Annotated in this window: 58 protein-coding genes (1 of these 58 cut by a window edge); 27 read left to right on the top strand and 31 right to left on the bottom strand. The window is 66.1% G+C overall.

Annotated elements, in window-relative coordinates; translation table 11 throughout:
- The 3 genes from DNX69_RS23665 to DNX69_RS23655 all read left to right on the top strand — a co-directional run.
- On the top strand, positions 1 to 540 hold the 3' portion of the coding sequence (locus DNX69_RS23665; protein ID WP_110788452.1) for an alpha-hydroxy acid oxidase. It extends 600 nt beyond the left edge of the window; the window shows 540 of its 1140 coding nt (coding positions 601–1140); its start codon lies off the left edge, out of view; it ends in the stop codon at positions 538 to 540.
- 184 nt (positions 541 to 724) lie between these two features.
- Positions 725 to 1540: an enoyl-CoA hydratase/isomerase family protein gene (locus tag DNX69_RS23660; protein ID WP_110788451.1), complete on the top strand. Its 816-nt coding sequence runs from the start codon at positions 725 to 727 to the stop codon at positions 1538 to 1540.
- Positions 1541 to 1567: 27 nt separating this feature from the next.
- Entirely contained in the window at positions 1568 to 2197 is a 630-nt protein-coding gene (locus DNX69_RS23655; RefSeq protein ID WP_110788450.1) for a trimeric intracellular cation channel family protein, read from the top strand.
- A 33-nt stretch (positions 2198 to 2230) separates the two neighbouring features.
- On the opposite strand, the gene DNX69_RS23650 is transcribed toward DNX69_RS23655, so the two are convergent.
- From DNX69_RS23650 to DNX69_RS23620, 7 genes are all read right to left on the bottom strand, one after another.
- Positions 2231 to 3070 carry a shikimate dehydrogenase gene (locus tag DNX69_RS23650; RefSeq protein WP_110788449.1) on the bottom strand — a complete coding sequence of 280 codons (840 nt, stop codon included), beginning with the start codon at positions 3068 to 3070 and terminating at the stop codon, positions 2231 to 2233.
- Positions 3071 to 3174: 104 nt separating this feature from the next.
- Positions 3175 to 4926, bottom strand: a complete 1752-nt coding sequence (locus tag DNX69_RS23645; RefSeq protein WP_110788448.1) for a SulP family inorganic anion transporter — start codon at positions 4924 to 4926, stop codon at positions 3175 to 3177.
- Between the two features lie 40 nt (positions 4927 to 4966).
- Positions 4967 to 5236 (bottom strand): helix-turn-helix domain-containing protein, encoded by a 270-nt coding sequence (locus DNX69_RS23640; protein ID WP_110788447.1) that lies wholly within the window; start codon positions 5234 to 5236, stop codon positions 4967 to 4969.
- A gap of 167 nt (positions 5237 to 5403) precedes the next feature.
- Complete coding sequence (locus DNX69_RS23635; RefSeq protein WP_110788446.1) at positions 5404 to 7455, bottom strand: elongation factor G; 2052 nt, start codon at positions 7453 to 7455, stop codon at positions 5404 to 5406.
- Between the two features lie 210 nt (positions 7456 to 7665).
- On the bottom strand, positions 7666 to 8139 hold the full coding sequence (locus DNX69_RS23630) for a DUF992 domain-containing protein (protein WP_110788445.1): 474 nt from the start codon (positions 8137 to 8139) through the stop codon (positions 7666 to 7668).
- Between the two features lie 244 nt (positions 8140 to 8383).
- Positions 8384 to 8905: a DUF992 domain-containing protein gene (locus tag DNX69_RS23625; RefSeq protein ID WP_110788444.1), complete on the bottom strand. Its 522-nt coding sequence runs from the start codon at positions 8903 to 8905 to the stop codon at positions 8384 to 8386.
- A 126-nt stretch (positions 8906 to 9031) separates the two neighbouring features.
- On the bottom strand, positions 9032 to 10234 hold the full coding sequence (locus DNX69_RS23620; RefSeq protein WP_110788492.1) for a pyridoxal phosphate-dependent aminotransferase: 1203 nt from the start codon (positions 10232 to 10234) through the stop codon (positions 9032 to 9034).
- Positions 10235 to 10634: 400 nt separating this feature from the next.
- Here DNX69_RS23620 and DNX69_RS23615 point away from each other — a divergent pair, with 400 nt between their 5' ends.
- From DNX69_RS23615 to DNX69_RS23605, 3 genes are all read left to right on the top strand, one after another.
- Positions 10635 to 11288: a glutathione S-transferase family protein gene (locus DNX69_RS23615; RefSeq protein WP_110788491.1), complete on the top strand. Its 654-nt coding sequence runs from the start codon at positions 10635 to 10637 to the stop codon at positions 11286 to 11288.
- Between the two features lie 136 nt (positions 11289 to 11424).
- Positions 11425 to 11577: a hypothetical protein gene (locus DNX69_RS23610; protein WP_234827062.1), complete on the top strand. Its 153-nt coding sequence runs from the start codon at positions 11425 to 11427 to the stop codon at positions 11575 to 11577.
- Positions 11578 to 11685: 108 nt separating this feature from the next.
- Positions 11686 to 12849 carry a PQQ-dependent sugar dehydrogenase gene (locus tag DNX69_RS23605; RefSeq protein WP_110788443.1) on the top strand — a complete coding sequence of 388 codons (1164 nt, stop codon included), beginning with the start codon at positions 11686 to 11688 and terminating at the stop codon, positions 12847 to 12849.
- A 100-nt stretch (positions 12850 to 12949) separates the two neighbouring features.
- Here the strand turns inward: DNX69_RS23605 and DNX69_RS23600 are convergent, their stop codons facing one another.
- From DNX69_RS23600 to DNX69_RS23590, 3 genes are all read right to left on the bottom strand, one after another.
- Entirely contained in the window at positions 12950 to 14251 is a 1302-nt protein-coding gene (locus tag DNX69_RS23600; RefSeq protein WP_110788442.1) for an FAD-dependent oxidoreductase, read from the bottom strand.
- Positions 14248 to 14553, bottom strand: coding sequence for a ferredoxin family protein (locus DNX69_RS23595; protein ID WP_110788441.1), 306 nt, complete (start codon positions 14551 to 14553; stop codon positions 14248 to 14250). Before DNX69_RS23595 ends, DNX69_RS23600 begins: the two co-directional genes overlap by 4 nt.
- A 75-nt stretch (positions 14554 to 14628) precedes the next feature.
- The gene (locus DNX69_RS23590; protein ID WP_110788440.1) at positions 14629 to 16755 is read right to left on the bottom strand and encodes a molybdopterin-containing oxidoreductase family protein; all 2127 of its coding nucleotides are present in this window, start codon (positions 16753 to 16755) and stop codon (positions 14629 to 14631) included.
- 229 nt (positions 16756 to 16984) lie between these two features.
- On the opposite strand from DNX69_RS23590, the gene DNX69_RS23585 reads away from it, so the two are divergent.
- Positions 16985 to 17851, top strand: a complete 867-nt coding sequence (locus tag DNX69_RS23585; protein WP_234827061.1) for an AraC family transcriptional regulator — start codon at positions 16985 to 16987, stop codon at positions 17849 to 17851.
- Positions 17852 to 18047: 196 nt separating this feature from the next.
- The gene (locus DNX69_RS23580; RefSeq protein ID WP_110788438.1) at positions 18048 to 18884 is read left to right on the top strand and encodes a lysophospholipid acyltransferase family protein; all 837 of its coding nucleotides are present in this window, start codon (positions 18048 to 18050) and stop codon (positions 18882 to 18884) included.
- A 10-nt stretch (positions 18885 to 18894) separates the two neighbouring features.
- Here the strand turns inward: DNX69_RS23580 and DNX69_RS23575 are convergent, their stop codons facing one another.
- Positions 18895 to 19614 carry a DNA helicase gene (locus DNX69_RS23575; RefSeq protein ID WP_110788437.1) on the bottom strand — a complete coding sequence of 240 codons (720 nt, stop codon included), beginning with the start codon at positions 19612 to 19614 and terminating at the stop codon, positions 18895 to 18897.
- Positions 19615 to 19908: 294 nt separating this feature from the next.
- On the opposite strand from DNX69_RS23575, the gene DNX69_RS23570 reads away from it, so the two are divergent.
- Positions 19909 to 20850, top strand: a complete 942-nt coding sequence (locus DNX69_RS23570; protein ID WP_110788436.1) for an aldo/keto reductase — start codon at positions 19909 to 19911, stop codon at positions 20848 to 20850.
- A gap of 453 nt (positions 20851 to 21303) precedes the next feature.
- Positions 21304 to 22047, top strand: a complete 744-nt coding sequence (locus tag DNX69_RS23560; protein ID WP_207803184.1) for an HAD family hydrolase — start codon at positions 21304 to 21306, stop codon at positions 22045 to 22047.
- Here the strand turns inward: DNX69_RS23560 and DNX69_RS23555 are convergent.
- Entirely contained in the window at positions 21974 to 22645 is a 672-nt protein-coding gene (locus DNX69_RS23555) for a TetR/AcrR family transcriptional regulator (protein WP_110788490.1), read from the bottom strand. The genes DNX69_RS23560 and DNX69_RS23555 overlap by 74 nt on opposite strands.
- Positions 22646 to 22738: 93 nt before the next feature.
- On the opposite strand from DNX69_RS23555, the gene DNX69_RS23550 reads away from it, so the two are divergent.
- Positions 22739 to 23530, top strand: a complete 792-nt coding sequence (locus tag DNX69_RS23550) for a crotonase/enoyl-CoA hydratase family protein (protein WP_110788434.1) — start codon at positions 22739 to 22741, stop codon at positions 23528 to 23530.
- Here the strand turns inward: DNX69_RS23550 and DNX69_RS23545 are convergent.
- Together DNX69_RS23545 and DNX69_RS23540 are read right to left on the bottom strand one after the other, a co-directional pair.
- Positions 23518 to 24213, bottom strand: coding sequence for a glutathione S-transferase family protein (locus DNX69_RS23545; protein ID WP_110788488.1), 696 nt, complete (start codon positions 24211 to 24213; stop codon positions 23518 to 23520). The genes DNX69_RS23550 and DNX69_RS23545 overlap by 13 nt on opposite strands.
- 257 nt (positions 24214 to 24470) lie before the next feature.
- A complete protein-coding gene (locus tag DNX69_RS23540) occupies positions 24471 to 25178 on the bottom strand; it encodes a glutathione binding-like protein (protein WP_110788433.1) in 708 nt (235 codons plus the stop codon).
- Positions 25179 to 25417: 239 nt separating this feature from the next.
- Between DNX69_RS23540 and uvrB the strand changes: the two genes are divergently transcribed.
- From uvrB to DNX69_RS23525, 3 genes are read left to right on the top strand one after another with little or no spacing between them, the layout of a single operon-like run.
- The gene (gene uvrB / locus DNX69_RS23535) at positions 25418 to 28456 is read left to right on the top strand and encodes an excinuclease ABC subunit UvrB (RefSeq protein WP_110788432.1); all 3039 of its coding nucleotides are present in this window, start codon (positions 25418 to 25420) and stop codon (positions 28454 to 28456) included.
- Positions 28457 to 28511: 55 nt separating this feature from the next.
- Positions 28512 to 28817, top strand: coding sequence for a type II toxin-antitoxin system RelE/ParE family toxin (locus tag DNX69_RS23530; RefSeq protein ID WP_110788431.1), 306 nt, complete (start codon positions 28512 to 28514; stop codon positions 28815 to 28817).
- Positions 28811 to 29098 (top strand): addiction module antidote protein, encoded by a 288-nt coding sequence (locus tag DNX69_RS23525; protein WP_110788430.1) that lies wholly within the window; start codon positions 28811 to 28813, stop codon positions 29096 to 29098. Before DNX69_RS23530 ends, DNX69_RS23525 begins: the two co-directional genes overlap by 7 nt.
- Positions 29099 to 29136: 38 nt before the next feature.
- On the opposite strand, the gene DNX69_RS23520 is transcribed toward DNX69_RS23525, so the two are convergent.
- Both DNX69_RS23520 and DNX69_RS23515 read right to left on the bottom strand, forming a co-directional pair.
- Positions 29137 to 29463: a (2Fe-2S) ferredoxin domain-containing protein gene (locus DNX69_RS23520; RefSeq protein ID WP_110788429.1), complete on the bottom strand. Its 327-nt coding sequence runs from the start codon at positions 29461 to 29463 to the stop codon at positions 29137 to 29139.
- Positions 29464 to 29751: 288 nt separating this feature from the next.
- On the bottom strand, positions 29752 to 31005 hold the full coding sequence (locus DNX69_RS23515; RefSeq protein ID WP_110788428.1) for an acetyl-CoA C-acetyltransferase: 1254 nt from the start codon (positions 31003 to 31005) through the stop codon (positions 29752 to 29754).
- A 212-nt stretch (positions 31006 to 31217) separates the two neighbouring features.
- On the opposite strand from DNX69_RS23515, the gene DNX69_RS23510 reads away from it, so the two are divergent.
- A complete protein-coding gene (locus tag DNX69_RS23510) occupies positions 31218 to 31613 on the top strand; it encodes a hypothetical protein (protein ID WP_110788427.1) in 396 nt (131 codons plus the stop codon).
- Positions 31614 to 31803: 190 nt separating this feature from the next.
- On the opposite strand, the gene DNX69_RS23505 is transcribed toward DNX69_RS23510, so the two are convergent.
- On the bottom strand, positions 31804 to 32250 hold the full coding sequence (locus DNX69_RS23505; RefSeq protein ID WP_110788426.1) for a DUF1236 domain-containing protein: 447 nt from the start codon (positions 32248 to 32250) through the stop codon (positions 31804 to 31806).
- A gap of 407 nt (positions 32251 to 32657) precedes the next feature.
- Here DNX69_RS23505 and DNX69_RS23500 point away from each other — a divergent pair, with 407 nt between their 5' ends.
- Together DNX69_RS23500 and DNX69_RS23495 are read left to right on the top strand one after the other, a co-directional pair.
- Entirely contained in the window at positions 32658 to 33089 is a 432-nt protein-coding gene (locus DNX69_RS23500; RefSeq protein ID WP_110788425.1) for a nuclear transport factor 2 family protein, read from the top strand.
- 196 nt (positions 33090 to 33285) lie between these two features.
- A complete protein-coding gene (locus tag DNX69_RS23495; protein WP_110788424.1) occupies positions 33286 to 33729 on the top strand; it encodes a hypothetical protein in 444 nt (147 codons plus the stop codon).
- A gap of 198 nt (positions 33730 to 33927) precedes the next feature.
- On the opposite strand, the gene DNX69_RS26395 is transcribed toward DNX69_RS23495, so the two are convergent.
- The 3 genes from DNX69_RS26395 to DNX69_RS23485 form a co-directional block, all read right to left on the bottom strand.
- Positions 33928 to 34074: a hypothetical protein gene (locus DNX69_RS26395; RefSeq protein WP_165825314.1), complete on the bottom strand. Its 147-nt coding sequence runs from the start codon at positions 34072 to 34074 to the stop codon at positions 33928 to 33930.
- A 144-nt stretch (positions 34075 to 34218) separates the two neighbouring features.
- Positions 34219 to 34701, bottom strand: coding sequence for a MaoC family dehydratase (locus tag DNX69_RS23490; protein WP_110788423.1), 483 nt, complete (start codon positions 34699 to 34701; stop codon positions 34219 to 34221).
- Positions 34702 to 34709: 8 nt separating this feature from the next.
- Positions 34710 to 35189: a MaoC family dehydratase gene (locus DNX69_RS23485; protein ID WP_110788422.1), complete on the bottom strand. Its 480-nt coding sequence runs from the start codon at positions 35187 to 35189 to the stop codon at positions 34710 to 34712.
- An 85-nt stretch (positions 35190 to 35274) separates the two neighbouring features.
- On the opposite strand from DNX69_RS23485, the gene DNX69_RS23480 reads away from it, so the two are divergent.
- Entirely contained in the window at positions 35275 to 35568 is a 294-nt protein-coding gene (locus tag DNX69_RS23480) for a DUF4282 domain-containing protein (RefSeq protein ID WP_011159887.1), read from the top strand.
- Positions 35569 to 35777: 209 nt separating this feature from the next.
- Here DNX69_RS23480 and ychF read toward each other — a convergent pair whose 3' ends face one another.
- The 4 genes from ychF to DNX69_RS23460 all read right to left on the bottom strand — a co-directional run bounded on the left by ychF (position 35778) and on the right by DNX69_RS23460 (position 38936).
- On the bottom strand, positions 35778 to 36875 hold the full coding sequence (ychF, locus tag DNX69_RS23475; protein WP_110788421.1) for a redox-regulated ATPase YchF: 1098 nt from the start codon (positions 36873 to 36875) through the stop codon (positions 35778 to 35780).
- A 127-nt stretch (positions 36876 to 37002) separates the two neighbouring features.
- Entirely contained in the window at positions 37003 to 37623 is a 621-nt protein-coding gene (gene pth / locus DNX69_RS23470) for an aminoacyl-tRNA hydrolase (RefSeq protein ID WP_110788420.1), read from the bottom strand.
- 21 nt (positions 37624 to 37644) lie between these two features.
- Positions 37645 to 38334: a 50S ribosomal protein L25/general stress protein Ctc gene (locus DNX69_RS23465; RefSeq protein ID WP_110788419.1), complete on the bottom strand. Its 690-nt coding sequence runs from the start codon at positions 38332 to 38334 to the stop codon at positions 37645 to 37647.
- A 323-nt stretch (positions 38335 to 38657) separates the two neighbouring features.
- Positions 38658 to 38936 (bottom strand): accessory factor UbiK family protein, encoded by a 279-nt coding sequence (locus tag DNX69_RS23460; RefSeq protein WP_011159891.1) that lies wholly within the window; start codon positions 38934 to 38936, stop codon positions 38658 to 38660.
- A gap of 254 nt (positions 38937 to 39190) precedes the next feature.
- Here DNX69_RS23460 and lgt point away from each other — a divergent pair, with 254 nt between their 5' ends.
- From lgt to DNX69_RS23435, 5 genes are all read left to right on the top strand, one after another.
- Positions 39191 to 40054, top strand: a complete 864-nt coding sequence (gene lgt, locus DNX69_RS23455; protein WP_110788418.1) for a prolipoprotein diacylglyceryl transferase — start codon at positions 39191 to 39193, stop codon at positions 40052 to 40054.
- Complete coding sequence (locus DNX69_RS23450) at positions 40051 to 41190, top strand: class I SAM-dependent methyltransferase (protein ID WP_110788417.1); 1140 nt, start codon at positions 40051 to 40053, stop codon at positions 41188 to 41190. Before lgt ends, DNX69_RS23450 begins: the two co-directional genes overlap by 4 nt.
- Entirely contained in the window at positions 41187 to 41951 is a 765-nt protein-coding gene (gene pgeF / locus DNX69_RS23445; RefSeq protein WP_110788416.1) for a peptidoglycan editing factor PgeF, read from the top strand. Before DNX69_RS23450 ends, pgeF begins: the two co-directional genes overlap by 4 nt.
- A gap of 216 nt (positions 41952 to 42167) precedes the next feature.
- Positions 42168 to 42776, top strand: coding sequence for a hypothetical protein (locus tag DNX69_RS23440; protein ID WP_110788415.1), 609 nt, complete (start codon positions 42168 to 42170; stop codon positions 42774 to 42776).
- Positions 42777 to 42944: 168 nt separating this feature from the next.
- A complete protein-coding gene (locus DNX69_RS23435) occupies positions 42945 to 43898 on the top strand; it encodes a ribose-phosphate pyrophosphokinase (protein WP_110788414.1) in 954 nt (317 codons plus the stop codon).
- A gap of 13 nt (positions 43899 to 43911) precedes the next feature.
- Here DNX69_RS23435 and DNX69_RS23430 read toward each other — a convergent pair whose 3' ends face one another.
- Positions 43912 to 44238, bottom strand: a complete 327-nt coding sequence (locus DNX69_RS23430; protein WP_110788413.1) for a hypothetical protein — start codon at positions 44236 to 44238, stop codon at positions 43912 to 43914.
- Between the two features lie 64 nt (positions 44239 to 44302).
- Positions 44303 to 44833, bottom strand: a complete 531-nt coding sequence (locus DNX69_RS23425) for a 6,7-dimethyl-8-ribityllumazine synthase (protein ID WP_110788412.1) — start codon at positions 44831 to 44833, stop codon at positions 44303 to 44305.
- Between the two features lie 356 nt (positions 44834 to 45189).
- Here DNX69_RS23425 and DNX69_RS23420 point away from each other — a divergent pair, with 356 nt between their 5' ends.
- From DNX69_RS23420 to proC, 3 genes are all read left to right on the top strand, one after another.
- A complete protein-coding gene (locus tag DNX69_RS23420) occupies positions 45190 to 45690 on the top strand; it encodes a YbjN domain-containing protein (protein ID WP_110788411.1) in 501 nt (166 codons plus the stop codon).
- The gene (locus DNX69_RS23415; protein ID WP_110788410.1) at positions 45687 to 46115 is read left to right on the top strand and encodes a GNAT family N-acetyltransferase; all 429 of its coding nucleotides are present in this window, start codon (positions 45687 to 45689) and stop codon (positions 46113 to 46115) included. Before DNX69_RS23420 ends, DNX69_RS23415 begins: the two co-directional genes overlap by 4 nt.
- Before the next feature lie 94 nt (positions 46116 to 46209).
- Positions 46210 to 47052, top strand: a complete 843-nt coding sequence (gene proC / locus DNX69_RS23410; RefSeq protein ID WP_110788409.1) for a pyrroline-5-carboxylate reductase — start codon at positions 46210 to 46212, stop codon at positions 47050 to 47052.
- Positions 47053 to 47335: 283 nt separating this feature from the next.
- On the opposite strand, the gene DNX69_RS23405 is transcribed toward proC, so the two are convergent.
- The 3 genes from DNX69_RS23405 to DNX69_RS23395 all read right to left on the bottom strand — a co-directional run bounded on the left by DNX69_RS23405 (position 47336) and on the right by DNX69_RS23395 (position 50273).
- On the bottom strand, positions 47336 to 48724 hold the full coding sequence (locus DNX69_RS23405; RefSeq protein ID WP_110788408.1) for an ATP-binding protein: 1389 nt from the start codon (positions 48722 to 48724) through the stop codon (positions 47336 to 47338).
- 278 nt (positions 48725 to 49002) lie between these two features.
- Positions 49003 to 49725 (bottom strand): response regulator, encoded by a 723-nt coding sequence (locus DNX69_RS23400; RefSeq protein WP_110788407.1) that lies wholly within the window; start codon positions 49723 to 49725, stop codon positions 49003 to 49005.
- Positions 49722 to 50273 (bottom strand): MarR family winged helix-turn-helix transcriptional regulator, encoded by a 552-nt coding sequence (locus DNX69_RS23395; protein ID WP_110788406.1) that lies wholly within the window; start codon positions 50271 to 50273, stop codon positions 49722 to 49724. The genes DNX69_RS23400 and DNX69_RS23395 overlap by 4 nt, the downstream gene beginning before the upstream one ends.
- 284 nt (positions 50274 to 50557) lie before the next feature.
- On the opposite strand from DNX69_RS23395, the gene DNX69_RS23390 reads away from it, so the two are divergent.
- Positions 50558 to 51670, top strand: coding sequence for a branched-chain amino acid aminotransferase (locus DNX69_RS23390; protein ID WP_110788405.1), 1113 nt, complete (start codon positions 50558 to 50560; stop codon positions 51668 to 51670).
- A 193-nt stretch (positions 51671 to 51863) separates the two neighbouring features.
- Here DNX69_RS23390 and mutL read toward each other — a convergent pair whose 3' ends face one another.
- Positions 51864 to 53651, bottom strand: a complete 1788-nt coding sequence (mutL, locus tag DNX69_RS23385; protein ID WP_110788404.1) for a DNA mismatch repair endonuclease MutL — start codon at positions 53649 to 53651, stop codon at positions 51864 to 51866.
- A 234-nt stretch (positions 53652 to 53885) separates the two neighbouring features.
- Positions 53886 to 54305, bottom strand: a complete 420-nt coding sequence (gene arfB / locus DNX69_RS23380) for an alternative ribosome rescue aminoacyl-tRNA hydrolase ArfB (protein ID WP_110788403.1) — start codon at positions 54303 to 54305, stop codon at positions 53886 to 53888.
- Positions 54306 to 54383: the final 78 nt, after the last annotated feature.

Below are 54383 nucleotides of genomic sequence, written 5' to 3'. Positions count from 1 at the left end.
ACGTCCCGGCGCAATTTCGGCAACATCGCCGGCCACCTGCCCGGCTCCAAGGATCTGGAATCGGTGTCGGCCTGGGTGGCGTCGCAGTTCGACGCCTCGCTGAACTGGCGCGACATCGACTGGATCCGTTCGATCTGGCCCGGCAAGCTGATCATCAAGGGCATCCTCGACGTCGAGGACGCCCGCGAGGCGGTGAAGGTCGGCGCCGAGGCGCTGGTGGTGTCGAACCACGGCGGTCGCCAGCTCGACGGTGCACCGTCGTCGATCGAGGTGCTGCCGGAGATCGTCCACACCGTCGGCTCGCACATCGAGGTGATGTTCGACGGCGGCATCCGCTCCGGCCAGGACGTGATGCGCGCGCTCGCGCTCGGCGCCAAGAGCTGCATGATCGGCCGCGCCTACATCTACGGCCTTGGCGCCTATGGCGGCCCGGGTGTCGCCAAGGCGATCGACATCATCGGCAAGGAGCTGTCGACCACGATGGGCCTGTGCGGCGTCAATTCGATCCACGAGATCGACGAGAAGGTGCTGGCGGAGTAATTCCGCCCTGCCCTCTCCACGTCATTGCCAGCCAACGGGTCGGCACGAAGTGCCGCCCGATGACAGGCTCCGCGAAGCAATCCAGCCGAGTGCACGGCGCTGGATTGCTTCGTCGCTTCGCTCCTCGCACTGACGGGGAGAGGACAACTAACAACAACAAAAAGCAAAAATTAGGAGGAAACCGATGACCAACATGCACACGAGCGTACAGTCCGCTTCCAGCGAAGTGCTCTATGCGGTCGAGGATCACATCGCCACCATCACGCTGAACGCGCCGGAGCGGCTGAACACGATCTCCGGGCCGATGCTGAACACGCTGGCGGCGCTGCTGACCAAGGCCAACGAAGATCCGGACGTCCGCTGCGTCATCCTCACCGGCAATGGCCGCGCGTTCTGCGCCGGGCTGGATCTCAACAAGGAGCGCGGCGACGAAGGTCTCAGCGCGGCGTCGTCACCGACCACGCTCGACTTGCGCAACACGCCGCCGACCGTGCTGCAGGCGATGGACAAGCCGGTGATCTGTGCCGTCAACGGCGGCGCGGCCGGCTACGGCATGGACACCGCGCTCGGCTGCGACATCCGCATCATGGCGGAATCCGCCAAGCTGGCTGCCGCCTTCGTCAAGCGCGGCGTGGTGCCGGAGAGCGGCGGCACCTGGTTTCTGCCGCGAATGATCGGCTGGGCCAAGGCCGCCGAGCTGATCTTTACCGGGCGGACCTTGAGCGCACGCGAGAGCCTGGAATGGGGCCTCGCCAACGAAGTCGTGCCCGACGCCGAGCTGATGGGCCGCGCCCGCGCGGTCGCCAAGGAGATCGCCGGCAATGCGCCGCTGGCGGTGCAGGCGGCCAAGCGGATGATGCGGATGGGCCTGAACGAGACCTTCCCGGACCACGTCCATCACGTGTACTTGCAGCTGCTGCCGCTGTTCAAGACGCAGGACATGAAGGAAGGCATCGCGGCCTTCATGGAGAAGCGCGAGGCGAAGTTCGTCGGCCGTTGAGGACCGGCGACTGCTCGGAGACGCACGATGTTCGAGACCGTCACCACGCTGCTCGACTGGCTCGGCGTGGTGGTGTTCGCCGTCACCGGCGCGCTGGTGGCGTCGCGCAAGGAAATGGACATCGTCGGCTTCGCGCTGCTCGGCACCGCGACCGGCATCGGCGGCGGCACGCTGCGCGACGTGCTGCTCGACCAGCCGGTGTTCTGGATCCGCGAACCGGCCTATCTGGTCGCCTGCGTGCTGGTGTCCGGAGTCGTGTTCTTCACCGCGCACATTCCGCATTCGCGCTACAAGATGCTGTTGTGGCTCGACGCCATCGGCATGGCGCTGTTCGCGGTCAGTGGCGCCGAGCGCGCCGCGCTGGCGGGCGCCAACGGCATCGTCGCAGTTGCGATGGGCGTCGTCACCGCGACCTTCGGCGGCATCATCCGCGATCTGCTCGGCGGCGAGATTCCGGTCATCCTGCGCCGCGAGATCTACGTCACCGCCGCGCTGCTCGGTGCCGCGACCTATGAGACGTCGACGGCATTGGGGGCCAGCCGCGAATTCGGCACCGTCGCCGGCTTTGCGCTGGCGCTGCTGATCCGCGCCGCAGCGCTGCAACGCGGTTGGTCGCTGCCGCGCTATCGGCCCCGGCCCGGCGCCCGGGACGAATGACGGAACGTGCGCCGCCCCCGGCAGACGCCCGTCCTATTTGTGTCCAAGCAGATCGGCTTCGACCAGCGCGCGCAGCTCCGCGGTGACGTGCGGCCGCGCGCCGAACCAGAGATCGAAGCCGCGCACCGCCTGATGCAGCAGCATGCCGAGCCCGTCGGCAGTGCGCAGGCCGCGCGCCCTGGCAGCGGCGAGCAGATCGGTTTCCAGCGGCACATAGACCAGATCGGCCACCACCGCGTCCGCCAGCAGTACCGACAGGTCGATCGGGAGCGGCGGCTGTCCCTTCATCCCGAGCGACGTGGTGTTGACCAGAAGTCCGGCCCCCGGCAGCGCCACCGGGATATCGCTCCAGGCAATCGGCACAACGCGGTCGCCGAACAGATCGCGCAGCGCCTGGGCCCGTTCGATCGAGCGATTGGCGAGCGCGATCCGGCCGATGCCCCGTTCGAGCAGGCCGAACACCACCGCGCGCGACGAGCCGCCGGCGCCGAGCACCAGCGCATGCGCGGTGCGGTCCCAGCCCGGCGCCGACGCGTCGAGATTGCCGATGAAGCCTTCGACGTCGGTGTTGGTCGAGCGCAAAAGATCGCCGTCGTAGTACAGCGTATTGGCGGCGCCGACTGCGCGGGCGCGCGCGTCCGGCTCGGTGAGCTGCAGCGCGCGCTCCTTGTGCGGGATGGTGACGTTGGCGCCGACATAGCCGTGCGTTCTCAGGTTCAGCACGAATTCGGCGAAGCCTTCCGGCGGCACGGCTTCGATCGAATAGCCGCCCTCGATGCCGAGCTGGCGCAGCCAGTAATGATGGATCAGCGGTGAGCGCGAATGCGCCGCCGGCCAGCCGATCAGACACGCGGCGCGCTTGATCGCAGTCATTTCGCCCTCCCGCAGCGAGCCCCTTCCGAAACGCTTCCGTGAAAATCAGGCCGGCGCGCCAGCGTCAATCGCAAAACGCGCCGCCGCGACGGAAGTCGGTGGCCTCACGCCGTGGCGGGCTGCGGCGACGGCCCCTCCTCGGGAGCGACGGTCTTGCCCTTGATCTCGTCGACTGCGGTCGCAATGTCGGGCCGGTACTGCGCCAGCGGCGGCTTGACGCCGTGGGTCAGCAGCGCGCGCCGCACCGTCGGCGAGGCGCCGGTGACGATCAGCTTGATGCGTTTGCGCTGCGCCGACAACGCGACGCGGTAGATCGCATTGGCAGCGGTGGAATCCAGGAATGGCACCGCGGCGAAGTCGACCACGAAGACCTTGTGGCGATCGGCGATGTTGTTGAGCACCGAGGTGACGGTGGCAGCGGCGCCGAAGAAGAACGCGCCGGTGATGCGGTACACGACGACGTCCGGATCGGTGACCAGCGCCAGATCGGCGGCGGTGCCGCGGCGCTTGCCGTTCTCGTCGGCGCGGTCCTCCTGCGCCAGCCCGGAATAGGCTTCGACGCCGGTGACTTCGGACATGCGGTGGATGAACAGCACCGCGCCGAGCGCGAAGCCGACCACGATGCCTTCGGTGAGATCGCGGAACACGGTGAGCAGGAAGGTTGCGAGCAGCACCACCGCGTCACCGCGCGACGAGCGCAGCAGCGTGGCGAATTCGTGCTTCTCGGCCATGTTCCAGGCGACAATCGCCAGCACCGCGGCGAGCGTCGACAGCGGGATGTAGCTCGCCAGCGGGGCCGCAACCAGCATGAACAGCAGCAGGAACATCGAATGCAGCATGCCGGCGATCGGGGTGCGCGCGCCGGTGCGGATGTTGGTGGCGGTACGCGCGATCGCACCGGTGACGCAGATGCCGCCGAACAGCGCCGACCCCATATTGGCGAAGCCCTGCGCCACCAGTTCGCAATTCGAACGATGCCGCCGGCCGGTCATGCCGTCCGCCACCACGGCGGATAGCAGCGACTCGATCGAGCCGAGCAGCGCGAACGCGATCGCGTCGGGCAGCATCTCGATCACCTTGGCGGTCGAGAACGCCGGCCAGGACGGCAGCGGGAAACTCTCCGGAATGCCGCCGAACCTTGTGCCGATGGTCGCGACCGGCAGCGAGAAGCCCCACACCAGTGCAGCGGTGACCGCGACCGCGATCAATAGTCCCGGCCAGTTCGGCCGCAGCTTCTTCAGGCCGACGATCAGCACGATCGCGGTGAGCGCGATGCCGAGCGCATAGACGTTCATGGTCGGCAGCGCCTGCGCCAGCGCTTCCAATTTGGGGATGATCGGGCCCGGCTCCTTCGCCAGCTCGATGCCGAGCAGATCCTTGATCTGGCTGGCGAAGATGATCACCGCGATGCCGGCGGTGAAACCGACCGTGACCGGATAGGGAATGAATTTGACGTAGGTGCCGATCTGCAGAAAGCCGGCTACCACCAGGATCATCCCGGCCATGAAGGTCGCCAGCAGCACGCCGTCGATGCCGTGGCGCTGCACGCTGAGCATCACCAGCACGATGAAGGCGCCTGCCGGTCCGCCGATCTGGAAACGCGAACCGCCGAACGCGGAGACCAGGAAGCCGCCGACCACCGCGGCGTACAGGCCGCGATCCGGCGTGACGCCGGAGGCGATCGCGATCGCAGTCGACAGCGGCAGCGCCACGATCGCCACGGTGAGGCCGGCGATCAGATCGGCGCGGAAATCAGCGAGGCCGTAGCCTTCGCGCAGCGCGGTAATCAGCTTGGGCGTGAACAGCTCGCGGAAGCTGGGTTTGGTCGCAGCCATCAGTCGCCGGGAGGTATCCATACCGTTTCTCCTGGTCCGCCCCGCTGCTGCACCGAAACCGTCAGGCCTCGTTGCGGGGCGGCGCCGGCTCTTTGAACCGGACGCCGCGACCGCCGCCTTCGCTGCGGGAATTGTCTCCGATCAGAACCACGCCGCCGCGCTCGAGGGCTTCGATGACCTTGGTGAGGGATTCCACCACACCACGGACATTGCCTTCGCTCGCCTCCATCCGCTGGATGGTCGGCAGCGAAACGCCGGACAATTCGGCCAGCGTGCGCTGGTCGATGCCAAGCAGCGCACGGGCGGCGCGCAATTGGGCTGCGGTCATCATAGGTGAGGCATGACTTCTGATGTCTGAAGTCTGCAATATGATGCTTTAGACGAGATCAGGCAAACAGAAAGCGGCTGGAGTGATGTTTTAAACATCAGTCCAGCCGCTTTGGAGCAGTCATATTTTGGTGAGCGCCGGGCGAGAACCCGACCAGCGCTCTGTCGAACTCAGGCCGCCGCCTGCCGATGCGCCGCGACGATCTGGTCGGCGGTCCGTCCGGAGACCTCGGCCATGTGGTCGAAGCTCCGTGTGAAGCTGCCGGCACCGGCGGTGGCCGAGCGCAACTCGACGATCAGGTCGCTGATCTCGGCTTCGGGCATGGTGGCCCGCACCATGTCCCAGCCCGGCCAGCCCTCGCGGGTATCGAAGCCGAGGATCTGGCCTCGCCGCCCGGACAGGATGGCGTTGACCTTGGCGGTCGCCTCGGTCGGGCAAACGATCTCGACGGTGTGGATCGGCTCCAGCAGCACCGGCTGGCACTGCGGCAACGCTTCGGTGATGCCGATCCGCGCCGCAGTGCGGAACGCCATGTCGGACGAATCCACGCTGTGATACGAGCCGTCGGTCAGGGTGACGTGGACATCGACCACCGGGAAGCCCAGCGGACCGGCGCGCAGCGCGTCGACCACCCCCTCCTCGACCGCGCCCATGTAGTTGCGCGGCACGGCACCGCCGACCACGGTCTCGGCGAAGGCGAAGCCCTCGCCGCGCGGCAGCGGCTTGATGTCCAGCACCACGTCGCCGAACTGGCCGTGGCCGCCAGACTGTTTCTTGTGACGACCACGCTGGGTCACCGGTTTGCGGATGGTCTCGCGATAGCCGATGCCCGGGGCGTGCGACTTCACGGTGACGCCGTAGCGATCGCGCAGCCGCTCCAGCGCGACCCGAAGGTGCATCTCGCCCTGCCCCCACAGCACCATCTCGTGGCTCTGCGGATCGTGCACGATGGTGAGCGACGGATCCTCCTCGTTCAGCCGCTGCAGCGCCTGGCCGAGCTTGACGTCGTCCTTGCGATCGGCGGCGGCGAGCGCCATCGCCAGCACCGGCGGCGCGGCATTGACTGCGACCAATGCGGCCGGTGCAGTCTTGCCGTTGCCGAAGGTGTCGCCGGTCTTGATCGCATCGAGCTTGCCGAGCGCCACCACGTCGCCGGCCGTCGCCGACGAGCGCTTGCTGTCGGCACCGCCGCCGACGGTCTGGATGCCGGAGACGCGCGCGGCTTCACCGGACGATGACAGCACATTATCGCCATCAGCGAGCGTGCCGGCGAACAGCCGAGCCAGCGACAGCTTGCCGCCGTGCTGCAGATGCTGAGTCTTGAAGACGTAGCCGACCGCCTCCTTGCCGGCGGTGACGCCGAGGCGCGCCGCGGTTTCAGCCACGTCCGGCGCCTCGTGGCGCAGCGCCTTCAACAGACGGAGCACGCCGTTCTCGCGCAGCGCCGAGCCGAGCAGCACCGGACAGATCACGCCTTCTCGCAGCTCGCGGGCGAGATCGTCGAACACCGAGTCGCGCGGCGGCTGGATGTCGTCGAGCAGTTGCTCCATCAGCGCGTCGTCATGATCGGCGAGCTTCTCGAGCATCGAGAACCGCGCTTCCTTCTCGCGGTCGAGATCGCCGCCTGCGAGATCGATCACTTCGGAGGGCTTGTGCTCCCGATAGACGAAGGCGCGCTCCAGCGCGAGGTCGACATAACCGGCGATCAGGTCGCCGTTCCAGATCGGAATTTGGCGCAGCACCAGCGGGATGCGGGATGCCGGCTGCAGACTGTCGAGCACTTCGCGAATGCGTTTGTTGGCGCGATCGATCTTGTTCAGGAACAGGAATCTGGGAATGCCGAGATCTTCGAGTTCGCGCAGGATCAGCTGCAACTGCGGCAGCTTGCGCTCGTCGGCTTCGCACACCACCACGGCGGCGTCGACGGCGGGAAGCGCCGCGCGCATGTCGTGCGCGAATTCGACGGAGCCGGGACAATCGAGGAAGGTGTAGGTCTCACCCATGAACTGGGTGGTGACGGCGGTGAGGCTGAGGCCCATTTTGTGCTGGCGGGCCTCGGGGCTGGAATCGCCGTGCGAGGTGCCGGCATCGACCGAGCCGGCTCGTGGGATGGCGCCGGTACGCGCCAGGATCGCTTCAAGTAGTGTGGTTTTTCCGCTTTGGAATGGGCCCACCAGTGCAATGCACCGGGGACCACGGGGACTTCTGACGTCTTGTCCCATCGCCGCCTCCTGACTTTGGAGCTCGGCCCGTGATTGGGTCGGCAAGACGTGATGCTTTCGCAACACACGACACTTGGCAAGCGCGAAAAATTACGACGACACCATGTCGGTGTTGAGCAGGATCAAGGACACCAAAAAAAGCGCTGCGACGCGTTTGCATCGCAGCGCAATGTTGCATAGCTGGAATTGAACCGGAGCGGTCGCTGTTAGTTAGCGGCCCGGACGCAGCTCGAGTTCCTGCAGGCCGACCGCGACGTTGACGCCGGTCTGTCCCTGCAGGCTGACCGGCTGCAGCGCGATCGAATTCGCCGAGCCCCCGATCAACACGTTGGCGCCGACACCGACACCGACCGACGCAGAGCCCTGCGCCCCAGCGTAGTTACCAGCGAGGTCCCCAGGGCCGAAGCGCTCGACCGGCGCCAGCACGACCCAGCTCAGTGCGGTTTCCGGCGTGATCCCAAGGTCGAGACCGACCTTGCGGATGGTGGCGACATAGGGCGTGTCAGGGCGGCCGTCACTGCGCAGGACGCAGCCGAGATTGGTTACCGAACCGACGATGAATCCCATGCTGGCGCCGCCGCGGCATTCGAGCATGCCGACCCGCACCCGGTTCTGCTGCGCATTGGCGGCGGTGACGGTCAACGCGGCGGCGGCGAGTCCGACGAAAAGCGAGAGGCGGCGCATGGTGAAAATCTCCGACGTAGGAAGGTGATGCGGAAGACGACTCGATTCGTTCGAACCCGATCGAACAATCGCCGTCATCTAGTCACAGCAATGGCAAATCTTCAATGACAGCCGGGTCCGCGAAAGCGCGGCGATCTGTCCGAACGCGCGGCGTTCGATTGTAAAACGTATCGAAAATGCAAGAAGGGCCCGCGGATGCGGGCCCTTCTGCGAACGATGTCGAATGCGCCGGAGGCGCCGTCAATTAGTGATGACGATGATGACGGCGATGCTTGCGGTAGTGCTTCTTGGCGATCGGCGCCGGCAGGAGCTGCACGTCGACGATGCCCGCGGTGGCGTTCAGGCCGGTCTGGCCCTGCAGGCTGAGCGGCTGCAGTGCGAAGGCGTTGTTGGAGCCGCCGACCAGCAGGTTGCCGCCGACGCCGAAGCCGAACGACGCGTTGGCGCCGACGCCGCCGTAGCTGCCGCCGAGGTCACCGCGGCCGATGCGACGGGTCGGAGCGTACACCGCCCAAGCAAGACCGGTGGTCTGCGTGAAGCCGAGGTCGACGCCAATGCGCTGCACATGCGCGATGTACGGCTCGGGACGACGACCGTCGGTCCGGAACAGGCACTCGAGCTGAGTGGTCGAACCGACCACATAACCGACGTTCGGACCGCCGGCGCATTCGATCACGCCGACCTGCACGCGCTCCTGCGCGCTCGCACTCGCGACCGAGGCGATCAGCGCGACCGCAGCGATGCCGAACTGTCTAAGGGTAAACATAGAAGCACACTCCACATGTGGATTGAGATTGCGAGGGCGACAAAAAGGAAGCGTCTTGTCCAAAACAAGGCGCTTCCAAAGTTTTGGAACGAATCCTGTGAACCTTGCGGATTGTTAATGAAATATTTACCGCAAGTTTCCGCAAAACCGCTGGATGCGCTTGCAGGCGTCTTCCAGATCCGACGTCTTGGTGGCGTAGGAGATCCGGAATGCCGGACCGAGGCCGAACGCCGAGCCTTGCACTACCGCAACGCCTTCCGCCTCCAGCAGCTCGGTGACGAAGTCCTGGTCGGTCTCGATCTTTTTGCCCGACGGCGCGGTCTTGCCGATGGTGCCGGCACAAGACGGATAGACGTAGAACGCGCCTTCGGGCCGCGGGCAGTCGATCCCGGCCGCCTGGTTCAGCATCGACACCACCAGATCGCGGCGCTCCTTGAACACCTTGTTGTGCGCGTCGATGAAGTCTTGCGGACCGGTGAGCGCCTCGACGGCGGCCCACTGGGCGATCGAGCACGGGTTCGAGGTCGACTGCGACTGGATCGTCGACATCGCCTTGATCAGCTCGGCCGGGCCGCCGGCATAGCCGATCCGCCAGCCGGTCATGCAATACGACTTCGAGACGCCGTTCACCGTCAGGGTGCGATCGAACAGCTTCGGCTCGATCTGCGCCGGGGTGGTGAACTCGAAGTCGTCATAGACGAGGTGCTCGTACATGTCGTCGGTCATCACCCAGACATGCGGGTGCTTGACCAGAACGTCGGTGAGCGCCTTCAGCTCGGCACGGCTGTAGGCCGCGCCGGTCGGGTTCGACGGCGAGTTGAGAATGATCCACTTGGTCTTCGGCGTGATCGACGCTTCCAGCGCCGCCGGCTGCAGCTTGAAGCCGAACTCGGCGGTGCACACCACCGGCACGCTCTCGCCGCCGGCGAGCGCGACCATTTCCGGATAGCTGACCCAATACGGCGCCGGGATGATTACCTCGTCGCCCGGATTGATGGTCGCCATCAGTGCGTTGTACAGCACCTGCTTGCCGCCGGTGCCGACGATGATCTGGTTCGGCTTGTAGGTGAGGCCGTTCTCGCGCTGAAACTTGGCGATGATCGCCTGCTTCAGCTCCGGAATGCCGTCGACCGCGGTGTACTTGGTCTTGCCGGCCTCGACCGCATGGATCGCCGCCAGCTTGATGTTGGCGGGGGTGTCGAAATCCGGCTCGCCGGAGCCCAAGCCGATGACGTTGCGCCCGGCCGCTTTCAGCTCACGCGCTTTGTCCGTGACCGCGATGGTCGCGGACGGCTTGACACGATCGAGCGCGGTGGCGAGGAACGGCATCGTCTTCTCCTTGCAGCCGTCATGAGTCGGCATTTGGCACGACTCTTCCATCTCTGACGGGAATGCCTCCACACTAAGCGTCGGCACGTTGCATCGCAAGAAGCTTGCAGGAATGGTGGCATTGCCCGAATGCCGTACAACCGCTGCGGCGTAGGCTCCGGGAGCGCTGTTGCCAGTCATGCGCGGCAGACCACCCTCACCGCCGATTTCGCATAGCGAAAAGGCCAAATCGGTCGCCGCCGCGCGTTTTTCGAGCCCCGACCGCCGCCTTCGCAATGCGGCATGGGATTTCGATGCTTTCCAGCGCTTGGGGCTTGCGACGCCTGCCGGGGGGCATCATTGTTTAGCCGCGTTGGGCGCGGCAGATGCCGGCGGCAGGGAGAGCGAAGCGACCTTCAGGATGTACAAGCTCTATTCGATGCAGCGATCGGGAAACAGCTACAAGGTTCGCCTTGCGCTGGCGTTTCTCGATGCCCCCTACCGCGCGATCGAGGTCGATATCCTGCGCGGCGAAAGCCGCACGCCCGACTTCCTCGCCAAGAATCCGAGCGGCCAGGTGCCGCTGCTGGAAACCGCGCCAGGCCGCTACCTCGCCGAGTCCAACGCGATCCTGTGGTATCTCGCCGTCGGCACCTCGCTGGCGCCGGACACCCGGATGGACCGGGCCGAAGCGCTGCAGTGGATGTTCTTCGAGCAGCACGCGCTCGAGCCCAACATCGGTTCGGCGTATTTCTGGCTGTGTCTGGTGAAGGGCGGGCGCGATCTGCAGACCCACGCTCTGGAAGACTGGCTGGAGCGCGGCTACGCGGCGCTGCAGGTGATGGAAAACCACCTCAAGACCAACGATTACTTCGCGGCCGGCCAGCTCACCATCGCCGACATCGCGCTGTACGGCTACACGCATGTCGCCGACCAATGCGACTTCGACCTGTCGATGTTCCCGGCAGTCAACGCCTGGCTGCGCCGGGTCGAACAAACGCCGGGTTTCATTACCATGGACTGGACCCCGGAGGCGGCGGTCGCAGACGCCGCGAACTTCGCCGCCGAGGCTTGACGCCGGTCACCCCGCTCCAATTCCGCCACGATTTGGACATGTTTGGCGCGCCTCGGCGCCGCACAAGCGCCCGTGATTGCAGGACAATCGGCTGACGCCGGTGATTCGCCGGCGATTGGTTCGAGGATTTCGAGTCATGCTTCCGTCGCCCGGCTTCATCCGGCCCGTCGCGCACGTTACCTCCGCCCGCCTGCTGCGGGCCGTCGCCGCGTCGTTATTGCTCGCGGTCGCCTCGCTCGGCGCGATCCTGGCGCTGACGCTGCTGTCGCCGCACCTCGTTGCGGCATGACGACATCTTTCGCGCGGCAATCCTCTCAGTCACGATCTTTTTCCATCACGGTGCGTTGAACCGCGCCGGTCCGCAGCCGCGACGGCCATTCTGCGACGAGGCATTGCGATGAAGGCACCGATCGTCTGGGTTTCGGGCACGCTCACCGCGGCGACCGCGCTGGTCGCCTCTCTGGTCATCGTCACCGCCAGCCGCGGCGCCATCACGACCTTCGAATCGTCCGCCGGTCCGCTGAGCGTGCAGACGGTGGCGGAGGATCTGGTGCATCCCTGGGGGCTGGCGTTCCTGCCCGATGGCCGGATGCTGGTGACCGAGCGCCCCGGCCGGCTGCGACTGGTGACGCAGCAGGGCCAGGTATCCAAACCGCTGCAGGGCGTACCGGAGGTCTGGGCCTCGGGTCAGGGCGGACTGCTCGACGTCGCCGCCGACAAGGACATCGCCACCAACCGCACGCTCTACCTGTGCTACGCCGAACGCGACGGCCGCGGCGGCCGGACCGCGGTGGCGCGCGCTCGGCTGACCGAGGGCGATGCACCGCGGCTCGACGACGTCCAGGTGATTTTCCGCCAGCAGGGGCCGCTGTCGTCCGGCAATCACTACGGCTGCCGGATCGCACAGGACGGCGGCGGCGATCTGTTCGTCACTCTCGGCGAGCACTACGCCCATCGCGATCAGGCGCAGAATCTGTCCAATCATCTCGGCAAGATCGTCCGGATCGCGCCCGACGGCAGCGCGCCGAAGGACAATCCATTCGCCGGTCGCGACGGTGCCAAGCCGGAGGTCTGGAGCCTCGGCCACCGCAATCCGCAAGGCCTCGCTTTCAATCCCGCTGACGGCAGTCTGTGGGAAGTCGAGCATGGCCCGCGCGGCGGCGACGAGGTCAACCCGATCCGCAGGGGTGAGAATTACGGCTGGCCAGTGATCGGCTACGGCGTCGATTACAGCGGCGCTAAAATTCACGAGGCGACCACGAAGCCGGGCATGCAGCAGCCGGCCAAGTATTGGGTGCCGTCGATCTCGCCGAGCGGCATGGCGTTCTACACCGGCAAGCTGTTTCCGAACTGGAAAGGCAGCCTGTTCGTCGGCGCGCTGTCGGGACAGATGCTGGTGCGGCTGTCGCTACAGGGCGACAAGATCACCGGCGAAGAACGGCTGTTGCAAGCGTTGAGCGAACGGATCCGCGACGTCCGCCAAGGGCCCGATGGCGCGCTGTGGCTGCTCACCGACAGCGCCGCCGGGCGGATTCTGCGAGTGACGCCGGCAAGCGAGTGACGAGTCCGAGGATGGCGAGACAGGTCAGCCGCCGGTCACCCCGGCGACCGGCTCGGCATACTCGGACCGCGCCAGAAGTCCTGCCGAGTCGCGTCCGGATTCATGATGCTGCTTCCAATGCTGCGAGCATGTCGGAGATCGCGACGAACTTCTCCCGCGGCCGACCGTTTGCCGCGCCGTTGCGTTTCTCCACAGCGTCGATCGCCGCCCAGTCCTGATAGCTCACGAGCCGCGGCACGCGAGTCCACAACCGCGCCAGCAACGCCTCGGGCGCGCCGCGCGGCGGCGCACCCGCCGACAGATCGGCGATCACGGCCTCGGCCGTCGCCATGCCGCAGGATCGGTTCGTGCCGATCGTGCCGCTCGGGCCCCGTTTGCTCCAGCCGCAGACGTAGAGACCCGGGACGACGCCGTCTTGGTCCGTGACCCGGCCGCCGATATTGGCGTGAACGCCGCGCGCCGCATCGTAAGGAACGCCCGCGATCGGCGCGGTGCGACGGCCGATACTGCTGAAGATCGCCCCGCATGCGATGCGTTCGGCCGCCACGCCGTCCCGCGCCAAGGTGATCGCCTCGACCCTGTGCCGGCCCTCGATCGCGACCGGCGTCAGCTCGAAGCGGAAGATGCTCCGCCGCGACTTGGATGGCGTCTGCGCCGCGAAGGTGCGAAGCAGAGCGAGCTTCTCGTCGCGCTCGGGATCATCGGTCGCCTCGGGCACGGCGGCGAGGTCGCGCGGATCGACCCAGGCATCGCACGCGGTGAGGCTGAGGAAGTCGCGCAGCTCCTTGGCGCCGAATTTCGCCTGCAGCGGACCACCGCGACCGACGACATGCACCTCGCGCACCTGGCTTTCTGCCAGAACCTCAAGTGCGTGAGCGGCGATGTCCGTCTGCCGTAGTTCATCGGCGGTCTTCGACAGGATGCGCGCGACGTCGAGCGCGACGTTGCCGTGGCCGATGACGGTCGCCACCTCGTGGCTGAGATCGAAGCTTCGATCGCGATAATCGGGATGGCCGTTGTACCAGGCCACGAACTCGCCGGCCGAGTAACAGCCCGGCAGCGTTTCGCCGGGAATATCGAGCGACCGACTGAGATCGGCTCCAGTGGCGAGCACGACCGCATCGTAGGCCGCACGCAGTTCGTCGATCGTCACATCCTTGCCGACCGTGACGCCGCCGACAAAGCGAAAGCCGGACAGCGCCGCGATCTTGTCGAAGGTGATACTGACCAGCTTGAGCTTGGGATGATCGGGGGCGACGCCGAACCGCACCAGGCCGTAAGGCACCGGCAGCTGCTCGAACATATCCACGGCGACCGGCATGCCGGAGCGCAGCAGCGCTTCGGCGGCGTAGAATCCGGCCGGCCCGCTGCCGACGACGGCGACATGAAATGCAGACGTCATCGTCCCAGCGCGACCTTTCGTTTGTCGGCGCCGGGCAGCGGTGGCAGCCGCGCGGTGATCACCGGGGTTTCGGCCACGCGCTTGCGGTTGACGGCGATCCAGAACTTCTTGTCCGCCGCGAGCCGGTAGTCCGGCTCGATCGCACCGACCGGGCAGGCCGGCACGCAGCCACCGCAGTCGATGCAGTTCTCCGGATCGATATAGGTCATGGTGCCGTCGAGATGGAAACACTCGACCGGGCACACCGTCACGCATTCGGTGTAGCGGCAGCCCTTGCAATTATCAGTCACGACGTGTGTCATCGTCGGAACTCCGGTTTTGACGAGAGGAGAACGGCCGACGCCGCGCCGGCGCCGGCCTTGTGGATTGAGACGCGCTTACAGCCGTCCGACCTGTACCAGCACGTCGGAGAATGTCGGCGCGCGGCCGAGATCGGCGAAGGCCGGCGGCGTCAGCGCATGCACGGTGGCGCCCTTGCGGTTGGAGCGCTGCCAATAGCCGGACGGCGCCACCACGACGCCGGCCATCACGTCGGCAGACACCGTCGCATAGGCCTCGAACGAACCGCGATCGTTGAACACGCGGATCGGCGCGCCGGCCTCGATGCCGCGATGCGCGGCGTCGTCGGGATTGAGGATCACCGCCTGCTCCTCACCGGCCTGCGCGGTCTGCGCCGGCAGGTTGCCGTAGTTCGAATTGAGGAAGGCGTGGCTCTTCGGCGAGATCAGACTGAGCGGGTAACGCTCCGCCAGTTGCGGCGCCGTGCGGGCGCTCTCGTTCGGCGAGATGTAGTGCGGCAAGGGATCGATCGGGCTGCCGTCCTGATCGCCATTATAGCCCTGCCGGAACAGCGGCGCGACGAAGTTGCCGCCCTCCGCGATCGTCGACTTGAATTCGACTTTGCCGGTCGCGGTCGGGAAATTGCCGTCGCGATGCGGCGCCCAGTCGCCGGGCGCCGGCATGTTGAGCCGCGAATAGCCCTTGGCCTTGACGTCCTCCAGCGTGATCCCTTGCAGCACCGGATTGCTCCAATCCAGCGCGGCTTCGATCATCTCGTCGTCGCCGCGGAAGAAGCTCGGATCGGTGATGTCCATCGCCTTGGCGAGGCGGCGGAACAGCTCGGTGTTCGGCACCGCTTCGCCGAGCGGCTCGATCGCCTGATTGTTGTAGGACAGATACAGGTGTCCCCAGGAGAACATGATGTCCTTCTGCTCGAGCTGCGTGGTCGCGGGCAGCACGATGTCGGCATATTTAGCCGTGTCGGTCAGGAAGTGATCGCTGACGACGGTGAACAGGTCCTCGCGTTCGAGTCCTTTTTCGATCTTGTCCTGCTCGGTGACCATCGCCATCGGATTGGCGTTGTAGACGAACAGCGCCTTGATCGGCGGATCGAAGCCGAGTTCGCCGGTCAGCGCCGCGCCGAGCCGCCAGGAATTCAGCACGCGCATCTTTTCCGGCGCGAGCTCGGGCCGCATCAGCACCTCCCATTTCACCGGGAATGCCCAGATCGGCAGCTGCAACAGGCCGCCGCCGACGTGCTTCCAGGCGCCGATCAGTCCCGGCAGACAGGCGATCGCCCGCACGGTCTGGCCGCCGCCGGCGTGACGCTCCACGGCAACGCCGATCCGCACCACCGCAGGCGGCGTGGTGGCGTATTCGCGCGCAAGCTTGAGGATGTCCTCGACCGGGATGCCGGTTTCCTGCGCGGCGAATTCCGGCGTGTAGGTCGCAACGCGCTGAACCAGCTCGTCGTAGCCGACCGTGTGCTTGTCGATGTAGTCGCGATCGACCAGGTCTTCCTTGATGATCACGTGCATCATCGCCAGCGCCAATGCCGCATCGGTGCCGGGACGGATCGGGATGTGCCAGTCAGCGAGCCGCGCGGTGCGGGTCTTGACCGGGTCGATCACCACCAGCTTGGCGCCGTTCTTCTTGGCCTGCTCGATGAACGGCCAATGATGCGAGTTGGTGCTGAGTGTGTTGCACGCCCACAGAATGATGTACTTCGAATGCACGAAGCTTTCCGGATCGACGCCCGGCGTGTGGCCGATCGTCAGCAGATAGGCGGTGCAGGAGCCGGAATCGCAGAAGGTGCGTTCGAGCACGGTGGCGCCGAGTTTGTTGAACAGTGGGTCGCCGACGTTCAGGCCGTTGATGATGCCCTGGGTGCCCAGATAACTATAGGGCAGGATCGCCTGCGCGCCGTGCTCGGCGATGACCGTCTTCCAGCGCGACGCGATGGTGTCGATCGCCTCGTCCCAGGAGATGCGGGCAAACTGCTTGGTGCCCTTCGGCCCGACGCGCTTCATCGGATAAAGCACGCGCTTGTCGCTGTAGACGCGCTCCTCGTAGTTGTTGACCTTCACGCAGAGCCGGCCGCGCGTGAACGGATGATCGGGATTGCCGCGCACTGCAATCGCCTTGCCGTCCTCGACGGTGGTCAAAATCGAACAGGTGTCGGGGCAATCGTGGGGGCAGGCGCCTACGACGGTGGTCCGGGCCATGTGTCTCCTCCATGTGCACATTCAAAACATGCGCAAGGATGCGGCACCCGGGGCGGCGTGGCTTTTCCAATCCTGCTTGGTTGTTTTCCAAATCTGCCATGGACCAAAACCCGGTCTCGTGGCATGGTAATTGCTTACCCGGACTGTTCTTGCCTGCACTCGCGTCAATCTGTGGAGATTCACGATGGGGATGCTCGGCAATTCTGTCGATAAATATGTGACCGGCAGAATGCTCCAGACTTCGAACGACCGGCGCTGGTCTCACCTGCTCGCGGAGCGGTGGAGTCACGAGTCCGGCGACCTGCCGTCGCTGCTGCCGCGCGACACCGAGATCGCCGTGCTGCTCCGTGGCTCTTCGGTGGTCGACCGCGAAGGCGCCGGGATGCGGCAGCGGACCCATGGTCGGCGCGGAACGGTCTGGCTGTGTCCGGCCGGAATCCGCGAGGATTTCATCCGGGTCGAGAGCCAGATTCACGAATGCTTGCACATCTTCCTGCCCGGCCGTCCGTTCGAGGACGCGATGCTGCAGGACATGGACATCGATCCCACCGGCATCACGATCCGCTACGAGGCGATCGACCACGACATCTTCATCGAGCATGTCGCCGATCGCATCCTGCATGAACTTGCGCACGAATCCTCGACCGGGCGTCTGCTGGTCGAAAGCCTCGGCCGCGCGCTGTCTGCGCACTTGGTACACACCTACGCCGACACGGCCGTCCGTTTGAAGCAGGCGCAGGCGGCGAACCGGCCGCTCGACGCGCGGCGGCTGGCGCGCGTGACGGACTTTATTAGTTCGTCCGTCGAGCGCGATTTCACCGTCAACGATCTCGCCTCGATCGCCTGCATGAGTCCGGCTCACTTCTCGCGCAGCTTCAAGGCCGCGACGGGCTGCGCGCCGCACGAATATGTCAGCCGGCAGCGGCTCGATCTCGCCAAGCGGCTGTTGGCATCCGACGAGCTGTCGCTCGTCGACATCGCCTATGCGACCGGGTTTTCCTCACAGGCGAACTTCAACCGCGCATTCCGCAAGTCGGTCGGGACCACGCCCAGCCTCTATCGGGCCCAGCAGCGGGCGACGATCAGCAAGTGCTGAGGATCGTCTCTGCAGGTGTGCAGGTATGCCAGCGCGCCGCTTCTAATCGATACGTCACTGCCGTGTAACAAACTACCGTTACGGTTCGCTCGCGTCTGATCGAGGCCCCCGTCGCCGATCAACGTCCCCAGCGGTCCCCGTCAGTCGCCGCGTCTGACCGGGGCCGCACCTTTTTGAGCGGCACAAAGTTATTGCCATGCTGCGATTCATCCTCGTCATTGCCGCCGTCGTGCCGCTGACTCTGACACTTCTGCCGGTGCATCTGCTGGCGATCCGGTTCGGCTGGCGCGCGCAGCGCACGATTCCGCAACTGTATCATCGCATCGTCTGCGCGCTGATCGGCGTGCGCATCCATCAGGTCGGCCGCCGCTGCGACGGGCCAGCGCTGATCCTGTCCAATCACGTCTCCTGGCTCGACATCTGCGTGATTTCCGCGGTAGCGCCGGTGTCGTTCATCGCCAAGAGCGAAGTCGCAAGCTGGCCGGTGTTCGGCGCGCTGGCGCGCTGGCAGCGCACCGTGTTCATCGATCGTCAGGCCCGGCACCGCACCGGCGAGGCGACGCGCGAAATCGGCGCGCGGCTGCAGGACGGCGACGCCATGGTGCTGTTCGCCGAAGGCACCTCGTCCGACGGCAGCCGGGTGCTGCCGTTCCGCTCGGCGCTGGTCGGTGCCGTGCATCACGCGATCGGCGAACAGAGCGGCGACGGTGTCGCGGTGCAGCCGATGGCAGTGACCTATACGGGGCTCAGCGGCCTGCCGATCGGCCGCGAGCTACGCGAACGCGTCGCGTGGTACGGCGACGCCGAGCTGATTCCGCATTTCTTCGAGCTATTATCGGCCGGCGCGATCGACGTCACCGTGAGCTGGGGCGATGCGGTCGCGACCTCGATCGACGCCGACCGCAAGCAGATCACGCGCGACGCCGAGCAATCGGTGCGGCGGATGTGCGAAGCCGCCCGCCGCGCCGGCATGCGCGGCGCCATCGCGCCGCGGCCCGTCGCAGCTCCCGACGTGCAGCCGGAAGCCGCATAACCGACAAGCTTCACGCCACCGCGGACACCGGCGACCATTTGATCTCGCCCGAGCCGACGAAACAGGCGTGCGAGAACAGGCCGAGGTCCAGCTCGTTGATCAAACGGACGTCGCTCAGATCTGGGCAGCTCTTCTTGGCCGGATCGTAAGAGCGGTCGATCTGCGAGATGATCACCAGGATCACGCCGGCCGCGCGGGCGAACGAGCGCAGCGCGCGAATCTGCACGTTCAACTCCGGCGTGTCGCGGCGCCGATCGAGCAATTGCAGATAATCGACCACCACCAGTGCCCCGTTCGGCGCCGAGGCCGATTGGGCGATGATGTAGTCGGCGCAGATCGCATCCGACGTATCGAGCGTGAACTTGTCGGCCAACGACACCGGGTCGGCTCCGATCGCGCGAAGCCGCGCCAGCACTTCGACCTCGGTGTATTCGAGCGTGAAGAAGGCGCTGGTCCGCCCGGCCTTGATCGCCTCCACCGCGAGTTCGAGGCTGAGCAGCGTCTTGCCCTGCCCCGGCCGCGCCCCGAGCAGCACCAGATCGCCCGGGCCGAGCGCGGCGAACAGGCTCGCTGCAGGCGAAGCCGCCGCCGAATCGACCAACAGGCTCCAGCGCGCGAACCCTTCGGCCGCGGCGACTTGATCGAGCGCGGCGTGCAGCGGCAGGTTTTGGGAACGGGACAGCAATTTGGCTTTACGTTTCAGACGATAGACCGGCGCAGACAAGCGCATCTCGACAACCTCCTCGATCGAGCCGTTCCCGCAATCCCTCCTTATGCCGGTGCTCGAACAAGTGGTTCGACGGTCGTGCAGCCCGGTATGAAAGATACTTTCCCAACGGAGGGGGAGGCGCGGGCCACGCCAGAATCAAATTATAGCTCGCCTCGCCCGCGCCGAGAATGGCTTTCGCATCCGTGATGCCGTCACGACGCACCGCATGACGCGGCTGTGATCGGCGACGCGGGTTGCGGCGCTGGGGGGCGCGCGCCACAATGCGCGGCTTCACGCATCTCTCAAGGACAGTTCATGGACATTCGCAATCTCGGCGGCAGCGGCCTGCGGGTCTCGGTCGTCGGCCTCGGCTGCAACAATTTCGGCCAGCGCACCGATGCCGAAACCTCGAAGCAGGTGATCCACAAGGCGATCGACCTCGGCGTCACGCTGTTCGACACCGCCGACATCTATGCCGGCATGGGCGGCTCGGAGACCGTGCTCGGCAATGTGCTCGGCGACCGCCGCAAGGACATCGTGCTGGCGACCAAGTTCTGCAAGCCGATGGCGACCGACGCCACCAAGCAGGGCGCGTCGCGGCGCTACATCGTCGAGGCGGTGGAGGCCAGCCTGAAGCGGCTGAAGACCGACTGGATCGACCTGTATCAGCAGCACGATTACGATCCCCTGACGCCGATCGACGAGACGCTGCGTGCGCTCGACGACCTGATCCGCGCCGGCAAGGTGCGCTACATCGGCAATTCGAACTTCCCGGCGTGGCGGATCGCCGAAGCCGAGTACGTGGCGCGTGCGCTCGGAACGCATCGCTACGTGTCGTGCCAGGACGAATACAGCCTGGTGGTGCGCGACATCGAGAAGGACCTGCTGCCGGCCGCGCAGGAATACAAGCTCGGCCTGCTGCCGTTCTTCCCGCTGGCGAGCGGCCTTTTGACCGGCAAGTATCAGCGCGGCACCGAGGCGCCGGCGCACACCCGCTTCGCCAAGATGCCGGCGATCCGCGACCGCTACTTCACCGAGGTCAATCTCGACGTCGTCGATCAGCTCAAGGCGTTCGCCGAAGCGCGCGGCCACTCGCTGCTCGAACTGGCGTTCTCCTGGCTCGCCTGCCGCCCGCAGGTCTCCAGCGTGATCGCCGGCGCCACCACGCCGGACCAGATCGAACAGAACGTCAACGCGGCGAGCTGGAAGCTGACGGCGGAGGAGATGGCCGAAGTCGACGCGATCTCGAAGGGGTAGTTCGCGCCCACGCCTCCTCACACCGTCATTCCGGGACGCGCCCGCCAGGGCGCGAACCCGGAATCTCGTGGTGTTCTGCGTTGAGGCCCTTCACCCTGCACAGCGGGATTCCGGGTTCGCTCGCTGCGCGAGCGCCCCGGAATGACAAGTGGAGAGATCGCGCCCCTTCTCTCGATCCGGACTGCCGCTGCCCCTCCCCTCCGCGACCTTCCGCGTATTGCATCACGGCCCAGGCGGAGTACGCTGCGAGCGTGTTTCAACCTGCGTTCATCGACCAGCGAACATGCCGCTCCGTCCAACCAGTTCCGCCACGCCTGCGCCGCCGCCGCGACGGCTGATCTGCGCCGGCTGCGGTGCGGAGTTTTCGTGCACGATGGACAGCGGCTGCTGGTGTTCGGCGGAGCCGGCGCAACTGCCGCTGCCATCGGATGCAGTCGACTGCCTGTGCGCGGAATGTCTGCGCGAAGCCGCGAAGGCGAGCCGCAAATCGTGAACGCCGCGCAGGACTGGTTGATCGCAGCGGTGCTGCTCGATATGGACGGCACGCTGGTCGACACCGAACGGGTGTATCTGGAAAGCCTGACCGAGGTGCTGAACGGCTTCGGCCTGCCGGACGCGACAAAGACCTGCGAGTCGATGATCGGGCTGCCCGGGCCGGAGTGCCAGGCGCTGCTGGTCGCGCGCTACGGCGAGACGCTGCCGCTGTCCGCCATCAACCATGCCTTCGTCCAGAAGCGCGACGCCCGGTTCGCGACAGGATTGCCGGTGAAGCCCGGCACTTGCGAGTTGCTCGATGCGCTCGACGACGCGCGCTGCCCGGTGGCGGTGGTTACCTCGTCGTCGCGCAAGACCGCCGACCTGCATCTGACGCTCGCCGGCATCCGCGCGCGGTTTGGTACCATCCTCACTCGGGACGACGTCGCCCACGGCAAGCCGGCGCCGGATCTGTATCTGCTCGCCGCCGACCGGCTCGGCGTGCCGCCGGCGCAATGCATCGCGGTGGAGGATTCCAGCGTCGGCGTCACCGCGGCGGCCGCCGCAGGCGCCATCACCCTGATGGTGCCGGACCTGCTGCAACCCGACGCCACCACCCGCGGCAGATGTGCCGCGGTGCTGCCGGATCTCAACGCGGTGCGGAGTTTGCTTGAGATGCGCGGCCGGTTCGCGGCGTCGGACGCTTTGTCCGTGCCACGCTGACCGGGTGCGGCAAGGCTGCGGCCACCAGCCTGGCCGCCGCGGCACCGGCGGTCTCCATGTAGCTCGCATCGCGATGCAGTAGCACCACCGCGAACGAGCCGTCGAGCAGCAGCAGCATCTGCCGCGCCAGCTCGTCGGCGCCAGCGATGCCGGCTTCGGCGAACGTGTCGCGTAGCCAGCGCTCGAACTTCTTCTTGTGCGCGGCGCCGATCTTGATCGCCGGATGGCCCGGCAGATTGGCGAGCTCCGCCGAGGTGCGCAGGAAGCCGCAGCCCTTCCACTTCGGATGCCGCGCGGCGCGGGCGAGATTTAGAAAGATGCCCTCGACCTTCGCCGGCAGCGCGCCCGGCGTGCCCTCGAACCACTGCCGGAACAGCGCCAGATTCGGCTGGTCGCGCCCCTCGAGATAGGCGGCGACGAGATCGTCCTTGCTGCGGAAGTGATAATACAGCGTCCGCTTGGTGATGCCGGCCTTCTCGGCTACCGTATCGACGCCGACCGCGCGGATACCCTCGGCATAGAACAGCTTGGCGGCGGCGGCGACGATGCGCTCGCGCGTGGTATTGCCCTCGCGGGTCTTCGGAGACGGTGCTGACATTCGGGCGGCCATCCTTCCCATGTATACCGACCAGTAAATATACACAATTCGCCTGAAGCGGTAACGATCGGACGACCCGATGGAGACCTGGACATGACCGAGCTGGTGCCGATCGAGCTGCGCGACGGCGTCGCGCTGCTGACGCTGAACCGCCCCGACAAACTGAACGCGCTGAACTACGCGCTGATCGACCGGCTGATGCAGCGGCTCGACGCGATCGAGGTCGATGACGCGATCCGCGCCGTGATCCTCACCGGCGCCGGCGAGCGGGCGTTTTCCGCCGGCGCCGATATCGCCGAATTCTCCGGCAGCGTCGCGCGCGGCGCCGACCATGCGGTGCGCGATTTCGTCCGCCGCGGCCAGACCATGACGGCGCGGCTGGAGAGTTTTTCCAAGCCGGTGATCGCGGCGGTGAATGGCCTCGCTTATGGCGGCGGCTGCGAGATTACCGAGGCGGTGCATCTGGCGGTCGCCAGCGAGCGCGCCCGCTTCGCCAAGCCGGAGATCAAGCTGGCGATGCCGCCGACCTTCGGCGGCACCCAGCGGCTGCCGCGCCTCGCCGGCCGCAAGCGCGGCCTGGAGCTGTTACTCACCGGCGAGCCGTTTTCGCCCGACCATGCGCTGGCGATCGGCCTAGTCAACCGCGTGGTGCCGCACCACGAGCTGCTGGCCGCGGCGGATGCGCTGGCGCGGCAGATCATCCGGCATCCGCCGGGCGCGGTCGCGGCGGTAATCACCGCCGCGACGCGCGGGCTCAATCTGTCGATCGACGAGGGCCTATTGGTCGAGCGCGCGCAATTCGCCGCGCTGGCCGGCGGCGAGGAACTCGCGCGCGGCCTCGCCGACTGGCGCAACCGGCCGCGCGCGGCAGCTCAGACCGGATAGCCCGGCGTGGCGCGCGCCAGGCCGCCGAACGCATCGAGCAGCCGTTCGCGCCAAGCGTAGATCGGATCGTCGTTCTGCAGCAATTGGAAATCGCTGACGATGCGCGCCCATTGGAAGCCGCCGAACACGATGTAGTCGGCGTAGTTCGGCGCCGCCCCGCCGATGAAGGCTTGCGTCTTCAGCGTCAGCCGCAACGGATCGAGCGACCGGCGGAAACCTTCGACCGCGCGGTCGCGGGTCGCGGCGGCTTCTTCCAGCGACATCTTCAGCCGCGCCTCGCGCGACTGCCGGAAATAGGTTGCGTCCTCTGGATCCAGCCGTTGCACGATATCGGCGGCCACCATCGGGAAAATGCCGCCGACGACCGCGAGGTCTCCCCACCAGTTCAGCATCCGCGCCATCGCCCGGCCGCCGTCGCCGCCGAACAGCGACGGCCGGTCCGGATAGGCGTCCTCGAGATAGTTGGCGATCGCCCAGGAGTCGCAGACCGCCTTGTCGCCGTCGAGCAGCACCGGCACCTTCTCGGAACCGTGGCAGGCGATCGCCGCCTTGTCGGTGAAGCGCCACGGCATCGTCTCGGCGCTCAGCCCCTTGTGCGCCAGCGCCATCCGCGTCCGCCACACGAACGGCGAGAACGGCCGGCCGGCATCGGCCCCGACCAGTTCGAACAGTTTGAGAGTCATGTTGCGCGTCATCCCTCGTTGATGCGCCGCTGTGATCCGGCGCTTGCCCGACTACCGACGTCATCGCCGGACTTGATCCGGCGATCCATCGTTCGGGAGATGGATGCGCGGGTCAAGCCCGCGCATGACGGGTCGCTTAAGTTCGTCATTCCGGGGCGCTCACGAAGTGAGCGAACCCGGAATCCCGAGGTGATTTGAACATCGAGATTCCGGGTTCGCGAGCTGCGCTCGCGCCCCGGAATGACCGACAGGCTGAACTACTTCACCACCGCGGCGGTCTGGCCGAACAGCATCTTCTTTTCTTCCTCGGTGCGGATGGTCGGCTGACCGAAACTCGGATTGACCTCCTTGGCCTTGGCATAGGCGCGCTCGGTGGCGGGCCGCGCCGCGATGGTTTCCAGCCAGCGCTTCACATGCGGGAAATCATCAATGTTCTGGCCCTGGTTCTTGTACGGCACGATCCACGGATAGGACGCCATGTCGGCGATCGAATAGTCCCCGGCGAGGAATTCGCGATCCGCCAACCGCTTGTTGAGCACGCCGTACAGCCGGTTGGTCTCGTTGACATAGCGGTTGATGGCGTAGGGAATCTTCTCCGGCGCGTAGACGTTGAAATGATGGTTCTGTCCGGCCATCGGCCCGAGGCCGCCCATCTGCCAGAACAGCCATTGCAGCGCGTCGTTGCGGCCGTAGAGATCCTTCGGCAGGAACTGCCCGGTCTTGTCGGCGAGATACAGCAGGATCGCGCCGGATTCGAACACCGACAGCGGCTTGCCGCCGCCGGCAGGCTGATGATCGACGATCGCCGGCATCCGGTTGTTCGGCGCAATCGCCAGGAAGTCCGGCTTGAACTGATCGCCGGCGCCGATGTTCACAGGCACGATCTTGTAGTCCAGCCCGGCTTCTTCGAGAAACATCGTGATCTTGTGGCCGTTCGGCGTGGTCCAGTAGTAGAGATCGATCATGTGGTGGGTCCTGCTGCCATGGTCATGCCTGCTGCCCGACCGCGCCGAACGGAACGATCGTCGCAGATTAATGCAACTGCATCCAATCTGCCGGAACCGGTCGCGAAGTCAATGCCCGGCACCGATCAACAGCCCGTGTGACGCGCGGCAATGCAGCGACTTTGCCGCGGGGCAGGCGTGCACAGCTCGTGGCCGCGGCCGCCCTTTTCTCGCTAGGGCTTCGGGCCCATATTCGGCGCATGGCGAAATCCCCCGACTCTTCCGACAAGCCCGCGCGCGCACCGAGGGCCAAATCCGCTGCCGCGAAAACGCCGAAATCCAAGGCGCATCGGCCCGAGGTGCAGCCGATCGGCCCGGCGCTGGCCGAGCTTTTGAATCCGGCGCTGAATCGCGGCGACGCGGGCCTCGGCTCCGGCACCGGCCTGCAACCGCCGCCGGACAATTCCCACGACCGTCGCAGCGGCGGCGAAGCGGCGGTGCATCGCGGCCGCGCCTCGACTGCGAAAGCGGGCGACGGCGCGACGCCGCGGCCGACCGCGCTGCAGCCCTATCCGCAGCCGCCGGGCGCCAGCCGAGGCGGCCTCGATGAGGCGCCGCAGGCCAATTACGGCACCGCCGCCACGATTCCGACGCTCGATCCGGAACTGGCGCGCCAGCTCGGCCTGCCGACCGAGGAGGACGACGCCGAAGCGCTCGCGCGGCCGCCGCGCAGCAAGATGGAGGCGCTCGGCGTCAAGGCCACCGCCGATGCGCTGGAGAGCCTGATCCGCGACGGCCGCCCCGAATTCAAGGGCGAGGACGGCGGCGTCAAGCTGTGGGTGCCGCATCGGCCGCCGCGGCCGGAGAAGTCCGAAGGCGGCGTGCGCTTCGTGTTGAAATCCGACTACGAGCCGCGCGGCGACCAGCCGACCGCGATCAAGGAACTGGTCGAAGGCATCGACCGCAACGATCGAACCCAAGTGCTGCTCGGCGTCACCGGCTCGGGCAAGACCTACACCATGGCCAAGGTGATCGAGGCGACGCAGCGCCCGGCGATCATCCTGGCGCCGAACAAGACGCTGGCGGCGCAGCTCTACGGCGAGTTCAAGAACTTCTTCCCCGACAACGCCGTCGAATACTTCGTCTCGTATTACGACTACTACCAGCCCGAAGCCTACGTTCCCCGCACCGACACCTATATCGAGAAGGATTCGTCGATCAACGAGCAGATCGACCGGATGCGCCACGCCGCGACCCGCGCGCTGCTGGAACGCGACGACGTCATCATCGTCGCCTCGGTGTCGTGCATCTACGGTATCGGCTCGGTCGAGACCTATACGGCGATGACCTTCGCGCTGAAGCGCGGCGAGCGGATCGATCAGCGGCAGCTGATCGCCGATCTGGTGGCGCTGCAATACAAGCGCACCCAGGCCGACTTCACCCGCGGCACCTTCCGGGTGCGCGGCGACGTCATCGACATCTTCCCGGCGCACTACGAGGATCGCGCCTGGCGGGTGAAGATGTTCGGCGACGAGATCGAGGGCATCGAGGAATTCGACCCGCTCACCGGCCACAAGCAGGACGAGCTGGAATTCGTCAAAATCTACGCCAATTCGCACTACGTGACGCCGCGGCCGACGCTGATCCAGGCGATCTCCTCGATCAAGACCGAGCTGAAATGGCGGCTCGATCAGTTGCACGCCCAAGGCCGCCTGCTCGAAGCGCAGCGGCTCGAGCAGCGCACCACCTTCGACATCGAGATGATGGAGGCGACCGGCTCCTGCGCCGGCATCGAAAACTACTCGCGCTACCTCACCGGCCGCCGGCCGGGCGAGCCGCCGCCGACGCTGTTCGAATACGTGCCCGACAACGCGCTGGTGTTCGCCGACGAGAGCCACGTCTCGGTGCCGCAGATCGGCGCGATGTTCAAGGGCGACTTCCGCCGCAAGGCGACGCTGGCCGAATACGGCTTCCGGCTGCCGTCCTGCATGGACAACCGGCCGCTGCGCTTCGAAGAATGGGACATGATGCGGCCACAGACGGTCGCGGTGTCGGCGACGCCGGCGGCGTGGGAGTTGAACGAAAGCGGCGGCGTGTTCGTCGAGCAGGTCATTCGCCCGACCGGCCTGATCGATCCGCCGGTCGACATCCGCCCGGCCCGCACCCAGGTCGACGATCTCGTCGGCGAAGTCCGCGCTACCGCGGCGCGCGGCTATCGCACGCTGATCACCGTGCTGACCAAGCGGATGGCCGAGGACCTCACCGAGTTCCTGCACGAACAGGGCATCCGCGTCCGCTACATGCACAGCGACATCGACACCATCGAGCGCATCGAGATCATCCGCGATCTGCGGTTAGGGGCGTTCGACGCGCTGGTCGGCATCAACCTGCTGCGCGAAGGTCTCGACATTCCGGAATGCGCGCTGGTGGCGATCCTCGACGCGGATAAAGAGGGCTTCCTGCGCAGCGAGACCTCGCTGATCCAGACCATCGGCCGCGCCGCGCGTAACGTCGACGGCAAGGTCATCCTCTATGCCGATCAAATGACCGGCTCGATGCAGCGCTCGATCGACGAGACCAACCGGCGCCGCGAGAAGCAGATCGAATACAACACCGCGCACGGCATCACGCCGGAGAGCGTCAAGAAGTCGATCGGCGACATCCTCAACAGCGTGTACGAGCGCGACCATGTGCTGGTCGAGATCGGCGACGGCAAGGGCGCCGGCTTCACCGACGACGCCGCGGTGATCGGCCACAATTTCGAGGCGGTGCTGGCCGATCTCGAAACCAGGATGCGCGAAGCCGCCGCCGATCTGAACTTCGAAGAAGCCGCCCGTCTGCGCGACGAAGTGAAACGCCTCCGCGCCACCGAGCTCGCAGTGATCGACGACCCGACGGTGAAGCAGCGGGGCGTGGCGGCGAAAGCCGGCAGCTACGCGGGCAACAAGCGCTACGGCGCGGCTGCGAATTTGCCAGCGGAAGCGGGCAAAAGCGGGCGCGGCAAATCACCCTCCCCCTTGCGGGGAGGGTCGGCCGAAGGCCGGGGTGGGGGTGCCCTGAGCACGTCGTCCAAGGTCCACAAACCCGACCTCGACGAAATGGGCATCGCCGGCTTCCACGAATTCAAGAAAGTCCAGCGCCCCAAGCCACGCAAGCCGACGCTCGACGAGATGGGGCCCGGCACGGAGAGCAGGATCTTTCAGCCGACCTCCAGCCGCGACTCCGGCCCGGAATTCGGCCCCTCCCCGCGCTCGACCGGCGGCGCGCCGGGAAAGAGGGGCGGGTGGAAGAAGCGGTGACGCGCTGTTGCCAAACTCGATTGTAGCGCTTAAGCTACAATCGAGGGCGGCCCCGATGCCGACGATCCGAAAGACACACGAGTTCGAGCGTTGGCTCCGCAATCTGCGTGATCGAAGAGCCCGTATTCGAATCTTGTTGAGGCTCGATCGTCTGGAGTTGGGAAATCCCGGTGATGTCGCTCCTGTCGGAGAAGGCGTCAGCGAACTTCGCATCCACTACGGGCCGGGCTATCGCGTGTACTTCGTCGAGCGCGGCGCGACCGTTGTGGTGCTGCTTTGCGGAGGCGACAAGAGTTCACAGGCCGCGGACATCGCTGCAGCCAAGAGGCTGGCGCGGGACTTGGAGGATACGACATGGTGAGCACGACGCCGTTCGACGCTGCCGACTATCTCGACAGTCCGGAAATGATCGCGGACTATTTGACCGAAGCCTTCGAGTCCGAAGACCCTGCGCTCATTACCAAAGCCATCGGTGCGGTTGCGCGCGCCAAGGGCATGAGCGGCGTTGCCGAAGAAACCGGCCTTTCCCGCGAGAACCTCTACCGCGCCCTTGGCGGCGATGCCAAACCCGAATTCGCCACCGTGCTGAAGGTGCTGCACGCGCTCGGCATCAGTCTGGTGGCGCAGCCGAAGGCGGCCTGAACGAGGTCAGGCCATCGCACCACGCGACCAAGTAGCGGTCACGCACTCTCGCTTTTCATCAATGCCGTCACCGCAACTGCTGCCTTTTTCAAATCCTCCACCAGCACATATTCCCCGCGTCCCAGCGTCGCCGCGCTTGCGGTGACCGCCGCGCGCTTCGGGCAGATGCCGAGGCAGCTTGTGGTGACGAGCTTGGGCCGTTTGCCGCCGCGCCCCGCGGCCGCCTGCTTCAGTTCCGCCTTCAACGCCTGCTTCAGCTTCTTGCCGCCGTCGACGCGCGACAGGCACTTCCCGCAGATCAGCACAGGCGGCGGGCGTTTCGGGCGGGCGATGGTGGGGGAAGATTTGGCGGACATGATCGTCATATAGGGACGATCGTGGATCGTAGGATGGGCCGAACGCAGTGAAATCTGCGAGGTCCTTGCATCTCTCCGTCATGCCCGCGCTTGTCGCGGGCATCCACGTCTTCGGAGTGAGAACTTTCAGCAAGACGTGGATGGCCGGGTCGCGCCCGGCCATGACGATGTGGTGAGGAGCGGCCGAAACAAAAAAGGGCGACACCTGAGGCGTCGCCCTTTTCAGTTAGCCTGGTTCCTCAACGAGGCGGGGGCTGCTCGACGCTGCTACGCGTGGCGGTGCCTCGTCCCCTGCCCTCACACCCGCTCGATGATGATCGCCGGGGCCATGCCGCCGGCGGCGCACATGGTGACCAGGCCGCGCTTGAGGTTGCGGCGCTCCAGTTCGTCCAGGATGGTGCCGACCAGGATCGCGCCGGTGGCGCCGATCGGGTGGCCCAGCGCGATCGCGCCGCCGTTGACGTTGACCTTGGAGCGGTCGAGGTCGAGGTCGCGCATGAACTTCTCGGCGACCACGGCGAACGCTTCGTTGATCTCCCAGAGGTCGATATCGTCCTTGGTGAGACCGGCTTTCTGCAGCACCTTCTTGGCGGCCGGCACCGGCGCGTTCAGCATCAGCGTCGGATCGTCACCGATATTGGCCATCGCCACGATCCTGGCGCGCGGCTTGAGGCCGTGCTTCTCGGCGTATTCCTTCGAGGTGAGCAGAACCGCCGCGGCGCCGTCGACCACGCCCGAGGAGTTGCCGGCGTGATGAACGTGCTTGATGTCGACGTCCGGATACTTCTGGTTGATCAGCTTGCGATAGGTGGTGCCCTTGTCGTCGAGCGGATAGTCGGCCATCGCGGTGAAGGCCGGCTTCAGCGCGGCGAGGCCTTCGGCGGTGGTTTCGGGGCGCGGATACTCGTCCTTGCCCAGTACCACCTTGCCCTCGTCGTCGACCACCGGAACGATGCTCTTGTCGAAGCGGCCTTCCTTGATCGCGATCGCGGCGCGGCGCTGGCTTTCCAGGCCGAGCGCGTCGAGCGCCTCGCGGCTGATGCCTTCCATGCTGGCGATGGCGTCGCCGCAGATGCCCTGATGCGACTGCGGATGCACCTTGGCGAGGCGGGCGTTGCCCGAGCCCATGCCGAGCGGCGGCTTGCCGGCCGCCATATCCTCGGCGGCCATCGATGCGGTCAGCGACATCATCTCGGTGCCGCCGGCGATCACCACGTCTTCCATGCCGCTCATGATCTGCGCCGCGGCGAAGTTCACCGCGGTGATGCCGCCGCCGCAGAAGCGGTCGAGCGTGGTGCCGGAAGCCTTGATGTCGTAGCCGGCATCGAGCGCCGCCATGCGGCCGAGGTCGCCGCCCTGCTTGCCGCGCTGGGTCGAGGTCGACCAGATGATGTCGTCGACGTCGGCGGTGTTGAGCTTGTTACGTTCGGCGATCGCCTTCAGCACGGTGGCGGCGAGGTGCTGGGGATGCATGTCGGCCAGAGCGCCCTTTCCGACCTTGCCGATGCCGCGGGGGGTGCGGACTGCGTCGATGATATAGGCGTCTGCCATCTTGTTCTTCTCCCGATCTTGTTTGCGGTTTGTTGGGGCTTGGCGGCGAGATTGTCCGAGACGGCGACGAAGTCAAGCCGCAGCGGCGATGCAGCACCATGCAATCGCCGGCTCGCGTCGGCTTATGCCGCGCGGCGGAACTGACGAATTGCCAAGCGTGGTGCGGCTCTGCATAGTCGCGCGCAAATCGACACTTCTGGGGGACTACCAACATGGCCGAGGCCGATCTCGACGCGATCATCCGGCAGCTCGCAAAACAGCAGACCAAGGCGCTGACCGCCGCAGTGAAGAAGCGCCGAGCCGCCCTGCAGGCGCGCGCCGCCAAGGCCAAGGACGCGGCCGGCAAGGCACAGGCCAAGGCGCTCGCCACGGTCGCCTATGAGCTGGGACTGGCCGCGGCGAAGCGGCTGCAGATGGCCGCCGACAACGCCGCGGACTCTTATGCCCGAGCGATGCGCAAGGCGGCCGAGGACGCAGCCGCGGCGGCCAAGCCGAAGGACAAGCCGGTGAAGGAAGCCGCGCAAGACGCCACCGGGAAGACGGCTGCAAAGACGCCCCCGGCGAAAAAGCCGGCGAAGGCGAAGAAGAAAGCCAAATCGAAAGCCTGATCGGCCGGTCTTCCCGGCCGATCGAGGCACCTCGCGGGATGCGGCGGCGCTGGAGAGAACCGCCGCATCCGCGCGGCGCGACCGGTCGTCACGCGGAGCTTTTGATCATAATCGGATCAGCCCCGCCGACCGGCCGCCGATCGAAGCGGCCCGCGCCGCGGAACGCTTCGGCAGCTTATGCCCGCGAGGCTTATTGCTGGCGGATCACGCCAGCGACCTTGTTGGTGCGCGGGTTCACCAGCACGATGCGGTCGTTCAGCATCGCGTAGTTATAGTTGCGGATCACCGGGACCTCGTTGGTCGCCTGCGACGGCAGCGGCTTGGTGTTGACGTTGTTCGGCACCACCTCGCCGACATTGCCGCTGAAGCTGGCCGGCGGAGTCTGGCGCTGCGCGTTGCTGCTCAGGTCGCCCCACAGTTTCTGCTTCTGCGCGTCCGACAGCGTCAGCCTGCCTTGGGGCGCCGTCGAGCCAGTGGTGGCGTGCTCCATCCGGTCGTTGCGCTTCATCGCATTGGACGTGTCACCGCGCTCCATGCCGGTCGCGGCGTTGTTCTGGGACATGCTGCCCGCGAACGCAGCGGATGCGCCCGCAAACGTCAACGCGCTCGCCAGGATGATCGACAGATGCTGCTTCATGGACTCCTTCCTTTCGTTCGGTTCGGTTTTCACCCCCGAAAGCCGAGCGGTGTCGACGCTCGGACTTGACGGGCCAACGCGCCCCGACGCGCTAACGTTTCGTTAAACATCAGCCAGCTCGTCACGACGATGTGAGTCCGGCGCGCCTGCAAGAAACGCCGAGCACCGTCGGCGAGAACTCAAAATCAGCTGTGTGCCCAGGGATTTAGGCTGACCGATGCCGCTGGCGCAGGCACCATGGTCCGCCAAGCGCAATTTTGTGCAATGCACAATAATTCGATTGCATTTAACTCGCATTGTAACTAACTGGACCACATCCGCGCAGCAAATTGCGAAGGGCACGGCATCCTCGGCGATGCCCAGGTGCCGCTGCTTGCCTCGACATCAAATCTCGAATGGGATTGCCAATGACAGAGCATAGTCTCTGGCGGTTCTCGCGCGCATTGCATCGCGCCATCACCGACCGCCAGCAAGAAGACCTCGCCGCCATCATCGACGACAATATCGACTGGGCGATCTACGGTCCGATCGACATGTTTCCGTTCTTCGGCGCCCGCCACGGCAAGGCAGCCGTGCTCGAAGTGTGCCGCCAGATCGCTGATTGCGTCCAAGTCTATCGCTATCACCGCGAGTCGGTGATGCTCGGGCTCGATTCTGCCGCCTCGATGGTGCGCTATTCGCTGACCGCGACCGATACCAACCGGCCGATCAGCGTGCGGATGGCGCTGTTCACGCAGTTTCAGAACGGCCGGCTGATCAATCTGCGCATGGTGCTGGACACATTCGATCTGGTCGAACAGGCGCTCGGCCGCCCGATCCATCTGCCGAAAATCGCCTGATCCGCAACGCCCGGAGACCGCCACCCCAGGGCGCCGCGGAACCGCCGTTAATCCGACGTTGAGGATTGTCGCCGAAACACCGAGGCGGCGCCGCAGAACGGCCGCGATGCGGTCAAATTGCGCTGGAGTCATGCGGCGGCAGAATACGTGCGGGCGATCCCCGCGCGGCGTGACGCTCAAACAGGGGACCAACCGAATGAACGCCATTCCTTCCGAGAAGATCGAAACCGCCGAAGCCGACGAGAACCTCGCCGCCGTCTCCGAGGTGGAAGCGGGCATCCGCGACTTCGTCCGCAACGACATCGCCTATCTGCGCCGCCCCTCGGCGACCACCTCGACCACCGACACTGCCGCCGCTGCTCCGGCCTCGACGCTAGGCCTCGAAGGCGGCGCCGAAGCCGCGGTCAACAACGTCAACTCGCTGATCCAGCGCGTCGCCGGCACCTCGCTCGGCGAGATCGAGAACCTGATCGGCGAACTGGAGACGCTGCGCGACCTGCTGCACGCCGAGGGCCAGCGCGTTCAGCGCGAGATCTCCAGCTACGCCCAGCTCAGCCAGGCGGCGATGAAGTCCACTCGGATGATCGCCGAGAACGTCTCGCAGTGGAAGCGCACCGCCGAGACCCTGCGTCACGGCTGATTCGCCCAAGCGGCGGCTGCGGCCGGGATCGGCGGCAGCCAGACCGATGGGTGAAAACGACAGCTCGAGAAGACCACAGCTCAAAAACGACAAAAGCAGCCATCGCGAGGTGGCTGCTTTTTTGTCGTCGATCTCGAAAAACCACTCGGATCGAAGATGTCGAGGCCGGCTTAGTCACCGGCCGGCTGAGCGAAACGCTCAGCGATCGGACAGCGCGGCCGGCGCCTCGAGGCTATAGGAGCCCACGGCGTAGCCCTTCACGATCATTCCGGTGGTGATCATCACCGCCAGCGTCACGGTGGCGAAAATAACCCCCACCCATTTCAGTCCAGCTTGGTCAGCCATTGTCTTCAATTTCCCTCAGCCCTGCGTTCGTCGACCGTGGCGCCCGCAAGGTTCACAACTTCCTAATATCCCCGCCGTTCCGGCGCCGTCTCGCGGAAAAGCCCCGCATTTGGTTAAAATGCGGCCGGCTGTGTCCGCCGTGCCTCACTCGGCGTGCGGCCGTCGCGGCACGAACGCAGTGGCCAGGAAGGAGAACACCTCCTCACCGCGCTGATTGATCCCGGTGTTGCGCGCCTGCATGATTCCCCATTGCGGGCGCGAATCAGAGGGCCGCAGATTCTCGACCCGCTTGTAGTAGGTGATGGTGTCGCCGGCCAGTACCGGCTTGAGCCAACGCAGCTCGCGGAAGCCCGGGGACGGGCCGCCGCTCGCAACCGGCTCGCCGCGCTTGGCGGCCTCGGCCGCATCGCGCTGGGCGTCCGCCACCATCAGCTTCATACACACTGCGGCGATGTGCCAGCCGGAGGCCGCCAATCCGCCGAACAGCGAGGCCTTGCCGGCCTCTTCGTCGAGATGGAACGGTTGCGGATCGAACTGCGCCGCGAACGCCTTGATCGAGTCCGCCGTGAAGGTGAACGTGCCGATCTCGTGGCGTTGGCCGATCGTCATGTCTTCGAGAAAACGCATGGTGATCGCTATCCGTTGCCGCCGGCGGCCGGCGCGGCGGCCGCGTCCCGGCGCTTGAATATGATCGGCGAAACCATCTCGCTCAGCATCTGGCCGTGGCCGTTGCGGACGTAGCACTTGAAGGTGACGATCCCGGTCTCGGGCCGGCTCTTCGACACCCTCGCTTCGATCACTTCGACGTCGAGCATCAGATCGTCGCCGGGGCGCAGCGGCGACATCCAGCGCATCTCGTCGACGCCGGGCGATCCGAGCGAAGCGGCGTCCTTGATGAAGCCGTCGTACATCATCCGCATCATCAGCGACGACAGGTGCCAGCCGGAGCCCGACATGCCCTTGAGCATCGAAGCGTTGGCGGCGTGATCGTCCAGATGCATCGGCTGCGGATCGTATTCCGAAGCGAAAGCGATGATCTCCTCGCGCGTCACGCGGCGAGGTCCATAGCGGCCGAAATGGCCGGGCGCGAAATTTTCGAAGAACAGCGTCGTCATGGCATTTGCTGGTGGGAGGCCTGATTGTGGCCGCTATTGCGGTCGATCACAAGCCCATCATTCGGTTTGTTGGGGGAGACCACCGATGTTCAATTTTCGGGACCTGTTTCAATGGGACCGCTTCATCACGCCGACCATCATCAAGACCTTCTATTGGCTGGTGATCGCATTGACGGTGCTGTTCGGAATTTCCGGCGTGTTTTCCGGGCTGGCGGCGATGGCGGTGAGCCCGTTCGGCGGCTTCATCCTGGTGCTGTCCAGCCTCGCCTCGATCCTGGTCGGGATCGTGTTCTCGCGCATCGTCGCCGAGTTCGTACTGATCGTGTTCCGCATCAACGAACACCTCGGCGCGATCCGCGACCAGCAGGGGTTCAGGTGACCCTTGCTTCGCGCCGCTCTCGCCCTCTCGTTCGTCATTCCGGGGCGCGCGCAGCGCGAACCCGGAATCCATAACCCCTTGCCTGATTGCCCTGCATGAGGATCGTCAACTGCCGCCGTGCGTCACCGCACCGCTAGGACGTATGGATTCCGGGTTCGCTCACTTCGTGAGCGCCCCGGAATGACGAACTCAAAGGCTTTATCCAAGCCTCAGGTATTAAACCTGAAGTGCATGACGTCGCCGTCGGCGACGATGTATTCCTTGCCTTCCAGCCTGAGCTTGCCGCCGTCGCGGGCGCCGGCTTCGCCGCCGAGACGGATGTAATCGTCATAGGCGATGGTTTCGGCGCGGATGAAGCCTTTCTCGAAATCGGTGTGAATCACCGCTGCGGCCTGCGGCGCCTTGGTGCCCTTGGTGATGGTCCAGGCGCGCGCTTCCTTGGGGCCGACGGTGAAATACGTGATCAGGTGCAACAGCTCGTAGCCGGCGCGGATCAACCGGTCGAGACCGGCCTCGTGCAGGCCGAGCGTGTCGAGAAAATCGGTGCGCTCTTCCTTCGACAGCGTCGCAATCTCGGATTCGATCTTGGCCGAGATCACCACCGCGACCGCGCCCTCTTCCTTGGCGCGCGCCATCACGGCCTCCGAGAACGAATTGCCTTCGGCGGCGGAGCCTTCCTCGACGTTGCAGACGTACAGAACCGGCTTCGAGGTGAGCAGGCCGAGCATGCGGAACGCGCGCTCTTCCTCCGGCTTGCGCTCCAGGAAGCGCGCCGGCTTGCCGTCGCGCAGCAGCGTCAGCGCGCGCGTGACCAGCTCCAGTTGCTCCTTGGAATCCTTGTCGCCGCCCTTGGCCTTCTTGGTCAGGTTGTCGACGCGCTTTTCCAGACTGTCGAGATCGGCGAGCATCAGCTCGGTTTCGATCGTGTCGATGTCGGCGAGCGGAGCGACCCGGCCCTCGACATGGGTGATGTCGCCGTCTTCGAAGCAGCGCACCACATGCGCGATCGCGTCGACCTCGCGGATGGTGGCGAGGAACTGGTTGCCGAGACCTTCACCCTTGGAGGCGCCCTTCACCAGACCGGCGATGTCGACGAAGGTCAGCCGGGTCGGGATGATCTGCTGCGACTTGCCGACCTCGGCCAGCTTGTCGAGCCGCGGATCCGGAACCGCCACTTCGCCGACATTCGGCTCGATGGTGCAGAACGGATAGTTCGCCGCCTGCGCCGCCGCAGTCTCGGTCAGCGCATTGAACAGCGTCGACTTGCCGACATTCGGCAGCCCGACGATCCCGCATTTGAAGCCCATGGTGTGTCCCGCTGTTCGAGGCCGGCGCGCTCGCGTCTCGTTTCTGTGTCATGCGCGGGCTTGACCCGCGCATCCATCCTCTTCGCAAAGCGATGGATCGCCGGGTCGAGCCCGGCGATGACGCACGTTACTTCTCGCGCTCGCCGCCTTTGGCCTGTTTGTCGTTGTCGTAAAATCCCTTCGCCTGCATCGCCAGATGCACCTTGTTGGCGAAGGTCGAATCCTTACCCTTGGCGATCAGGCCGGCATTGTCGGCGGCGATCTCGCACAGAGCCTCGACCCAGGGCCGCTCGCTCTTGGCGAAGTCGCCGAGCACGTGATTGTGCACCAGCTCCTTTGCGCCCGGATGGCCGACGCCGAGTCGGACGCGAAGATAATCGTTGCCGACATGGGCCGAGATCGACCGCAGCCCGTTGTGCCCGGCGATGCCGCCACCGACCTTCACGCGAACCTTCGCCGGCGGCAGTTCGATCTCGTCGTGGAACACCGCGATCTCGTTCTGCCCGATCTTGTAGAAGCCGGCCGCTTCCTGCACGGCGCGCCCGGAGTCGTTCATGTAGGTCGTCGGCTTGAGCAGCGTGATCCGCATCCCGTCGAGCACGCCGTCCGCGGTCTCGCCCTGAAAACGACGGCGCCATGGCGAAAAGCCATGACGCCGCGCGATTTCGTCGATGACCATGAAGCCGATGTTGTGCCGGTTGCCCTGGTACTTCGCACCAGGATTGCCGAGCCCAACGAACAGCCGCATGACGCGGGACCCCGCGCCGGATTACTTCTTCTTGGCCGCCGGAGCCGCAGCAGCCGGAGCCTTGGCGGCAGCGGCCGGAGCCTTCGCCGCAGCAGCCGGCGCAGCGGCCGCAGGCGTGGCGCCCGCCGCAGCCTTGTCGTCGTTGTAGCCCGACGGCGGCACGATGGTGACCAGCGTGACGTCCTCACGCGACACCGACTTGACGCCCTTGGGCAGCGCGATGTCCGACAGATGCAGCGACACGCCGATGTCGAGGGTCGACACGTCGGCTTCGATGAACTGCGGGATGTTGTCGGCCGGCGCTTCCAGGTCGACGGTGTGGGTGACGATGTTGAAGGTGCCGCCGCGCTTCACGCCCGGAGCGACTTCGAGACCCTTCAGGTGCAGCGGCACGCTGATGCGGATGGTCGCACCGGCACCGAGCCGCAGGAAGTCGACGTGCAGCGGGAAGTCCTTCACCGGATCGAGGTGATAGTCGCGCGGGATGACGCGATGCTTCTGGCCGTCGAGGACGACGTCGAAAATCGTGGTCAGGAACCGGCCGGCCAGAATCCGCAGGCGAAGCTCTTTCTCGTCGACCGAGATCGGCAGCGGGGGCTGGTTGTCACCATAGATCACTCCGGGCACGCGGCCGGCGCGACGCTCGGCCCGGGCGGCCCCCTTGCCGCTCTTCGGACGCTCGGTCGCCTTCAGTTCCAAGACGCTCGTCATCTGCTTAAGTCCTTGATCTGTAAAAAGTTAAAGGCCGCAAAGCGGCCCATTGCACACGCCGCGGCAAGCCTCCAGGGGTGCGGGGGCCGCAGACGTGGCGGGGTTCTAGCCGCAAAGGCCGCAAATGACAAGGAAATCAAGTCTTCCCGAGCACGGCCTCATCCTGAGGAGCCCGCGCCGCCCGCAAGGCGGCGGCGGGCGTCTTGAAGGATGCGCCCGGGTGCAGGCTGAGCCTCATCGGCCTTCAGGTTCGAGACGGCCGCTTCGCGGCCTCCTCACCATGAGGGACTCGAGCAGGGCAAACTGGCGCCTGTTCGCCGTCCTCACGCCAGCGCGGTCGGGGGCTCGGAGCCGCCGCCCTGGCGGGCTTCGAGCGCGGCGATCCGGGCTTTCAGGGCTTCATTCTCTTCGCGGGTGAGGCGAACCATTTCCTTGAACGCCTCGAACTCCTCGCGCTTCACCAGATCGAGATCGCGCAGGATCTTCTCGGCCTGGCTGCGCACCACGCCGTCGATCTCGCGCTTGACGCCCTGCGCCGCGCCGGCGGCGTCGTTCATCAGGCGGCCGATCTCGTCGAAAAGCCGATTGTTGGTCTGGGTCATGGTCGAGATCTCCGTCGCGCGTCGTGCGCGGTTGCAAGCCACACGGGCATTGGCGGTGACAATGGCGATGGAACGGGCTTCCTTCAAGACCGCGAGGCCGCGGCCCGAGCCGCCCCGCCCCGATTTGCCTCTCCTTGCGACGTTCGCACCCACGTCGCAAGGTCGATTTAAGCATCAGTCGACAGGTCCGGCGGCGCAGATCGCGGCAATTGGCGCTGTACCGTTGCGGGCTTTGGAGCTAAGCCAAACGAACAATGCCATTCTTCGCCGTTGCCTTTCCCGTGTTCGATCCGGTGGCCGTCGCGATCGGTCCGTTCGCGATCCGCTGGTACGCGCTGGCCTATATCGCCGGCATCGTCATCGGCTGGCTGTATGCCCGGATGCTGCTGCAACGCCAGCGGCTGTGGGGCGGCCCGTCGCCGATCTCGCTTCAAGCGTTCGACGATTTCATCCTCTGGATCACCATCGGCATCATCCTCGGCGGCCGCACCGGCTACGTGCTGTTCTACAATCTCGACTTCTTCATCCGGCATCCGGCGGAGATCTTCGAATTGTGGAAGGGCGGGATGTCGTTCCACGGCGGCTTCATGGGCTGCGTGCTGGCGGTCGTGCTGTTCGGCTGGAAGCGCAAGGTCCCGATCCTGTCGCTCGGCGACATCACCTGCGCGGTCGGCCCGATCGGGCTGTTCCTCGGCCGCATCGCCAACTTCATCAACGGCGAATTGTGGGGCCGGCCGGCCGACGCCTCGGTGCCGTGGGCGATGGTGTTTCCCCACGCCGGACCGCTGCCGCGGCATCCGAGCCAGCTCTATGAAGCCGGCCTCGAAGGCATCGCGCTGTTCGTGATCCTGGCGCTGATGATCCGCGCCGGTGCGTTGAAGCGGCCGGGCCTGATCATCGGCGCGTTCCTCACCTTCTACGGCCTCGCCCGCATTACCGGCGAATTCTTCCGCGAACCCGATCCGCAGCTCGGCTTCCTGTGGGGCGGGCTGACGATGGGGATGCTGCTGTCGGTGCCGATGGTGATCGTCGGCATCGGGGTGATGATCACGACCTGGCGCCGCGGACAAGCGGCCCAACCTGCGGCCGCAGCCCATCCGAGCGAGTCCGCCTCATGATCGACCAGACCGCGCTCGCCACCGAGATCAAGCGGCTGATCAAGGCCGCCGGCCCGATGCCGGTGTGGCGCTACATGGAATTGTGTCTCGGCCACCCCGAGCACGGCTACTACGTCACCCGCGATCCGCTGGGGCGCGAGGGCGACTTCACCACCTCGCCCGAGATCAGCCAGATGTTCGGCGAACTGCTCGGGCTGTGGTCGGCCTCGGTGTGGAAGGCTGCCGACGAACCGCAAGCGCTGCGGCTGATCGAGATCGGCCCCGGCCGCGGCACCATGATGGCCGACGCGCTGCGGGCGCTGCGGGTGCTGCCGATCCTGTACCAGTCGCTCAGCGTGCATCTGGTCGAGATCAACCCGGTGCTGCGCCAGAAGCAGGAAACCACGCTCGCCGGCATCCGCAACATCCATTGGCACGACAGTTTCGACGACGTGCCGGAAGGTCCCGCCGTCATTCTCGCCAACGAGTATTTCGACGTGCTGCCGATCCATCAGGCGATCAAGCGCGAGACCGGCTGGCACGAGCGGGTGATCGAGATCGGCGAGGCAGGTGACCTGATGTTCGGCGTCGCCGCCGACCCGATCCCGGGCTTCGAAGCGCTGCTGCCGCCACTGGTTCGGCTGGCGCCGCCCGGCGCGGTGTTCGAATGGCGGCCCGACACCGAGATTCTGAAGATCGCCAGCCGGGTGCGCGACCAGGGCGGCGCGGCGCTGATCATCGACTACGGCCATCTGCGCAGCGACGTCGGCGACACCTTCCAGGCGATCGCCAGCCACAGTTACGCCGACCCGCTGCAACATCCCGGCCGCGCCGACCTCACCGCCCATGTCGATTTCGACGCGCTCGGCCGCGCCGCCGAAAGCATCGGCGCCCGCGCCCACGGTCCGGTGACGCAAGGCGCCTTCCTCAAGCGGCTCGGCATCGAAACCCGCGCGCTGTCGCTGATGGCGAAAGCGACCGCGCAGGTGTCGGAAGACATCGCCGGCGCGCTGCAGCGGCTGACCGGCGAGGGCCGCGGTGCGATGGGCTCGATGTTCAAGGTGATCGGCGTGTCCGATCCGAAGATCGAGACGCTGGTCGCACTCAGCGACGACACCGACCGCGCCGTCGAACGCCGGCAAGGGACCAACGGATGATCATCACCTCGCCGCTGCTCGGGGCCGCGCCGGGCCTGCGCCATGCGTTCTTCACCCGCGAGGGCGGCGTGTCCGAGGGCATCTATGCCGGGCTGAACGCCGGCGTCGGCTCGAGCGACGACCCCGCCAAGGTCGCCGAAAACCGGCGGCGGATGGCAGAGGCGCTCGGCGTCACGCCGGAGCGTTTCCTCACCGTCCATCAGGTGCACTCGCCGGACGTCGCGGTGGCCGAGACGCCGTGGGATCCGGCAAACCGGCCGAAGGCCGACGCCATCGTCACCCGCACGCCGGGCCTCGCGATCGGCGCCTCTGCGGCCGATTGCGGTCCGATCCTGCTTGCCGATCCGGCCGCGCGGGTGATCGGCGCCGCCCATGCCGGCTGGAAAGGCGCGCTGGCTGGCGTACTGGAATCCACGCTTCAAGCGATGGAGCGGCTCGGCGCAGACCGCAGCCGCGTGATCGCGGCGATCGGCCCGCTGATCCGGCAACCGTCCTACGAGGTCGGCGACGAGTTCGTCGCTCGCTTCACTGAAGCCGATCCGGCCTACGCGGCCTTCTTCGCCGAAGCCGGCCGACCGGGTCACGCGCAGTTCGACCTCGGCGGCTTCATCCGGATGCGGCTGGAAACCGCCGGCGTCGGCATGATCGACGATCTCGGCCTCGACACCTATCCGGACGAGCGGTTCTTCTCCTACCGGCGCACCACCCACCGTGGCGAGCCCGATTACGGCCGCCACGTCCACGCGATCGTTCTGGAGTAAGGCCACGAGGACAAAGGTAAACGTGGATTAACCACGTTGGTTTACGGATCGGGCCGGGCCAATAGCGACAATTCGCTGAAACCTTTAGAGAAATTGTTGCGCGGCGGCGGCAAAAGGTTAACCGGGCGAGCGCCGCACCCTAGACCTTAATGCATTTTAACGATATCGCTTCGTCCGTTCGGCGGCCGCTGTGCCGCGTCTTCGACGGGACCCAGCATGTCGGCTCGCCTGCCCCGCCAGATTGCCTCGCGCGCGACGCGCACCGCTCTCCTGCTCACATTGCTGACCGGCCTCGCCGGCTGTGTCACCGAAGGCGGCCCCGGCGCCGGCCCGATGGCTTCGGCAGGCGGCAGCGGCGTCGCATTCGAATCGATCGACGGCCCGCCGCCGCAGGTGTTCGACCGCATGGTCGCGGTGCTCGACAGCGAATCCAAGCTGCGCCGCATCCCGGTGGTGTCCCGCGAAGGCGGCGCGGCCTATCGGGTCCGCAGCTATCTGTCGGCGCAGGTCCGCGGCAACCGTACCAACATCGCCTGGGTCTGGGACGTCTACGACCGCAACCAGCAGCGCGCACTGCGGCTGTCCGGCGAGGAACCGGCCGGCAATGGCCGCGACGCGTGGGCCCAGGCCGACGACGTCGTACTACGCCGGATCGCCCAGGCCGGCTTCACCGGGCTCAGCGGCTTGGTGAACGGCGGGTTACCAGCCGAGCCTGCCGCACCATCGGCGCCGGCTTCGAGTGGCCCGGCGATCGCAAGCGCCGAGCCGGCCCCAGCGACGAGCAGCGATGCGCCTTCTGCAGCCCTGAGTTTCGCTGCGCGCTGATTGCCGCAATCGCACGCGACATAGGTCGAATCCGCACCGGAAAACCGTCACGATGGGTTGCCATCGCTGGCGGGCGACTGATATCACCTCGCTCGCAAAAGTGTCCGATTTCGCGAGTCAACCGATATGCTGAACGTAGTATCCACCGCGCCGAGGGGGGACGCGTCGATGTCGGGCAAGAACGGATCGGTCAAACTGGTCGCCGGCAATTCCAATCCGGCTCTGGCGCGCGACATCGCCGAATGGCTGAAGATGCCGCTGACCAAAGCGAGCGTCCGCCGTTTCGCCGACAACGAAGTCTTCGTCGAGATCCAGGAAAACGTCCGCGGTTCGGACGTCTTCATCATCCAGTCGACGTCGTTTCCGGCCAACGACCACCTGATGGAACTCTTGATCATCACCGACGCGCTGCGCCGAGCTTCGGCGCGCCGCATCACCGCGGTGATCCCGTATTTCGGCTATGCCCGGCAGGACCGCAAAGTCGGCTCGCGCTCGCCGATCTCGGCCAAGCTGGTCGCCAACCTGATCACCCACGCCGGTGTCGACCGGGTGATGACGCTGGACCTGCACGCCGGCCAGATTCAGGGCTTCTTCGACATCCCGACCGACAACCTCTACGCCTCGCCGGTGATGGTGCGCGACATCAAGGAGCGCTTCGACCTGTCGAAGGTGATGGTGGTGTCGCCCGACGTCGGCGGCGTGGTCCGCGCCCGCGGCCTCGCCAAGCGCCTCAACACCCCGCTGGCGATCATCGACAAGCGCCGCGAGCGCGCCGGTGAATCCGAAGTGATGAACGTGATCGGTGAAGTCGAAGGCTACACCTGCATTCTGCTCGACGACATCGTCGACTCCGGCGGCACGCTGGTGAACGCCGCCGAAGCGCTGATCGCCAACGGCGCCACCGACGTCTACGCCTACATCACTCACGGCGTGCTGTCCGGCGGCGCCTGCGCCCGCATCACCAACTCCAAGCTCAAGGAGCTGGTAATCACCGACTCGATCCAGCCGACCGAGGCGGTGTGCAACGCGCCGAACATCCGCACGCTGTCGATCGCCACCCTGATCGGCGAAGCGATCGGCCGCACCGCTGCGGAAGAGTCGGTGTCGAGCCTGTTCGACTGAGGATTTGCCAACCTTATTGGCGGCCTTCTCGCTCAAGCGATTGGAAGCTTTGGAGCGTAAAGGCGAGTATTAGGCTGATTCCCTTATTCTCAACCCCAAATTTCCGACGTGCATCAATCGCATTGTCTAGATTGTGCCAATCCCTCGTGAGTTCCTTCCAATCTTCAGACTCAATAATACTAAAATCCAGATCTGAGAACTTGCTCTGCAGGAAAGATGCAATCGTCTGATTGCGCGCATGCTGTCTCACTTCGCCAATGGCAAGGTTATCGTGCTTTCCACTATCCAAGGCAGCAATAAACTCCCAAAGTAGAAACTTATACTTCGCTGCAGTCATCATGAAAATTCTCCCTTGAGAACATTGAAACAAAAAGTCGAGATAACACTCTTCGCATTTTCATAGTCTACACGATCCCCGCCGCCACCTGCCCGCGGAGCCTTTCGAGGCTCAGCAAGGTGTCGGCGCAGGCGTGGGCGACGTCGGCGCCCTTGGTGGCGAAATGCTGACGGAAGCGATCGGTGTCGGCATCGCCGCGCTCGAAGCTCTGCGGCGTCGCCACCGCGGAAAACACCGGCACCTCGGTCTTCAGCTGCACGTCCATCAGCGCCTGGATCACCGTCTGGGCGACGAAGCCGGTGAGGCCGTCGTCGACCACGAGGCCGGCAGCGACGATCGCGGTGTAGCGCCGGGTCTTCGCCAGCATCTGCACGTGCAGCGGAATTTCGAACGAACCCGGCACTTCGAACAGATCGACCTGGGAGGCGACGATGCCGCGCGCGACGATCTCGCGCACGAACGAGTCCCAGCAGCCGGCGACCACATCGTGATGCCACGACGACTGCACGAAGGCGACGCGCTGCGGCTTGGCAAAGCGCGGATACGACCGCTCGGCCGGCGGCGCAGTCTCGGCGGTATCGGTGACGGTGTCGTTCATCGGCGGTCTCACTCGGCTGTAATCTGAATGTCGGCCCAGGCTACCAGTGGGCGGGCACGAATCAAAGGTTGCCCCCGCGCCGAAAGACTCGCATGGAGCGAATTCCGCGCCCCGGACTCGGCTTGCGCGAATCCGATTCCGTTTTGTTCTCGCGATGCTCGTTCCGCTGTGGACGGGTTACTCTTTGGTTGTGGAATTGGCAAAGCGCGGGATTGCACGGATTCCGCAAATCACATCATTTCATCCCTGCAACCTCGGTTCGTCCGGACTAATCCTTCCGACGCGAGCACAGGTACAGGCGCGTACCCGGCCTGCCTCATGCGTATCAGCATATTCCAACGTAAGGTCGAGACGGCATGCCCTTGCTCGAAGGCATCATCGATTCCCGAAATAATCCGCTGGCGGTGGTCGAAGACATCGCTGCGTCGAACGACCTCGCCTTCGAGCGCTCCGGCGAGGATGAAATCACCATCGTCGCCAAGGGCCAGTGGACCGATTACACGCTGTCGTTCACCTGGATGCACGAGATCGAAGCGCTGCATCTGGCCTGCGCCTTCGACATGAAGGTGCCGTCGGCGCGCCGCACCGAAACGCTGCGGCTGATCGCAGCGATCAACGAACAGCTCTGGGTCGGACATTTCGACGTGTGGAATCACACCGGCACCGTGATGTACCGCCAGGCGCTGGTGCTGCCGGGTGGCCTCGCCGCAACCGAAGCACAGTGCGAGACCATGCTGATCAGCGCCATCCACGCCTGCGAACGCTATTATCCGGCGATCCAGTTCACGGTGTGGGCCGGCAAGACCGCCGCCGAAGCGATGAGCGCGGCGATGTTCGACACCGAAGGCGAGGCGTGAGCCGAGCGCCGCGCATTGTCGTTCGCGACGATGCGTCCGAGCAGGACCGCGCCGCGATCCTGCGCGCGCTGATCGCGCATAATGAGCAGGCCGGCGGACCGTCCGGCTTTCAGCAAGTCTGCTTAGTCGTCGAAGATCCGGATACCGGCGAGACTATCGGCGGCCTGTGGGGCCGGATCGTCTACGATTGGCTGTTCGTCGAACTGCTCGCCGTTCCGGACACGTCGCGCCGCAGCGGGCTCGGCACCGAGCTGCTGAGCCGCGCCGAGCAGATCGCCAAGGCACGCGGCTGCGCCGGTGTATGGCTCGATACCTATCAGTTTCAGGCGCCGGACTTCTATCGCAAGCACGGCTATCAAGAGTTCGGCCGCATCGCCGACCATCCGCGCGGATCACAGCGCCTGTTCTTCCTGAAGACGCTCTGATCTCTGCGCGCGGCGCACAGCGCACGGCGCTTGTGACCCCTTCGAGCATCCCATAAAACCCAGCCAGAACGCGCCGCCGTCGCGGCGCAGATGGATGCTCGCGATGACCAGCTCTGCTCAATCTCCCCTGCAAAAACTCGGCGGCACCGTGGTGCTGGCCGGCGCCGGCAAGATGGGCGGCGCGCTGCTCACCGGCTGGCTGGCGCAGGGGCTCGACGGCGGCGACGTCGTAGTGATCGAGCCGCATCCGACCGACGAGATCGCGGCGCTGAGCACGCGCGGCGTCCGCCTCAATGCCTCCGCTGCCGATGTCGGCGCGGTGTCGACGCTGGTGGTCGCGGTGAAGCCGCAGATGTTCGGCGAAGCCGCCGCGGCGCTGCGCGGCTATGTCGGGCCGTCGACCCTGGTGGTGTCGATCATGGCCGGCAAGCCGATCGCAGCACTGTCCGACCAACTCGGCGGACACGTCGTCCGGGCAATGCCGAACACCCCGGCCGCGATCGGCCGCGGCATCACCGTCGCGGTGGCGGCCTCTAACGTCACCTCCGCGCAGCGCGGCATCGCCGATGCGCTGCTGCGCGCCACCGGCGGCGTCGAATGGGTCGACGACGAAGCCCTGATTGATGCCGTCACCGCGGTGTCCGGTTCGGGCCCGGCTTACGTGTTCCTGCTCGCCGAAGAACTCGCCCGTGCCGGCGTCGAAGCCGGCTTGCCCGAAGGCCTCGCCATGACGCTCGCCCGCGCCACCGTCGCCGGCTCCGGCGAACTACTGCACCGCTCCGACCTCGACGCCGCCACGCTGCGCAAGAACGTCACCTCCCCCGGTGGCACCACCGCCGCCGCGCTGGAGGTGCTGATGGCGGAGGATGGATTGAAGCCGCTGATGATCAAGGCCGTGGCGGCGGCGACGCGGCGTTCGCGGGAATTGGCGAAGTAAGCAACGCTACGAAGCGTCATCCGCGGGCTTGACCCGCGGATCCATCACGCGCGAAAGCGCGCGCCCAGATGCAGCAGCATTCCGCGAAGAGGATGGATCGCCGGGTCGAGCCCGGCGATGACGCTACCTCGAATAAGACCCGTCATCGCCCGGCTCGTCCGGGCGACCCAGTATTCCAGAGCGCTCGGTTCAAGTCATCGGCGCTCTGGAATACTGGGCCACCCGCATGCGCGGGTGATGACGGTTGAGGATAGGAAGACGCCGACGAACGACACGAATAGAACTACACCGGCACCCGCACGATCGCGCGCAGGCCGCCCATCGGGCTGTCGCCCAGCGTAATGTCGCCGCCGTGGGTGCGGGCGATGTCGCGGGCGATCGCGAGACCGAGACCGGTACCGCCTTCGTCCTGATTGCGGGCGTCGTCGAGCCGCAGGAACGGCTTGAACACCTCCTCGCGCATCGCCGTAGGAATGCCGGGACCGTCGTCGTCGATCGTCACCGTCAGATAGCGGTGATCGCGCTGCCCCGTGATGGCGATGGTGTGGGCGTGGCGGGCGGCGTTGGACACCAGATTGGCAAGGCAGCGCTTGAACGAGGCCGGCTTCACCGTGACCACCGGCTGGCCGGTGAAGGCGACGCTGACGACGTGGCCGTGGCGCTCGGCATCGGAGCGCAGCTCCTCCAGCGCCGCCACCATGTCGGTCGGCTGGGCCTGCTCGCCGCTGTCACCGCGCGCGAACGCCAGATACGCCTCCAGCATCGCCGACATCTCGTCGACGTCTTTACGCATACCCTCGGTCTCGGGCGCTTCGCCGATCAGCTCGAGCTCCAGTTTGAACCGGGTCAGGATGGTGCGCAGATCGTGGCTGACGCCGGCCAGCATCGCGGTGCGCTGTTCGATCGAGCGCTCGACGCGGGCCTTCATCTCGATAAACGCATAGGCGGCGCGCCGCACCTCGCGGGCGCCGCGCGGCCGGAAGTTCGGCGCGTCGCGGCCCTTGCCGAAACTCTCTGCGGCATCGGCAAGGCGCAAGATCGGACGGATCTGATTGCGCAAAAACAGCACCGCGACGATCAGCAGCACCGTCGAGGTGCCGACCATCCATAAGAGGAAGATCTCCGAGTTCGACGCATAAGCGGCGCTGCGCAGCGCGAACACCCGCATCACCGCATCGTCGAGCTGGATCCGGATCTCGACCAGATTGGATCGGCCGACGGTGTCGATCCAGAACGGCCGCGCGATCTGCTTGCTGATCTGCTTGCTGATCGACTGGTCGAGCAGCGAGAAGAACGGCTTCGGACCGGGCGGCGGCATCTCGCCGGGGCCGAGGAAATCCACCACCAAGCCGAGCCGGCTCTGCGCGATCCGGCGCAGCACCGCCTTGTCCTTGTCCTGGGGGTAGCTCTTGTAGACGTCGATCAGCGCCGCAATGTCCTGCACCACCGCCGCCGACAGTCGCTGCGTCACCGTGTTCCAGTGCCGTTCCATGAACACGAAGGCGATCACCGACTGCAGCAGCACCATCGGCACGATGATGATGAGCAGCGCGCGGGCATACAGCCCCTTCGGCATGAAGTCGTTGAAGCGCTGGCCCAAGTAACCATTGACCGCCGACACCCGCCGGCTCGCGGTTCGGATCAGCGTCAGCCCGGTGTCGAGCGTGCTCATCACGCGGGTCGCCCGATTGCGCGCGCAACGCCGATTTCGGCGTCAATGCTGAAAGCAAGGCACTCGCCCCAAGCACGGCGAGCCCCCTCTCCCCGCCCTTGCGGGGAGAGGGCTGGGGTGAGGGGCTGCGGAGCATCCGCGGTTGCAGATGCTTGCAACCAAAGCCGTGCCATGCCCCTCACCCGGCGCGCGAACGCGCGCCGACCTCTCCCCGCGCAGGGCGGGGAGAGGTTGCGTCGTGCATGGTGCAAGGCCGTGCGCATGATCGGAGGCCAAGCCTACGGCGCCGCTACCAGGCGATAGCCGATGCCGCGGACGGCTTGCAGGAACAGCGGGTTGGCGGGGTCGCGCTCGATCTTGCGGCGGAGGCGGTTGATCTGGACGTCGACGGCGCGTTCGTTGGCGTTGCCGGCGCCGCTGAGATCGCCGCGCGGCACGGTCTCGCCGGGCGCCGCCGCCAGCATCCGCAACATGTCGCGCTCGCGGTCGGTGAGATGCACGATCTCCTCGCCCTGGCGCAGTTCGCCGCGCTCGATGTGAAACACATACGGCCCGAACGCCACCGTCTCGGCCTTGGCGGCCGGGGCCGGTGCGGTGCGCTTGAGGATGTTACCGATCCGCAGCAGCAATTCGCGCGGCTCGAACGGCTTGGCGACATAGTCGTCAGCGCCGATCTGCAGCCCCTCGATCCGGCTCTCGGCCTCGTGCCGCGCGGTGAGCATCACGATCGGCACGTCGGAGGTCTGGCGGATCGAGCGGGCGAGATCGAAGCCGGTTTCGCCTGGCATCATCACGTCGAGGATCAAGAGATCGAAGTCCAGCCCCGCCAGCTTGGCGCGGGCGTCGCGCACACTCTGCGCGGTGGTGACGCGATAGCCCTCGGAAGCGAGAAACCGCGACAGCAGGTCACGAATACGGCGATCGTCGTCGACCAGCAGGAGATGCGGCGCATCGTCGGCGGGCCGGACCGGTTTCTTCGCCAGTGTTGCGAGCTGGATCACGTCACGTCCTTTGCGCTGGCGCCGTGCAGAATGGTCTGGAGCACCTTGTCCGGATCGTCCCGATCGATCATGGCGCGGAGGAATTTTCCGACCGCCTCGGCGCCGGCGGGCGGAAGATCGCGCAGCGCGCGGTCGATCCGCTCGGTCTGCAGCCGGGCCAGTTTCTCCACCAGCGCCTCGCCCTTAGCGGTGGCGAAAAGAAGGCGCTGGCGGCGGTCGCTGTCGCCGGCCTTCTGCACGATATAGCCCTCGTCCAGGAGCTGCTTCAGCACCCGGCTGAGCGACTGCTTGGTGATCCGCAGCACGTCGAGCAGATCGGCCACCGTCAACCCGGGATAACGGCAGACGAAATGCACCACGCGGTGATGGGCCCGGCCGAAGCCGAACGCCTCCAGCACATGGTCCGCATCGCCGACGAAGTCGCGGTAGGCGAAGAACAGCAGCTCGACGATGTCCCAGCGCGGCGGATGCGGGTCCGCGACGGACCTTGACTCCGCCGGGGCATCGCCCGACGGCCGGGTCATCTCGTTGAAATTTATGTCAGCCATGTTGACATATCAGGTCTTTATGTTACAAAACCGCCGACCAAGACGAAATATTCGACTATTCCGCTTGCGACCCGTGCCCGCGCAGTCCGATAAAGGAAGCTGCCCGGCGGCCTGCATGCGATGGTCGGACGGCTCGGCCGAAACATTAGCGGAGTTCGGCAATTCCGCCAAAAACATCTCCCGGCGACCGCCGGGACCGATAACCACCTTCTGCGGCCGGCTTTCGTAGCCGGATCCGCGACAACCACGGCCACCCGCAGGCGCGCCGGTCCAGGAGAAGATCGATGGGAGTTTCGTTCGACAAGATCGACGGCTCGCTCTGGCTGAACTTCGACATCCAGCCCTCGGCGAACCCGACGCCCGACAAGGAACGCGACGCGAAGCTTGAAAACCTCGGCTTCGGCCGGGTCTTCACCGACCACATGGCGATTGTCCGCTATGACCAGGCGCACGGCTGGCACGGCGCCCGTATCGAGGCGCGTTCGAACTTCCCGCTCGATCCGGCGCACGCCGTGCTGCACTACGCGCAGGAGATCTTCGAAGGCCTCAAGGCCTACAAGCGCGACGACGGCGGCGTGAACCTGTTCCGCCCCGACGCCAATGCGCGCCGTTTCCGCGACAGCGCCGACCGCATGGCGATGGCACAGCTTCCCGAGCAGGTGTTCATCGAGGCGATCGAGCAGCTGGTGAAGATCGACCGCAACTGGATCCCGGGCGGCGAAGGCAGCCTGTATCTGCGGCCGTTCATGATCGCCAGCGAAGTGTTCCTCGGCGTCAAGCCATCGTCGGAGTACATCTTCTCGGTGATCGCCTCGCCGGTCGGCTCGTACTTCAAGGGCGGCCCCGCCCCGGTGTCGATCTGGGTGTCGGAGAACTACACCCGCGCGGCGGTCGGCGGCACCGGCGGCGTCAAATGCGGCGGCAACTACGCGGCGTCTTTGCGCGCCCAGGCCGAGGCGATCGAACGCGGCTGCGACCAGGTGGTGTTCCTCGATGCGCTGGAGCGCCGCTACGTCGAAGAGCTCGGCGGCATGAACGTGTTCTTCGTGTTCGACGACGGCTCGCTGTCGACGCCGCCGCTCGGCACCATCCTCCCCGGCATCACCCGCGACTCGATCATCGCGCTGGCCCGCGAGGCCGGCCGCACGGTGCGCGAGGAGGCTTACACCATCGATCAGTGGCGCGCCGATGCGGCCAGCGGCAAGCTGAAGGAAGCGTTCGCCTGCGGCACCGCCGCGGTGATCTCGCCGATTGGCAAGGTGTGCTCGAACCACGGCGACTTCACCATCAATGGTGGCCAGGCCGGCGAGGTGGCGATGGGCCTGCGCAAGCAGCTGGTCGACATCCAATACGGCCGCGCGCCGGACAACCATGGCTGGATCAAGAAGGTGTTCTGAGACAGCTCACCACGGGCACGGCCGCTCCCTCGCCCCGCTCTTGCGGGGAGAGGGTTGGGGTGAGGGGCGACACTGGCACAGAGTTTCGACCGTGCGGAGACGCCCCCTCACCCGGATCGCATCTACGATGCGATCCGACCTCTCCCCGCGCGCGGGGAGAGGTGACGATCGCTCGGTAGCGCAGCGATAACAACTACCTCCGCCCGAACAGCTTCTCGATATCGGTCAGCGTCAGTTCGACGTAGGTCGGGCGGCCGTGGTTGCATTGGCCGGAGTTCGGTGTGGCTTCCATTTCGCGTAAGAGCGCATTCATCTCTTCCGGCTTGAGCACGCGCCCGGCCCGCACCGAGCCGTGGCAGGCCATGGTGGCGGCGACGTGCATCAGGCGGCGCTCCAGCGGCAGCGCTTCGTCCCACTCGGCCATGTGTTCGGCGAGATCGCGCAGCAGGCCGCCGGCATCGGTCTTACCCAGCAGCGACGGCGTCTCGCGCACAGCCACCGCGCCGGGACCGAAGCTCTCGATCACCAGGCCGAACTGCGCCAGCTCCTCGGCGCGCGCGACCAGACGCTCCACCGTCGCCTCGTCCATCTCGACGATGTCCGGGATCAGCAGGATCTGGCGCTGCACGCCGTTGGCTGCGAGCGACGCCTTCAGCCGCTCATAGACGATGCGCTCGTGCGCGGCGTGCTGATCGATGACGATCAAGCCATCGCGGGTCTGCGACACGATGTAGGTCTCGTGGATCTGAGTGCGCGCCGCGCCGAGCGGCCGGTCGAGCAGATCCGGCGTGATCTCGGCCGGACGAATGTCGGCGCTCGGCGCACCGACATCGAACGCCGCCTGCGCGCGCTCGGCGAACGACGGCGCGGCGCTGCCGCCGACCGGGTAGGACGGCGAAGCTCGCCAATCCCAGTTCGCCGGCGGCATCGACGCCGGCCGAAATGTCGAGATCACGCTGCCGGCGCTGTTGGCCGCGGTGCGGCGGCCCTCGCGCGCCAAGCCTTCTTTCAGCGCGTGCACGATCAGCGCGCGGACCAGGCCGGCATTGCGGAAGCGCACCTCGGTCTTGGCCGGATGGACGTTGGCGTCGACCTCGCGGCTATCCAACGTGACGAACAGCGCCACCACCGGATGGCGGTCGCGCGGCAAGTAGTCCGAATAGGCCGCGCGCACCGCGCCGATGATCAGCTTGTCGCGCACCGGGCGGCCGTTGACGAACAGATACTGCCCGAGCGCATTGGCCTTGGTCAGCGACGGCGCCGCCGCAAAGCCTTCGACCACCACGCCCTCGCGCTCGGCTCGGACCTCGATCGCGTTGGCGCGAAACTCCGCGCCAAGGATGTCGCCGAGCCGGATCAATTGCCCGGGCGCGCCGGGCAGCGCCGCCGCCCAGGTCACCGGGGCGCGCTCTTCGCCGGCGAGCGTGAACGCGACGTCCGGCCGCGCCATCGCGAGGCGTCGCACCACTTCGCGGATCGCCTCGGCCTCGGTGCGGTCGGTCTTGAGAAACTTCAGCCGCGCCGGCGTCGCAAAGAACAGATCGGCGACTTCGACACGGGTGCCTTGGGTCAACGCCGCCGGCGCGATCGGAGTCTTGTCGCCGCCCTCCACCCGCATCGCCCAGGCGTGCGGCTCGCTGGCGTGGCGCGTGGTGATCGACAGCTTCGCCACCGCACCGATCGACGGCAGCGCCTCGCCGCGAAACCCGAGGGTGCGGATCGCCAGCAGGTCCTCATCGTCGAGCTTCGAGGTCGCATGGCGATCGACCGCGAGTGCCAGGTCGGCCGCAGTCATACCGGAGCCGTCGTCGGCGATCACGATCTTCCGCCGGCCGCCGCCGTCCGAGAAGATGTCGATCCGGCTGGCCCCGGCGTCGATCGCGTTCTCGACCAGCTCCTTCACCACGCTCGCTGGCCGCTCCACCACCTCGCCGGCAGCGATGCGGTTGACGATGGTTTCGGGGAGCTGACGAACGGGCATGGGGGCGACTCTGTGTGCGGCAGTGAAGTTTAAGCGACGCCGATGCTCAAGGCGATGCGGCTGCAAAAGAACTCTCTTCACCCTCCCCTGGAGGGGGAGGGTCGGCACGCGGTCCGCGAAGCGGAGTGCGTGACGGGGTGGGGTGAGCCGCGAGCACGGCGGATGAACTCTTCGCCACCCCACCCCGCTCGCTAAAGCGAGCGACCCTCCCCCTCCAGGGGAGGGTGAAGGGGCTCAATCGTCGAAGCTCTTGCCGCTCCGCCCCGCCTTGATGTCGCCGCGGCGCTTCTTGCCTTCGAGGCGGCGTTTCTTGGAGCCGAGGGTCGGGCGGGTGGCGCGGCGCGGGATCGGGCGGACCAGCGAGGCTTTCAGCAACTCTTCAAGCCGCTCCAGCGCATCGGCCTTGTTGCGCTCCTGGGTGCGATAGCGATCGGCGCGAATGACGATGACGCCGTCCTTGGTCATGCGCTGGCCTGCCAGACCGATGAGGCGCGCCGCCGCGTCCTCCGGCAGCGCGATCTTATGCGTGTCGAACCGGAGCTGCGCCGCGGTGGCGAGCTTGTTGACGTTCTGCCCGCCCGGCCCGGAGGCACGGATGAAGCTGATCTCGATGTCGTCGTCCTCGATCACGAGGGTGCGGCTGATCCGCAGCATGGGGCACCAAAGCGGTTGATGCCGCGCGGACCGCACGGCGGCCCGCTGTGTAGCACGGTCGAGCCGCTTCCGCCCCCT

It is taken from the genome of Rhodopseudomonas palustris (assembly GCF_003226555.1).
Taxonomy (GTDB): domain Bacteria; phylum Pseudomonadota; class Alphaproteobacteria; order Rhizobiales; family Xanthobacteraceae; genus Rhodopseudomonas; species Rhodopseudomonas palustris_I.
The sequence above is the reverse complement of the archived record's forward strand: the minus strand, read 5'-3'. Positions and strand labels throughout refer to the sequence as shown.

Excerpts from the sequence above, each read along its gene's own strand:
- DNX69_RS23500 (WP_110788425.1), top strand. The coding sequence starts at position 32,658 with ATGACAGAGCATAGTCTCTGGCGGTTCTCGCGCGCATTGCATCGCGCC.
- pgeF (WP_110788416.1), top strand. The coding sequence starts at position 41,187 with ATGATCATCACCTCGCCGCTGCTCGGGGCCGCGCCGGGCCTGCGCCAT.
- DNX69_RS23435 (WP_110788414.1), top strand. The coding sequence starts at position 42,945 with ATGTCGGGCAAGAACGGATCGGTCAAACTGGTCGCCGGCAATTCCAAT.
- DNX69_RS23630 (WP_110788445.1), bottom strand. The coding sequence starts at position 8,139 with ATGCGCCGCCTCTCGCTTTTCGTCGGACTCGCCGCCGCCGCGTTGACC.
- DNX69_RS23395 (WP_110788406.1), bottom strand. The coding sequence starts at position 50,273 with ATGGCTGACATAAATTTCAACGAGATGACCCGGCCGTCGGGCGATGCC.
- DNX69_RS23550 (WP_110788434.1), top strand. The coding sequence starts at position 22,739 with ATGACCGAGCTGGTGCCGATCGAGCTGCGCGACGGCGTCGCGCTGCTG.
- DNX69_RS23420 (WP_110788411.1), top strand. The coding sequence starts at position 45,190 with ATGCCCTTGCTCGAAGGCATCATCGATTCCCGAAATAATCCGCTGGCG.
- DNX69_RS23390 (WP_110788405.1), top strand. The coding sequence starts at position 50,558 with ATGGGAGTTTCGTTCGACAAGATCGACGGCTCGCTCTGGCTGAACTTC.
- DNX69_RS23545 (WP_110788488.1), bottom strand. The coding sequence starts at position 24,213 with ATGACTCTCAAACTGTTCGAACTGGTCGGGGCCGATGCCGGCCGGCCG.
- DNX69_RS23505 (WP_110788426.1), bottom strand. The coding sequence starts at position 32,250 with ATGAAGCAGCATCTGTCGATCATCCTGGCGAGCGCGTTGACGTTTGCG.
- DNX69_RS23460 (WP_011159891.1), bottom strand. The coding sequence starts at position 38,936 with ATGACCCAGACCAACAATCGGCTTTTCGACGAGATCGGCCGCCTGATG.
- DNX69_RS23655 (WP_110788450.1), top strand. The coding sequence starts at position 1,568 with ATGTTCGAGACCGTCACCACGCTGCTCGACTGGCTCGGCGTGGTGGTG.
- DNX69_RS23570 (WP_110788436.1), top strand. The coding sequence starts at position 19,909 with ATGGACATTCGCAATCTCGGCGGCAGCGGCCTGCGGGTCTCGGTCGTC.
- DNX69_RS23450 (WP_110788417.1), top strand. The coding sequence starts at position 40,051 with ATGATCGACCAGACCGCGCTCGCCACCGAGATCAAGCGGCTGATCAAG.
- DNX69_RS23580 (WP_110788438.1), top strand. The coding sequence starts at position 18,048 with ATGCTGCGATTCATCCTCGTCATTGCCGCCGTCGTGCCGCTGACTCTG.
- DNX69_RS23530 (WP_110788431.1), top strand. The coding sequence starts at position 28,512 with ATGCCGACGATCCGAAAGACACACGAGTTCGAGCGTTGGCTCCGCAAT.
- DNX69_RS23645 (WP_110788448.1), bottom strand. The coding sequence starts at position 4,926 with ATGGATACCTCCCGGCGACTGATGGCTGCGACCAAACCCAGCTTCCGC.
- DNX69_RS23585 (WP_234827061.1), top strand. The coding sequence starts at position 16,985 with ATGCTCCAGACTTCGAACGACCGGCGCTGGTCTCACCTGCTCGCGGAG.
- DNX69_RS23405 (WP_110788408.1), bottom strand. The coding sequence starts at position 48,724 with ATGAGCACGCTCGACACCGGGCTGACGCTGATCCGAACCGCGAGCCGG.
- DNX69_RS23615 (WP_110788491.1), top strand. The coding sequence starts at position 10,635 with ATGTACAAGCTCTATTCGATGCAGCGATCGGGAAACAGCTACAAGGTT.
- DNX69_RS23610 (WP_234827062.1), top strand. The coding sequence starts at position 11,425 with ATGCTTCCGTCGCCCGGCTTCATCCGGCCCGTCGCGCACGTTACCTCC.
- DNX69_RS23605 (WP_110788443.1), top strand. The coding sequence starts at position 11,686 with ATGAAGGCACCGATCGTCTGGGTTTCGGGCACGCTCACCGCGGCGACC.
- DNX69_RS23430 (WP_110788413.1), bottom strand. The coding sequence starts at position 44,238 with ATGATGACTGCAGCGAAGTATAAGTTTCTACTTTGGGAGTTTATTGCT.
- uvrB (WP_110788432.1), top strand. The coding sequence starts at position 25,418 with ATGGCGAAATCCCCCGACTCTTCCGACAAGCCCGCGCGCGCACCGAGG.
- arfB (WP_110788403.1), bottom strand. The coding sequence starts at position 54,305 with ATGCTGCGGATCAGCCGCACCCTCGTGATCGAGGACGACGACATCGAG.
- DNX69_RS23480 (WP_011159887.1), top strand. The coding sequence starts at position 35,275 with ATGTTCAATTTTCGGGACCTGTTTCAATGGGACCGCTTCATCACGCCG.
- DNX69_RS23625 (WP_110788444.1), bottom strand. The coding sequence starts at position 8,905 with ATGTTTACCCTTAGACAGTTCGGCATCGCTGCGGTCGCGCTGATCGCC.
- mutL (WP_110788404.1), bottom strand. The coding sequence starts at position 53,651 with ATGCCCGTTCGTCAGCTCCCCGAAACCATCGTCAACCGCATCGCTGCC.
- DNX69_RS23440 (WP_110788415.1), top strand. The coding sequence starts at position 42,168 with ATGTCGGCTCGCCTGCCCCGCCAGATTGCCTCGCGCGCGACGCGCACC.
- DNX69_RS23520 (WP_110788429.1), bottom strand. The coding sequence starts at position 29,463 with ATGACGATCATGTCCGCCAAATCTTCCCCCACCATCGCCCGCCCGAAA.
- DNX69_RS23490 (WP_110788423.1), bottom strand. The coding sequence starts at position 34,701 with ATGCGTTTTCTCGAAGACATGACGATCGGCCAACGCCACGAGATCGGC.
- DNX69_RS23425 (WP_110788412.1), bottom strand. The coding sequence starts at position 44,833 with ATGAACGACACCGTCACCGATACCGCCGAGACTGCGCCGCCGGCCGAG.
- DNX69_RS23650 (WP_110788449.1), bottom strand. The coding sequence starts at position 3,070 with ATGACTGCGATCAAGCGCGCCGCGTGTCTGATCGGCTGGCCGGCGGCG.
- DNX69_RS23595 (WP_110788441.1), bottom strand. The coding sequence starts at position 14,553 with ATGACACACGTCGTGACTGATAATTGCAAGGGCTGCCGCTACACCGAA.
- pth (WP_110788420.1), bottom strand. The coding sequence starts at position 37,623 with ATGCGGCTGTTCGTTGGGCTCGGCAATCCTGGTGCGAAGTACCAGGGC.
- DNX69_RS23575 (WP_110788437.1), bottom strand. The coding sequence starts at position 19,614 with ATGCGCTTGTCTGCGCCGGTCTATCGTCTGAAACGTAAAGCCAAATTG.
- DNX69_RS23525 (WP_110788430.1), top strand. The coding sequence starts at position 28,811 with ATGGTGAGCACGACGCCGTTCGACGCTGCCGACTATCTCGACAGTCCG.
- DNX69_RS23635 (WP_110788446.1), bottom strand. The coding sequence starts at position 7,455 with ATGGGACAAGACGTCAGAAGTCCCCGTGGTCCCCGGTGCATTGCACTG.
- DNX69_RS23620 (WP_110788492.1), bottom strand. The coding sequence starts at position 10,234 with ATGCCGTTCCTCGCCACCGCGCTCGATCGTGTCAAGCCGTCCGCGACC.
- DNX69_RS23555 (WP_110788490.1), bottom strand. The coding sequence starts at position 22,645 with ATGTCAGCACCGTCTCCGAAGACCCGCGAGGGCAATACCACGCGCGAG.
- DNX69_RS23485 (WP_110788422.1), bottom strand. The coding sequence starts at position 35,189 with ATGACGACGCTGTTCTTCGAAAATTTCGCGCCCGGCCATTTCGGCCGC.
- lgt (WP_110788418.1), top strand. The coding sequence starts at position 39,191 with ATGCCATTCTTCGCCGTTGCCTTTCCCGTGTTCGATCCGGTGGCCGTC.
- DNX69_RS23640 (WP_110788447.1), bottom strand. The coding sequence starts at position 5,236 with ATGATGACCGCAGCCCAATTGCGCGCCGCCCGTGCGCTGCTTGGCATC.
- DNX69_RS26395 (WP_165825314.1), bottom strand. The coding sequence starts at position 34,074 with ATGGCTGACCAAGCTGGACTGAAATGGGTGGGGGTTATTTTCGCCACC.
- DNX69_RS23560 (WP_207803184.1), top strand. The coding sequence starts at position 21,304 with ATGTCTGCGCGAAGCCGCGAAGGCGAGCCGCAAATCGTGAACGCCGCG.
- ychF (WP_110788421.1), bottom strand. The coding sequence starts at position 36,875 with ATGGGCTTCAAATGCGGGATCGTCGGGCTGCCGAATGTCGGCAAGTCG.
- DNX69_RS23515 (WP_110788428.1), bottom strand. The coding sequence starts at position 31,005 with ATGGCAGACGCCTATATCATCGACGCAGTCCGCACCCCCCGCGGCATC.
- DNX69_RS23660 (WP_110788451.1), top strand. The coding sequence starts at position 725 with ATGACCAACATGCACACGAGCGTACAGTCCGCTTCCAGCGAAGTGCTC.
- DNX69_RS23495 (WP_110788424.1), top strand. The coding sequence starts at position 33,286 with ATGAACGCCATTCCTTCCGAGAAGATCGAAACCGCCGAAGCCGACGAG.
- DNX69_RS23465 (WP_110788419.1), bottom strand. The coding sequence starts at position 38,334 with ATGACGAGCGTCTTGGAACTGAAGGCGACCGAGCGTCCGAAGAGCGGC.
- DNX69_RS23510 (WP_110788427.1), top strand. The coding sequence starts at position 31,218 with ATGGCCGAGGCCGATCTCGACGCGATCATCCGGCAGCTCGCAAAACAG.
- proC (WP_110788409.1), top strand. The coding sequence starts at position 46,210 with ATGCTCGCGATGACCAGCTCTGCTCAATCTCCCCTGCAAAAACTCGGC.
- DNX69_RS23590 (WP_110788440.1), bottom strand. The coding sequence starts at position 16,755 with ATGGCCCGGACCACCGTCGTAGGCGCCTGCCCCCACGATTGCCCCGAC.
- DNX69_RS23540 (WP_110788433.1), bottom strand. The coding sequence starts at position 25,178 with ATGATCGATCTCTACTACTGGACCACGCCGAACGGCCACAAGATCACG.
- DNX69_RS23600 (WP_110788442.1), bottom strand. The coding sequence starts at position 14,251 with ATGACGTCTGCATTTCATGTCGCCGTCGTCGGCAGCGGGCCGGCCGGA.